The organism is Rhodanobacter sp. B2A1Ga4 (assembly GCF_018101315.1).
GTDB classification, from domain to species: domain Bacteria; phylum Pseudomonadota; class Gammaproteobacteria; order Xanthomonadales; family Rhodanobacteraceae; genus Rhodanobacter; species Rhodanobacter thiooxydans_A.
Genome location: NZ_JADBJR010000001.1, coordinates 1,698,447 through 1,754,700, shown reverse-complemented (window position 1 = coordinate 1,754,700; position 56,254 = coordinate 1,698,447). Strand labels below are relative to the sequence as shown.

The following is a 56,254-nucleotide window of genomic DNA, read 5'->3' as shown; positions in this document are numbered from 1 at the left end:
TTCCATCCTGTTTCAGCAGAATCCGACCTTCTTGGTAGAGCCGCTCCAGATCATCCCGGGAATATCCCCATGAACGGTGTGCGGGTGGTTGCGTGCCCCGCCATTCGAATTGACGATTTCTATTAGCGGTGGAAAACGTCAGGTCGCGCCCGGTGAATAGCCGTCCACTTTCGTCTTTCTTGTATCGGGACAACTGTGCTTCGCCGTACTCAGTAAATTGCTTGGCGAAGTGGAACGACTCCATCTTGCTGTAAAAGAAAATCACATCCTGCGCCCGGATGTAGGTCTTCGTGGGCATGTTATGGGCGTTGGTCCGCTCCCAGATGATTTCGTTTTGAAAGCGGTCCTTCCCGAATACTTCGTCCATCATCAACTTGACGTAGTGACTCACATGCCAATCAAGATGCACGTAGATCGACCCGCTATCGCTCAATAACTCCCGCATCAGAATCAACCGCGGTGTGATCATCGCCAGATACGACGCCGTACCGTCCGACCACGTATCGGAATACGCGAACTGCTCGATCACCGTGGGCCGCTGCTCCAGTTCGACACCCGGCAGCGAAACCTTGGTGCGGTAGTCGGCCTTGGAGTCGAACGGCGGATCGATGTAGATCAGGTCGACCTTGCCGCGCAGGCTGGGCGTGTGTTCGTCGCCGGCCAGCAGCGCGGCCATAGCCAGCAGGTTGTCGCCGTAGATCAGCCGGTTGGTCCAGTCGGCCGTGCCTTCCTCGCCCAGATGCGCCTGCCGGTTCGCCGCGGCAATCCAGTCGCTGTCGCGGGTGTCCTTCGAAGGCAGCACCCATTCGCGCGTCTGCAGGCTGACCCGGTGGCGCCCTTCCAGGCTCTCCAGGATCTTCTCGGCGTGCTTGCGGCCTTCCCTGACGATCTCCGGCAGCTGTTCCAGCAGTGAATTGGTCACGCGGCCGTTCCCCATGAATTAACTACATACGTTAATCATAGTGAACTCAATACGTGAACTGGAAGGCAGGACGGTCGGTAACTTGCCAAGGGATGAGCAATGAACGCGCCGAATTCTCGAAACGCCTGTCTGCCGCAATGATTGCGCAGGGCTACGAGCCGCGCCCGGGGGTGCTGGTCACGCAGTTCAACCTGCGTTTTCCGGGTACCTCGGTGGTGTTCCAGACGGCTTCGCGCTGGTTGAGCGGCAAGGGGATCCCCGAGCAGGACAAGTTGGTCGTGTTGGCGGACTGGCTGAAGGAAAGCCCGGATTTCCTGCGGTTCGGTGATCGCGCGGCGCGCGGGAAGCGTAGTGCGAGGCAGGTCAAGGAAGACGCTCCGACCTACGATGACCAGAAGGTCTTCGACATCTACCGGCAGCTGCCGGCGGCGCAGCAGAAGGTCGTATGCGACGTGATCCTTGCCTTGGCGTCGCCTTCAAGACGGCTGGTGTCAGCCAAGCCACGCAGCGGCACGAAAGCGAACAGTCATCGGTAGTTGCGCGCGGCGGGGCGGCGTTGCGACGTACGGCCACCCCCATACAGTGAACAGGCCGGCGGCCCTTCTCAGCGGGGGAGGTTGCGGCGGGACGCCTTGGGTTTCGGTGCCTGTGCGCTGTGCAATTCACAACCGACGGCATTGGCGCAGTGGCCCAGCGCAGGGAATTCGTCGGCAAGCGCGTTATAGGTCTCGGCAAACGCGGGATTCTTCGACCAGCGATTCTTCGTGGCCGGGATGTTCAGTGGAATTGGGTTGTAGCGTTCGTGAGGCATGCTTGTTTCGGTCCGTCGCGGTTGTGGAGCATCGCCCGCGGGCGGGCTCCTACGGGTGAGGCTTCAGCACTCGATGACGTTGACCGCGAGGCCACCGCGACTGGTTTCCTTGTACTTGTCCTTCATGTCGCGGCCGGTGTCGCGCATGGTCTTGATGACCTTGTCGAGCGAGACGCGGTGCTTGCCGTCGCTCTTCAGCGCCATGCGGCTGGCGTTGATCGCCTTGACCGAGCCCATCGCGTTGCGTTCGATGCAGGGGATCTGCACCAGGCCGCCGATCGGGTCGCAGGTGAGGCCGAGGTTGTGTTCCATGCCGATCTCGGCGGCGTTCTCCACCTGCATCACGTTGCCGCCGAGCGCGGCGGTGAGGCCGCCGGCGGCCATCGAGCATGCCACGCCGACTTCGCCCTGGCAGCCGACTTCGGCGCCGGAGATCGAGGCGTTTTCCTTGTACAGGATGCCGATCGCCGCGGCGGTGAGCAGGTAGTTGATGATGCCTTCGTCGTCCGCCTTCGGGCAGAAGCGCAGGTAGTAGTGGCCGACCGCAGGCACGATGCCGGCGGCGCCGTTGGTGGGCGCGGTGACCACGCGGCCGCCGGCGGCGTTTTCCTCGTTGACGGCGAGTGCGTACAGGTTGACCCAGTCGAGAATGGTCAGCGGATCCTTCAGTGCCGCCTCGGGCTGGTTGCGCAGCTCGTCGGCCATCGCCGGCGCGCGGCGCGTGACGTGCAGGCCGCCGGGCAGGGTGCCGGGCGAGCGCAGGCCGCGGGTGACGCAGTCCTTCATCGCCTGCCAGATGGTCAGCAGGCCGGCGCGGGTTTCCGCTTCGGAGCGCCACACGCTCTCGTTCGCCATCATCAGCTGCGCGATGGTCAGCCCGTGCTGCTTGCACAGCGCCAGCATCTCGTCGCCGGTGTTGAACGGGTAGGGCTGCGCGGTGGTGTCGGCGACGATGCGATCTTCCGCCGCCTCGTCGGTGTTGACCACGAAGCCGCCGCCGACCGAGTAATAGTCGCGCGTGGCCAGTTCGTTGCCGTCGGCGTCGTAGGCGGAAAAGCGCATGCCGTTGGTGTGGAACGGCAGCTTCTGGCGCTTGTTGAAGACCAGGTCGGATTTCTCGTCGAAGGCGATCTCGCGTTTGCCGAGCAGGCGGATGCGGCCTGTGCCGCGGATGCGTTCGAGCGTGGCGGGGATCTGGTCCGGATCGACCGTGTCCGGGTGCTGCCCCTCGAAGCCCAGCAGCACGGCCTTGTCGGTGCCATGGCCGCGGCCGGTCATCGCCAGCGAGCCGTACAGCTCGGCGCGCACGCGGGCGACGCGGTCGAGCACGCCCTTCTCTTCCAGCCAGTGCTCGGCGAAGCGCGCGGCGGCGCGCATCGGCCCTACCGTGTGTGACGACGAAGGTCCGATGCCGATCTTGAACAGGTCGAATACGCTGACGGCCATGGGTGCGCTGCTTGGGTGTGGGTTGACCGGTTATTCTACGCGGCGTTCCCAGCCATTCGCAGCCGCATGTCCGACCTGATCCTGTACCAGCGTGATTACTGTCACTTGTGCGATCTCGCCCTGGCGGTGATGGCCGAGGCGCGTGCGCCGGATTTCGACAGCGCATGGGTGGACGATTCGGTCGAACTGGAACAGCGCTACGGCACCCGCGTGCCGGTGCTGCGCGATACGCGCGATGGGCGCGAGCTGGACTGGCCGTTTGATGCGGCGGCGGTGCGCACGTTCCTCGGAGCCTGAGCTCCCTCCCCTGCGCAGCAGGGGAGGGTTGGGGTGGGGTTCGCTTTTGATCGTGATTGCAAAGTCAAAAGCCTAACCCCCTCCCAGCCTCCCCCTGCAAGCAGGGGGAGGAGCAAAGCTGCTAGGCGCGGCGCGACTTCAGCCGCTTCAGGATTTCCTCGCGCGCCTCGCGCAGGATCGAGTCGCGGTCGAGGCTGGCCACGATGTCGGCGACGGCGCGTTTGGCGCCGGCTTCGCCCCAGGATTTGCCGGCGATCAGGTAGCGCTCCGCAGCGCGGCCGATCAGTACGGTGGCGTACCAGCCCAGCGCGCCCTGCGCCGCGGCGGTGACCACGACGGATAACCCGGCGCTGACACCTTTCAACGCCGAGGCGACCAGTTGCATGCCCCAGATCGCGCCCATCAGGGCCGCCAACTGCGCGGAAATCACCGCCACCAGCCGGCCGGATTCGGCGCGGGTCAGCGGCAGGCCGTAGACGCGGGACAGTTGCACCACCATCGCCGCGTCCAGCCCCGCGGCGGCCAGCAGGTCGGCGACCGGGATCGGGTTCAGCGCCACGGCGACGCCCTTGGCGATGCAGTAGTGATGGATCAGTTTCGCCGCCACCGCCTTGCGGGTTTCGGCGATGCGAGCGCTGACCTGGTCGGTGAGCCGGCCGGCGTACAGCCCCGCGTTGATCGCCGACAGCGTCTTGCCTTCGCGCGCAGCGATCGCCAGCAGGCGTTCGCGCAGCGTGGCGACGTCCGGCGTGCGCGCCTGCTCGCGCGGGTGCTCGTGACCCCGGGTGTCGACCTCGACCACGCGTTGCGGGGCCGGGTGGGCCGCCACCGCCAGCACGTCTTCGGCGCGCACCAGCCCAGCCACGCGCAGGCGCAGGTGTTCCAGCAGGCCGTCCAGTTCGTCGCGGCCATAGCGATCCGCCTTGTTCAAGGCGAGCAGCAGCGGGCGCTGGGTCGCGGCGAGATTTTTCAGCGCGTCGAGTTCTTCGCGGGTGAGGTCGCCGTCGCAGACGAAGATCACCAGATCGCTGACCTCGGCCACCTCGAACGCCAGCTTTTCGCGGGCCTCGCCGTCGAGCTCGTTGATGCCGGGCGTGTCGATCAGTACCAGGCCGTCGTGCTGGGCCTCGTCCAGCAGGGCGTGGTCGGCCGTGGTGGTGGTGCCGTGCAGGACGCCCACGGTGAACGCCTCGCGGCCGAGCAGCGCATTGCCCAGCGCCGACTTGCCCGCGGAGACGCGGCCGAACACGGCCACGTGCAGTTCGCCGCGCTGGAGCTTGTCCAGCATCTGCTCGATGCGGCCGAAATCCGCGGCCAGCTCGCTGCGTACCGACGCGGAGATGCTCGGGTCATCCAGCAGCGCGCGCAGGCTGTCGGCCACCTGGGTGGAGCCGGCGTCCGCGCGCGGTGGTGGCGTGGTGGCCCGGTCGCCGCCGCCGCTGACCAGTCCACGTAGGCGCTGCCACAGGCTGTCGTTCGGCATCGTGGAGGTTTACTTCGCCGCCAGCTGCAGATGTGCCGTGACCTTCACCTCGCCACCGATCACCGAGGTGTCGGCGTAGTCGCCGGTGCCCACGCCGAAGTCCAGCCGCTTCAGCGTGCCGGCCACGTCCAGCGTGGCGCCACTGGCTTGCGGCTTGAACGTCACCTCGAGGCTCACCGGTTTGGTCACGCCGCGCAGGGTGAGCTGGCCGTCGGCGATCACCTTGCCGCCGCTCTGGCGGAAGCCGGTGGTGACGAAGTGCGCCTTGGGGAATTTCGCCACGTCGAAGAAGTCCGAACCGGGCAGCGCGCCGTCGCGGTCCTTGTCGCCGGTCTTCACGCTGGCCAGGTTCACTTCCACGTCGAACTTCGACGCGGCCAGGTTCGCCGCGTCGTAGCTGATCGCGGCGGTCCACTGGCCGAACCGGCCGTCGAACGATTCGCCCTGGAAGGTGTTGCTGAAGCCGAGCGTGCTGGTCGCCGGCTGCACGGTGTAATCGGTGGCCGCGGCGGCGCCGGGCAGGGCGAGCGCCAGCAGGATGGCAAGACGTTTCATCGATGGTCTCCTTCGGAAGGGCGGCGCTCACGCAGACGGCCAAACGGCAGCATCCGGCGCAGCGTGTCGTCGTGGTCGCGCAGGTGGTGTTTCAGCGCGCCGCCGACATGCGCCACCAGCACCAGGATGAGGAACCAGAACAGGTACTCGTGCACGCCGTGCGCAAAATCGCGCAGCGTGTCGTTCTTCTGCACCAGCGCCGGCAGGTTGAACAGCTTGAACCACTGCAGCGGCTTGCCGGTGACCGAGTTGAACCACCAGCCGCTGAGCGGCAGCAGCACGATCAACACGTACAGCGCGCCATGCGCCGCTCGCGCGGCAAGTTGCTGCCAGCGCGGCGCCGGTTCCTCGGCCGGGCGGCGGTCGGTCCAGCGCCACGCGATGCGCAGCAGCGCCAGCGCCAGCACGGTAAGGCCGATCGACTTGTGCAGGGCCAGCCAGTTGATCTTCTGCATCGGCGAGCTGGCCAGATCCATCAACAGGCCGAACAGGCCGTTGCCGAGGATGCCCAGCGCGATGATCCAGTGGAAGAACCTGGCGACCGAACCCCACTGGTGGTCGTTGCTGCGCAGACTCATGGTTGCTCCTTGGTGGATGGAACGGCGTGCTCGTCACTGATCGCTTCCAGTTCCAGCCACACGCTGACGTTGGCGCCGATCGAGTTGGCGTTGGCGGTGATGCCGAAGCTGTTGCGGTCCAGGCTGGCAGTGGCCGAGAAGCCGGCCACCTTGTGCGATTCGTAGATGGTCCTGGCGGCGCGGTTGAAGGTGAACGCCAGGTCCAGCGGACGGGTGACGCCATGCAGGGTCAGCTGACCGTGCAGCACGCCGTGCCGGTCGTCCGTGCGCTCCACGCCGGTGCTGACGAAATGCGCGTAGCGCTGGCCCGCGCAGTCGAGCAGGGCCGGTTTGCACACGGCCTTGTTCCAGTCGGCGTCGCCCATGTCCAAGCTGGCCAGGTCGATGTCCAGTTCGGTGGCCGCCGTGCTCCAGTTGTCCGGGTCGAAACGCAGCCAGCCGCGTGCGATGTGCAGCCGCCCGAACGGCCGCGAATAGCCGTTGTGGCTGATGCTGAAGACGATCTGGCTATGCACCGTGTCGTAGCGCCAGCCGTCCGCGGCGGCGTGCACCGACGCCAGCGGCAGCACGGTTGCCGCGAGACACCACAGCCAGCGGGTTGGGCGCATTCGGAACATGCGGTGAAGTCTCGCCGATCGGCGGCGAGGCCGCCAGCGACGGGGGCTGAACGATGGGTTTCCGTGGGTGAGCCAATGGGGGACGGTCGATGGGTTCACTCCGTGGCCTCTGCTCTCTTTTGAGCACAGGGCTTTTGCTCGCCGGGTACATCTGTAGGAGCGCACCCTGTGCGCGATGCTCTTGCCACCTTCAAAGCAAAAAACTCTAGGGGCAAGAGCTTTCGTGCGCCTGCGGCGCCCGAGTCACTTTCTCTTTGCGTGGCCAAAGAGAAAGTAACCAAAGAGAAAGGCCACCCCGCTTGGCGCTTGTTGGGCATCCTGCCCAACAAGTCCGTGAGTCGGGGCCGGGCTTTTCGAGCGGGCATCGTGCCCGCGCGAAAAGGCGTTGCCATCCTTGGCAACGCCCGCTGCGCGGCCTGTCGACCCCGCCTCACCGCCGCGCAAGGGACCCCGGGTGGAGCGGCGGGCCATCGTGGCCCGCACTCGGTGATGGAGCTGAAGAGCAGAAGCCACAGCAAAGCGTCGCTTTGCTGTGGCTTCGTTTGGGCTTTTGATCTGGCTCTTTTGAAGAGTGCGCGCAGGATGCGCGCTGCTCTACCCGGGGCCCCTCTGCAGCGGCGGGCGGGCGGAGGAAAAGCCCGCAGGGTGGCCGGCATGGATGCCGGCCAGTTTGTCGTCAGGGCAGGATGCCCTGTCGACAAACCCCGTAGCCCGACCGCGAACCTTGCGGGCAGGATGCCCGCAAGGCGCGTAAGCGGGGTGGCCTTTCTCTTGGGTTACTTTCTCTTTGGCCACGCAAAGAGAAAGTAACTCGGGCGCCGCAGGCGCACGAAAGCTCTTGCCTCTGACGCTTTTTTGCTGTGAATGCAGCAGGAGCATCGCGCACGACCACAGGCCCCCTGCGGACAAAATGCGCTCCCGCCAGCGCATCGAAAGTGGAGAGCCCCGCGGCTGAATTCCGCCAACCGTCAGAACGTGCGCTGCACCGAATACTCGGCCAAGGTCGCCAGGGCATCGCGATGCGCCGATGCCGGCAGCGCGGTGAGGGCCGTGCGGGCGGCGCGGGCGTGCAGCAGGGCGCGCTCGCGGGTGCGTTCCAGCGCACCGGAATCGCGGATCGAGGCGATGATGCGGTCGAGCGAGTCGAGCCCGCCGTGCTCGATGGCATGGCGCAGTGACTGCGCCTGTTCCGGGTTCGCCTTCTCCAGCGCGTAGATCAGCGGCAGGGTCGGCTTGCCCTCGGCGAGGTCGTCGCCGATGTTCTTGCCCAGCGTGCTGGCGTCACTGGTGTAGTCGAGCAGGTCGTCGGCGATCTGGAACGCGTAGCCCAGTTCCATGCCGTAGTGGCGCAGCGCGGCGATCTGGTTTTCCGGCAGGCCGCCGAGGATGCCGCCCAGTTCGGTGGCGGCGGCGAACAGCACCGCGGTCTTGCGCTCGATCACGGCCAGGTAGGCCGCTTCGCTGACGTCGGCGTTGCCGATGTTGAGCAGCTGCAGCACTTCGCCCTCGGCGATGGTGTTGGTGGTGTCGGCGAGGATGCGCATGATGCGCATGTCGTCCAGTTCCACCATCAGCTGGAACGAGCGCGAGTACAGGAAGTCGCCGACCAGCACGCTGGCGGCGTTGCCCCATAGCGCGTTGGCGGTCTTGCGGCCGCGGCGCAGGTCGGATTCGTCGACCACGTCGTCGTGCAGCAGGGTGGAGGTGTGGATGAACTCAATGATCGCGGCGAGCTTGGTGTGATGCTCGCCGTGGTAGCCGGCGGCACCGGCGGCCAGCACGTGCAGCATCGGGCGCAGCCGCTTGCCGCCGCCGGCGATGATGTGGTCGGCGATCTGGTTGATCAGCACCACGTCGGAGGACAGCCGCTGGCGTATCAGCGCGTCGACGCGCTGCATGTCGGCGGCGGCAAGATCGCGCACCTGGGCGAAGTCGGCGGGGCGGGTGGCGTCGGCAGGCATCGAGTTCATGGGTGCATCGCAGCGGCGTAGGACGTGATTATAGGGGCTGCAGGAACTTGCGCCGCGACATGTCACCACAGTCGTTGTGCGTGGTGCCCCCTATAATGCCGGCCATGGCTTTGGCGATGTACATCCCCCAGTGAGCAAACTCTCAAGCATTGAACTGCGCAGCGCGTTGACGCTGGCCTGCGTGATCAGCCTGCGCCTGTTCGGCCTGTTCCTGATCATGCCGGTATTCTCGCTGTACGCGAAGGCGATGCCCGACGCCAGCGGCTTCATGATCGGCCTGGCACTGGGCGTCTACGGCATCGGCCAGGTGCTGCTGCAGATTCCGCTGGGGTTGCTGTCGGACCGCATCGGGCGCAAGCCGGCGATCACCCTGGGGCTGATCCTGTTCGCCATCGGCGGATTGATCGCGGCGATGTCGCATACGCTGGCCGGCATCGTGGTCGGCCGCGCGGTGCAGGGCATGGGCGCGGTGGCCGGTGCCGGCATCGCGCTGGCGGCGGATCTCACCGCCGAGGAAAACCGCGGCAAGGCGATGGGCATCATCGGCGTGTCGATCGGGCTGGCGTTCCTGCTGGCGCTGATCCTGGGGCCGCCGCTGGAGGCGGTCGCCGGGCTGCCCGGGCTGTTCGCCGCCACCTCGATCCTGGCGCTGGCCTCGCTGGCGCTGCTGTGGCTGATCGTGCCCACGCCGGCGCGTGCCCGTGCGCCGGCAGCGGCTGGCTTCGGCCCGGTGCTGGCGATGCTGCGCGACGGGCGGATGCTGGTGCTTAACGGCTCGGTGTTCTTCCTGCACGCGCTGCTCACTGCCAGTTTCGTCGGCCTGCCGCTGCTGCTGGCGAACACGCTGCACCTGCCGGTGAACCGGCACTGGGAGTTGTACCTGCCGGTGATGACGGTGGCTGCGTTTGTGATGGGTGCGAGCCTGCACCTCATGCGCGAGATCGCGCAGAGCCTGCGCATCGTGATGGTGTGCGTGGTGGCGATCGGTCTGGCCCTGCTCGGCTTCGCACTGTCCGGCAACCACCTGGCCGCGTTCGGCGTGGCTGCGGCGGTGTTCTTCTCCGCCTTCAACCTGCTGGAGGCGGCACTGCCCAGCCTGGTCTCGCGGCTGGCGCCGGAACACCTGCGCGGTGCGGCGATGGGTGCCTATTCGACCAGCCAGTTCATCGGCGCGTTCGTCGGCGGCACGCTTGGCGGCATCACGCTGGGTCGACTCGGGCCCGACGGCGTGTTCGTCTACGCCGCGGCGCTGACCCTGCTGTGGCTGCCGCTGGTGGTTGCCGGCTCGCGCCGGATAGGTCGCCAGACTGCAGGCGAAGCCCAACCGGCGTAGTGCGGCCCGCGCAGGGTTTGCAATAGCCGATTGGCGGGCCAATCATGGATGCTCGGCGCTTCGCTGCATCGGGTACCGCTTCGATGGCTCATGAAATCCTCGCACTGATCGCGCAGTACGGCGTGCTGCTGGTGTTCCTCAACGTGCTGGTGACCCAGCTTGGCGCGCCGCTGCCGGCGGTGCCGACGCTGGTGGTGGCCGGTGCGCTGGCGGCGCATGGGCAGGTGTCGCCGGTTGGCGTGCTGCTGGTCACCGTGGCGGCCTGCCTGCTCAGCGATGCCCTGTGGTACGCGGCCGGCCGCCGTTATGGCGGGGGCGTGATGCGCCTACTGTGCCGTATCTCGCTGTCGCCCGACTCGTGCGTGCAGCGCTCCGAGATCCAGTTCCAGCGCTGGCGCGGGCAGGTGCTGCTGATCGCGAAGTTCGTGCCGGGGCTGGCCACGGTGGCGCCGCCGCTGGTGGGTGCGATGGGCTTGCCGCTGTCGCGGTTCGTGTGGTTCGACGGGCTGGGTTCGCTGCTGTGGGGCGCGGTGGCGGTTGGGCTGGGCTATGCCTTTGCCGATCAGATCGACGACCTGCTGGCAGCCATCGCGGATGCCGGCACGTTCGCGCTGGGAGTGTTGCTGGTCCTGCTCGCGCTGTACGTCCTGGCACGCTGGTGGCAGCGCCGGCGCCTGCTGCGCACGCTGCGGATGGCGCGCATCACGGTCGATGAGCTGGAGCGCGCGATGAAGTCGGAGTCGGCGCCGGTCGTGCTGGACGTGCGCGCGGAAGGCTCGCGGCTGCTCGATACGCGAGTGCTCCCCGGCGCGCTGCTGCTCGACGACCACGGCATCGACCGCAGCGTGCACGACATCCCGCTCGACCGCGAGCTGGTGGTCTACTGCAACTGCCCGAACGAAGTGTCCGCCGCCCGGGTGGCCAAGGTCCTCATGGCGCAGGGTTATCGCCGGGTGCGCCCGCTGCTGGGCGGACTGGAGGCGTGGGACGCGGCCGGCTACGGGGTCGAGCGCCTGCCTGTACCGTCCGCTGCGGCCGACCTGCGGGCTGCCGGCACGCCGGCCTGAAGCACCGCCTGGCCCGGACGGCCTGGGCCGGACGAAACCCACGTCTGCCGGGGTTCCGGGCCGCTGCGCCGGACCCGTGCTGCGGTTATGATAGCCCGCCTGATCCACCACTCCGGCCGCAACCCATCGCAGACTTGCGCCCGGCTCAACGAGGACATACCCATGGCACGTGGCGTCAACAAAGTCATCCTGATCGGCAACCTTGGCTCAGACCCGGAGCTGCGCAGCACCGGCAGCGGCATGAGCATCTGCAGCTTCAGCCTGGCCACCTCCGAGTCGTGGACCGACAAGCAGTCCGGCGAGAAGCAGGAGCGTACCGAGTGGCACCGGATCAAGATCTTCGGCCGGCTGGGTGAAATCGCCAACGAGTACCTGAAGAAGGGGCGCCAGGTTTACATCGAGGGGTCCATCCGCACCGACAAGTTCACCGGCAAGGATGGTGTGGAAAAGTACTTCACCGACATCATCGCCAGCGAGATGCAGATGCTCGGCGGCGGTAGCGAGGGTGGCGCGGGTGGCGGCGGTTACCAGCGCGAGCGCCCGCAGGGCGGCCAGCGCCAGGGTAGCGGCGGCAGCGCAAGCGGTGGCCAGTCGCGCGGCGGCGATTACGGCAACCAGTCGCGCCAGTCGCCGGCTCCAGCCGACAACGGTTTCGCGGATGACGAGATCCCGTTCTAGCGAACACTTAATCTCGAGTATCGAGAAAGATTCGAGGAAAGCCCCGTTCTGCGGGGCTTTTTCTTTTTCTAGGGTTGCTTGCACAGTTGAAAAAGCTGGATATAGTTGTGCGCATCTGAGAACGGGCGAGAAAGGGCGATGCCAACGCTGTCAGTCCATGTGCTTGGCGAGGGAGAGCGTGTCCCGATGCTCCAGGATGAACTGGGTCTGCCGCTGTTCTATCCGACCCTGTTCGCCACTTCCCAACTCCGCAATGTCGGCGCGGCCGTCAACACAATCCGAAACAAGCTGGCCGATCTCAACGTGCTCCTGCGCTGGGAGCAGGAGCATGGCCGGGACCTGATAGCTGAGTTTCGCAGCGGGCGGTTTCTCACCATCGCCGACGTGGCCTCGCTGCGTGATTTCGCCAAGCTCGATATGCGGCACTTGGCGTCCGTTGAAGACGTGGCAAAGCAACGCAAGCAAGGCGTCGTGGATTTCCTCGAGGCGAGCGTTGCCTCAAGTCGGGCTCAGGCCGCCATCGGCGGGCAGCAGCACTTCAACCGCTTGAGCACGTTTGCCGACTACTTGGAATTCACGGCCTCGGTCGTCACTCAGCACCAGAATTCGCCTCAGGCCGCACAGGAAATCGCGCGCATGGCCGAGGCCCTCCGCAAGCACCGGCCGCGTGGGTTGGTAAAGCAACGGGAGCAGGATCTGGATGAGCGCTCCCCGCCCTCCGAGCTGGTCGAGCGGTTCATGGCGATCGGTGCCGAGGGCGATCCACGCAATCCGTTCAGGCACCCAGACGTCCAGCTCCGAAACGCAATCATCTTTGGACTGCTTCGACACACCGGAATGCGGCGCGGGGAGTTGTTGAGCCTTCGCCTCGATCAATTCGAGCTGGGCCACGAGCCGCTCGTCTGGGTCCGTCGCAACCACGACGACAAGCATGACTCACGCCCTTATCAGCCGGTAGCCAAGACCAAGGAGCGTCCGTTGTCGCTTCCGGAGGTGCTGGCCAACCAGATTGATCGTTACATCATGCAGGTGCGAGCCAGGGTCGGGCCCGCTAGGCGCCACCCCTACCTGCTCGTCTCGCACCGGAAGGGCAGCACCTGGGGCAAGCCGCTGTCGGTCTCTGCCCTCAACAGCCAGATCTTTGCCCGGATGCGTGCCGTGGACCCGGCCTTCGAGGCCATCCACCCCCACGCCTTTCGGCATCACTGGAATTACGAGCTCTCAGTCAGCATCGATCAGCAGAATGCCAAGGCAAAGTCGGGAGCTGTGGGAGCACAGGCGCCGGCGATCAGCGAAGCAAGAGAACTGGATGTTCGTGCCTTCCTCAACGGCCATCGGAGCAAAGCCTCAGGTGTGACGTACAACCGACGCCACATCCGCGAAACCAGTGACAGGGCCGTGCGTCAGGTGCAGGCGGGACTGAAGCGCCGTGATATCTCGAAGGAGAACAGTGATGAGTCGCGCTGAGCGCAAGCTGCTTGAGGTTCTGGGGGGCTCAACGGCTCAGGCGGTCTCCAAGGACGGCTACCCGTTCGATCCATCGGATGATCATTGGCAGCTCAACAAGGACGTGCAGGTTTCACTTGTCTTGCCGGGACTTGTTGACGTTTCTACAGAAGCGGGATTTCGCGCCACGCTGTTGCGCTACGCGGAAGAGGCATCCGCTCGCCATACGCGAAACATGGAGACGCGCTTCAAGCGTTACCTTCGGGACACCATGGCGCCGCAGGTGACGGTGGTCGATCTCGTCAACTGGCGTGCCAGTCTAGGACCCGACCAGCAATGGTATTTGGGCGGATTGAAAGGGTTTTTACTGGCTTGGTACGACTACGGTTTTGCGGGGGTCTCCGAAGAGGTCGTCGACTTACTCCAGGGCTGGCGAATCCAAGGAAACGAGAAGGGCGCCGCCGTCGCCAGCGGCTGCCCGGAGAGTGGACCTTATACCGACCTCGAGATGGACGCCGTTCTGGATTGGGCGAACATGGCGGTGGCCAGCAAGGACATCGCCTTTGAGGACTATGCCTATCTGCTCACCCTAGCCATGACGGCACGACGCCCCGTCCAGATAGCGGCGCTCAGGAGGCGGGACCTTGTTGAGGAACCCGGTGGTGGCGCACCGATGTATAGACTCCGCATTCCACGAGCCAAGCAGCGAGGCGTCGCGTTTCGTGGAGCCTTCCGCTCCTTGGCCGTTCTCGAAGACCTCTACCTAGTGCTGCGCGAGCAGCATCGACAATCGGTCGCAGCCGTGTCCGCAGCAATCGGGCAGGAGCTCGATTCCGCGCTGGCAGTTGAATTGCCGATTTTTCTGAATCGCCAGCGGGTACAGAAAATTAGCCGTGCCGACGAACTCAGGGATCTCCTGCTGGGTCGTGCGCCCGACCAACTGCACGCGAAGACCAGTTCACTTGATTCCGCCCTGCAACGATGCGCGAAATCCTCAACCGCACGCTCGGAGCGCACTGGAGAGCTCATTCGCCTGTCGGCAACGCGATTTCGGCATACGCGCGGCACGAAACTTCGCCGCGAAGGCTTCAGCGCCTTCATCATTGCCGAGTTGCTGGATCATTCCGACATCCAGAATGTACGCGTGTACACGGAGAACACCGCCCAAGAGGCAGTGGTCATCGATGAACTGGTGGGTGCCCAGCTCGCTCCGTTCGCGCAGGCCTGTTTAGGCCGCTTGGTCCGCTCGGAGCGCGAGGCTATCAGGGGTGAGGACCCCCGCAGTCGCGTGCCGAACGAGCGGCAGCACGCAGTGGGAACCTGCGGGAACTACGGCTTCTGTGCTAGCGGCTTCCGCGCCTGTTACACGTGCTATCACTTCCAGCCTTGGGTGGACGGACCGCATGAGGAGGTGCTGGTGGACCTCTACGCCGAGAAGGAACGCACCCGGGCGGCGGGATGTGCGGATGTCGTCGTCAATGCCAACGACCAGCTGATTCTCGCGGTCGAGCATTGCGTGGCGATGTGCAAGGAGGCAAAGGTGCAGGGGCCAGACTTAGCTTTGCTGGAGGCCGCTGGCCATGGGTGAGGTGGTCCAATTCGTACCTCGCGCCGAGCGCGAAGCTAGCGCCAACCTTGCCGAGTTCATCCGCCTAGCAAGGGAGGACCTAACGGCCTTCGCCAGTGGCGGCGCTTGGGACAGCGACAAGTGGCAGCACAACGAAACAGTCGTCGTCTTCGCCACCAAAACAGCACCATTCGATAGCTACTCCTTTAAGCCGATGGCGGAGCCGTTTAAGCAGTTCGCCAAGGCGTACATTCGCTATCGCTACAGCCACAGGCCGGTAAAGAGTCTGGCGATGATGCTACAGGCACTGCGTTGCCTGGAAGCGGGTCTGCTGACCGCCTGCGGCCGTGCAGATGTAGTACTGCTGACGGGGGCAGTAATGGACATTTGCGCCACCAAGTGCCGGGAGCTGTATTCCAGCGAGGATGTGCACCACAAGACTGGGCTGCAAATGCAAGCCATCTTCGACTTCCTGCGCGAAAAACACCTAGTTCCATCGCTGCCGACCTGGAGGTCGCCTTTCAAAAAGCCGGTGATCCTGACAGAGGACCTCGGCGAGGTGGGGAGGGCGCACCGTGAGGCGAAGCTCCCTTCGAATGAGGTCATGCTGGCCGTCGCCGACGTGTTCGCGCAGGCGAACGACTCGGAAAGCCGGTTCTATTCTTCGATCTTCATCCTGCTGATGACCGCACCAGGCCGTGTTTCAGAAGTCCTGAAGCTGCCCGTCGACTGCATTCAGTGGGAGAACGACGAGCGCGGCCAGCCCCAAATGTACCTGCGCTGGCACGCAGCAAAGGGCAAAGGGGCAGCAAAAAAGTGGGTCGTGCCCGCTATGCATGAGGTCGTTCAAGAGGCTGTGCGACGCTTGGTCGAAATCGGCGGTCCGGCCCGCGAGGCGGCGCGGTCGGCGTTCGATTGTTTGGAGCAGCTGTCGAGAGGAGCAGAGACGACCAATCTCCTTGAGGAGTTTGGAGGCCTCTACTGGCCTTTCCTGAACGAGAAGAAGACGCTGAAGACCTGGGACGCGCTGTGTCTGCACCGTGAGAACGAGTTCAGCCGCGAAAGGGCGATCCGTCCAGGCTCATGGCGCGTTCCCCATGCAACCGAGGTAAACAGACGTCTGGGCTCTGGTGTGAGTTCCTCACTCTTTGATCGCATGGGCCTGCGAAATGCCGATGGAACTCGTATCAAACTGACCACTCACCAGCTTCGCCATTGGCTCAGCACGATGGCAGAGCGCGCGGGCATGGACGACTACACGTTGGCGCAGTGGGCGGGTCGCGCCCGAGTTGCCGATAATCGCCACTACGACCATCGCACGCCCGAGGAACGCCTCGAGGCGATTCGAGAGCTGCTTCCGATTCAACCGGCTCCGTTGCTCGAGCGTGTCAAGCACCGGCAGCCAGTGACTTACCAAGAGCTTGGGGTTGATCGGCTGGGCACGGCCAAGGCCACACTCTATGGCATGTGCGTCCACGATTACGCTATGGCGCCCTGCCAGAAGCAGCGCGAATGCATGACCTGCAAGGAGCACGTGTGTGTTAAAGGCGATCACGTCACCCTGGATCGGATTCGCCTGCTGGAGGCGCAGACCGAGGTTCTGCTCCAGCAAGCCCAGAAGGCCCACGAGGACGGCGACTTTGGCGCTGATCGCTGGGTCGACAACCACAAGTGGAAGTTAGCGCACGTAAGAGCGATGCGTATGGCCTTGGAGCATCCTGCTCTTCCGGAAGGCGAGGTGTTGAGAATTCCTGACGGGCATGATCCATCTCCGGTTCGCCGTGCCCTTATGGACTTGGGTGTGGTGGTGGAGTTGCCCTCCACCGAGGCGCCTAGTCCGCGGCTCATTTCCTTGGCGCTGAGCTGAACCGTCATGCCCAAGCAAATCGTCACCAAGACAACGCTACCCAAGATCATGCGCGAGCTGGATCGCTGGGAGGGGAAGCTCACCTGGCCGCTATTCTGTGACCGGGTTGCCAAGGTGCTAAACGTGGCTTCGATCTCGAAGCACACCATGTACCTATACCCCGCCATCAAAGAGCGGTTTCAGCAGCGCCAGCAGGACTTGCGGGATGCACGTGACGCGCATCCGATAGACTTCACGCTGGACGTCGCTACGCGCCGCATCGCTGATCTGGAAGCACAGGTAAAACGGCTTGAGGAAGCCAACAAACTCCTGCTTGATCAGTTTCGGCGTTGGCAATACAACGCTTACGCGAACAATGTGCGTATGGACGTGCTAATGCTGGACAAGCCCCTGCCTGAAATAAATCGGTCGGGCCGTCGCGAGAAGAGAAGGAAGGTTCGGTCCACGTAGCGGGGCTCACTGAAATTCGACGCGCGTGGACTTGCCCACCGCGCTGCGCGGCTGGACCTCCTTGTCACGCCGTGTGATTCGCTCTGCAGTGTGGCGGAGTGCCCTGATGGCTGCTCCGGCTGTTCTCCGGTCCAGGCTACGCCTGTGAATGAGCAAGACCCATGACGTATCCTTCGGTGGCACAGGGGGAGCTGCCATGCCGTTGAGCTGGAACGAGATCAAGGCGCGAGCGATCGCGTTTGCCAAGGAATGGGAGGGTAATCCCCCCACGGGTTAGCTGACGCCAGAAGTGGAATTTTCTCGTACCCTTTCCCGAGGAGGTTCCATGAAGAAGTCCCGCTTCACAGACAGCCAGATCGTAAGCTTCCCCGGCAGGCAGACATCTCATAACTAGAACTTTCTGGCATCGTTTTCCAGCCAGGAGGTTCCATGCGCACTTCGAAGTTCACCGAAAGCCAGATCGTCTCGATCCTCAAGCAGGCGGACGCTGGCGTGCCGGTAAAAGACCTGTGTCGACAGGCCGGCATCAGCACCGCGACCTACTACCAGTGGAAGAGCAAGTACGGCGGCCTGGAAGCGTCCGAACTGCGGCGGGTCAAGGAGCTCGAAGCCGAGAATGCCAAGCTCAAACGCATGTACGCGGAGATGGCGCTGGACAACGCGGCACTGAAGGACCTGATCGCAAAAAAACTGTAGGGCCGGCCCAGAAGCGCGAGGCGGTGCGCTTTCTGACCGAAGTGCACGCGCGGCCGCTGAGCCGGTCCTGTGGCTACCTGGGGCTGTCGCGGGCAGCGTGGTACGCGCCGCCGGTGGACTGGACGGTGCGCGATGCGGAGCTGATCGCAGCGCTGGCAAAGCTGGTGGAGGAGCGGCCCAGCCGCGGCTTCTGGAAGTGCAGCGATCAACTGCGCCGACTTCGGCCGGACTGGAACCCCAAGCGGATCTACCGGGTCTACAAGGCGATGCGATTGAACCTGCGGCGGGCTGCGAAGCGACGCCTCCCAAAGCGCGAACGCGTGGCGCTGTACGTGCCCAGGCTGCCGGACACCGTCTGGTCGGTCGACTTCATGAGCGATGCGCTGGCCTGTGGTCGACGCTTCCGGACCTTCAACGTGGTCGACGACTTCAACCGCGAGGTACTGCATATCGAGGTCGACACGTCGATCAACTCCAACCGGCTCGTGCGTGTGTTCGAGCAACTCAAACGCGATCACGGCTTGCCGCAGGTGCTGCGCTCGGACAACGGCCCGGAGTTCCTGGGCGAGGCCTTTACCGCCTGGTGCAAGGCCAACAGCGTCGCGATCCAGTACATCCAACCCGGCAAGCCGAACCAGAACGCTTTCATCGAACGCTTCAACCGTACGTTACGCGAAGAGGTACTGGATCAACACCTGTTTGCACGCCTTGAAGACGTCCGCGAGGCCGTGCACTGGTGGATGATCGACTACAACGAGGCCCGACCCCACGACGCGCTCGGCGGCTTGACGCCTGCCGAGTACCGCGTTCGACACGCCGAGAGTTCTACTTTTGAAGTGTCTGCTTGACGGGGAAGCTTACGAGATCATCGCCGTGCTCAAGCAGGCCGAAGCCGGTACACCCGTGCCGGATCTATGCCGCGAACACGGCATCAGCTCGGCGACGTTCTACAAGTGGCGCAGCAAGTTCGGCGGCATGGAGGTGTCCATGGTGGCCCGGATGAAGGAGCTGGAGGAGGAGAACCGTCGGCTGAAGAAGATGTACGCCGAGGCCCAGCTCAGCACCGACCTGCTCAAGGAAGCGCTCTCAAAAAAATGGTGAGGCCATCTCAGCGCCGGGAGATGGCCAGAACAGCAGTGGAAGGCGGACGCACCAGCATTCGGCATGCCTGTCAGACCTTCGAGGTCAGTGAAACCTGCTACCGGTACCAGGCGAAGGCCTGCGAGGAGAACGCCCGGATTGCGGACTGGCTGGTGCGGCTGACCACGACCTATCGCGACTGGGGTTTTGGCCTTTGCTTCCTGCACCTGCGCAACGTCAAGGGGTTCCGCTGGAACCACAAGCGGGTCTACCGCATCTACCGGGAGCTGGAGTTGAACCTGCGGATCAAGCCCAAGAAGCGTTTGGTGCGGGAGAAGCCGGAGCCGCTCGCGGTGCCTGAGGCGATCAACCAGGTCTGGTCGATGGACTTCATGCACGACCAGCTCAGCGATGGACGAAGCTTCCGGTTGTTCAACGTACTCGACGACTTCAACCGCGAAGGGCTCGGCATCGAGGTCGACCTGTCATTGCCTTCGAGTCGCGTGATCCGCTCACTGGAGCAAATCATCGAGTGGCGTGGCAAGCCGCGCGTGATCCGCTGCGACAACGGGCCCGAGTACATCAGCGGGGCGCTTCTGAACTGGGCGGAAAGACAGGACATCCGGATCGAGCACATCCAGCCGGGCAAGCCTCAGCAGAATGCCTACGTCGAGCGCTACAACCGCACGGTGCGTTACGCCTGGCTTGCCCGAACCCTGTTCGACACGATCGAGCAGGCGCAGGAGAAGGCGACACGCTGGCTATGGTCTTACAATCACGAGCGCCCGAATATGGCGCTCGGCGGCATCACGCCAATGCAGAAACTGGCCCTTGCCGCTTAGCTCCACTTTTGGTGTCCGTTAAAAGCGGGGGGATTACCCAGGCACTGGTCGATGCTGCGCAGGAGATGTTGGGCCGGGACGTGATCTTCCAGGTTGAACGAGTAGAACAAGCGCTGCTGTCCTCCCGGTAACTGTCCCATCATGCTGTTCGCCCCCACGCTCGCTGACAACGCAATTTTGCCAACGGCATGGGAAGGCCGCTACTTTTTCAACAGAATCGGCCAAAAGCGGACGATTGCTGGCAGGTATTCAAGCTATGTCCCCAGGCCTTGGGGAAATAGCTTGGGGTTTGAGAAAGCCTGCTTAAGGTGGTCGTACACCAATCGCACCCGCTTCGATACAGGACCCTGCTGCGGGCGGTATATGAACAGATCCCATGGTGCTGGAGCGTGATCAGCCAAAACGGCAACCAGCTTTCCTGACCGCAGATGAGGCTCAGCCAGATAGGCAGGAATTTGGCCAAAACACATGCCTGCCAGGGTGGCTTCCAATTCCGTATCTGGATCATCACAGATAAGCGCTGGCTGCCTGGGCGCGAACGTTTGCCCGTCGGCAAATAGCCAAGGCCAAGGGCGGCCATTTTTCCGGTCGATCAGGACTGAAAGTGGCAGCTTAGCTAAGGCATCCAAAGATTCAGGTGGTGTCTTTTGGCCTATGAGAGACGGGCACGCGACAACGTAAAACGGCACGGGAGCTAAGGCACGTGCAACGTAGCGCCGGTCGCGAATACCCCCCACCCTGATACCAATATCGATATGCGCTTCAACGGCATCAGTCATCTGATCTTCCAAGCGGAGATCGAATTGCAGGTCAGGATGTGCAGCGGCCAGGGGCTGAAGAAACGGTATTAGGAAGCGCCTGCCAATAGCATGTGGAGCCGTAATCCCCACCCTACCTGACAGCTCAGGCTCCGTCCTGTGCGACCGGAATAGCGTATCGAAATGATCCAGAGCTGACCTGGCATCTTTGGCGTAATCCTGACCGAAAGCAGTGATGCTCACCTGGCGGGTATTGCGGTGGAACAGTGATTCGCCAAGCTCAGTTTCCAGGGCTTGAATGGCTCGAGTCACCCCTTGTGGGGAGATGCCTAATCGAGTTGCCGCTTCGCGGAAGCTACCTGCCTCTGCTGCTGTGCAAAAAATCCTAACCATCTCCATGCGGTTAAGCATGTTGCCCCTCCCATTTATTCCATTTTCAGGAATAGCATAATCCAATCATTTCCATTTATTGAGATCAATCATGGGTCTAAAGTTTGCGCACTGCCAGGTTAACCAGCCATGGCGAAGTACAAACCCGCCGATGAGGTTCTCAGCATGAGCAATAACATTTCTGGAAAAGTTGTCGTTATCACCGGTGCCAGTAGCGGCCTGGGTGAGGTTACTGCACGCCACCTTGCTGCGCTTGGCGCTCGCGTAGTGCTGGCTGCACGTCGCAAAGATAAACTCGACGCATTGGTGGCTGAGCTGACCAATGCAGGTGGTCAGGCAATCGCGTATCAGACCGATGTTACCTCTCAGGAAGAGGTCAAAACGCTCATTCAAGGTGCCGTGGACACCTACGGTCGCATTGATGTACTGATCAACAATGCCGGACTGATGGCGATTGCACCGCTCAGCGATACTCGCACTGACGAGTGGGATCGCATGATCGATATCAACATCAAGGGTCTGCTGTACGGAGTCGCGGCTGCATTGCCAGTCTTCCAGAAACAAAACAGTGGTCACTTCATCAACATCGCATCGGTTGCAGGCCTGAAGGTGTTCAGCCCAGGTGGCACCGTGTACAGCGGCACCAAGTTTGCTGTGCGGGCTATCTCCGAAGGACTGCGTCACGAAGTCGGTGGCAGCATCCGCACCACGACTATCGAACCGGGCGCCGTGGACTCCGAACTGAAATTCGGCAGCACCCACCAACAGAGCCGCGATTTCGTGGTGGACTTCTACAAGCATGCAATTCCCGCCGAATCGGTCGCTCGAGCTATCGCCTTCGCAATTGAGCAGCCTGCTGACGTGGATATTAACGAGATCGTTCTGCGCCCAACCGTGCAGGAATTCTAATGAGTTGAGGGCCTGTCTCTTCGGCGTCAGGCCCCGCCTATCTGGAGTGAAAAGCGGTGAGTGCCACATGGCCCGGAAGAAAAGAAGCAAGCGCTCGATGCAGGTGCTGAATGCCCTGCAATTCTTCAGCAGCTTGCAGCTGTTCGTGGGGCTGACAACGGATTGATGGCAACGGTTATGGAGAGCTATCTACGGGAAGAGTTTCCCAGTAGCGAAATCAGGAGCGATTCGCAGAACAAGTCCATTGACGAGACCATCTCCATCGTCCGCTCCTACCTGCGGTAGAGGCACCAGGGTGCCCTCGGTGAGGGAAAATTTAGTTTGCTAGTAAAGGAAGCGACATCATGAAATCACGTGCAGCAGTTGCCTTCGGGCCTGGAAAGCCACTGGAAATCGTCGAGATCGACGTCGAGCCGCCGCGCAAGGGCGAGGTGCTTGTCAGGATCACGAATACCGGCGTTTGCCATACCGACGCCTTCACCCTGTCGGGCGAGGACCCGGAAGGCGTGTTCCCGGCGGTGCTGGGCCATGAGGGCGCCGGCATCGTGGTCGAGGTCGGCGAGGGCGTGACCTCGGTCAAGCCGGGTGACCACGTGATCCCGCTGTACACCGCCGAGTGCGGTGAGTGCCTGTTCTGCAAGAGCGGCAAGACCAACCTGTGCGTGGCGGTGCGCGCCACCCAGGGCAAGGGCGTGATGCCCGATGGCACCACCCGCTTCAGCTACAACGGCCAGCCGATCTACCACTACATGGGCTGCTCGACCTTCAGCGAATACACGGTGGTGGCCGAAGTCTCGCTGGCCAAGATCAACCCGGACGCCAATCCCGAGCATGTCTGCCTGCTGGGTTGCGGTGTGACCACCGGCATCGGCGCTGTTCACAACACGGCCAAGGTTCAGCCGGGTGACTCTGTGGCCATCTTCGGCCTCGGCGGCATCGGGCTCGCTGCGATTCAGGGGGCACGCCAGGCCAAGGCAGGTCGCATCATCGCCATCGACACCAATCCAGCGAAGTTCGAGCTGGCTCGTACCTTCGGCGCGACCGAATGCCTCAACCCGAAGGACTTCGACAAGCCGATTCACGAGGTTCTCATCGAGATGACCGGTTGGGGTGTCGATCACACCTTCGAGTGCATCGGCAACGTCAACGTGATGCGCTCGGCACTGGAAGCAGCACATCGTGGCTGGGGCCAGTCGATCGTCATCGGCGTGGCTGGTGCAGGCAAGGAAATTTCGACGCGCCCGTTCCAGTTGATCACCGGTCGCACCTGGAAGGGCTCGGCTTTCGGCGGGGTCAAGGGCCGCACTCAACTTCCCGGCATGGTGGAGGACGCAATGAAAGGCGAGATCGATCTCGCCCCGTTCGTCACCCACACCATGGGCCTCGACGACATCAACAAGGCCTTCGACCTGATGCATGAAGGCAAGTCGATTCGCACGGTGATCCACTACTGACCGCCCACTACCCATTCAACACCAACCACCAAGGAAATTAATCATGTCCACTCCTGTCATTTCTGGCGATGGCATCTTTTCGCACATCTTTATCGGCGCTGCCGACCTTCAGAAGTCGGTCGCGTTCTACGACGCCGCTCTGGGTGCTCTTGGCATCAAGAACCTCGGTCCTTTCAACAACGGATGGGTACTTTTCGGTCGCGAAAAGCCGGCTTTCATCATCGCCCGCCCGGGCAATGGTGAAGCGCCTTCCAGCAACGGCGTGACGATCGGCTTTGCGGCCGCCACTCCCGCGGAAGTGGATGCCTTCCACGCCGCCGGCCTTGCCGCAGGCGGCACTGACGAGGGCCAACCTGGCGCACGTGGTCACCTGCCGGGTGCCTATGCGGCCTACCTGCGTGATCCGGCGGGCAACAAGGTCTGCTCGTACACCTTCGTCTGAAAGCAAGGAAGCTGAGAGCGTTCTGACAGGGTCAGCACAAGCCTCTATTATACGGCGAGCCTGTTAGACGGACCGTGTAGCGCGGTGCCTGCGTAAGCTCCCCCGTCAAGCAGACACTTTCAAAGTAGAACTTCTGGCGGCTTGTTGACGGTATTCGCTGGGCGTCAGATTGCCCAGAGATTCATGGGGACGTTGTTCGTTGTAGTCGATCATCCACCAGTGCGCGGCCTCGCGGACGTCCTCGAGGCGGGCGAACAGGTGCTGGTCGAGCACTTCCTCGCGGAAGGTGCGATTGAAGCGTTCGATGTAGGCGTTCTGGTTCGGTTTTCCGGGCTGGATGTACTGGATGGCAACGCCGGCGCCTTTTGCCCATTGGGTGAAGGATTCGCCCAGGAACTCCGGGCCGTTGTCCGAACGCAGCACCTGCGGCAAGCCATGGTCGCGCTTGATCTGCTCGAAGATGCGTACCAGGCGCGCCGAAGTCAGCGAGGTGTCCACCTCGATGTGCAAGGCCTCGCGATTGAAGTCGTCAACCACGTTGAAGGTGCGGAAGCGGCGACCGCAGGCCAGCGCATCGGACATGAAATCGACCGACCACACGGTGTCCGGCAGCCGCGGCACATAGAGCGGGACGCGCTGGCGTTTGGGCAGGCGGCGCTTGGCGGCGCGGCGCAGGTTCAGTTGCATGGCCTTGTACACCCGATAGATCCGCTTGTGATTCCAGTCCGGCCGCTGCCTTCGCAGCATTGCGCAACACTTCCAGAAGCCGCGACTGGGCCGGTCCTCCACCAACCGCGCCAACGCGGCGATCAGTTCGGCGTCGCGCACGGTCCAGTCCAGCGGCGGCGCGTACCACGCCGCCCGCGACAATCCGAGGTAGCCACAGGACCGGCTCAGGGGCCGCGCATGCACTTCGGCCAGGAAGCGCACCGCCTCTCGCTTCTGAGCCGGCCCTACAGTTTTTTTGCGATCAGGTCCTTCAGTGCCGCGTTGTCCAACGCCATCTCCGCGTACATGCGCTTGAGCTTGGCGTTCTCGGCTTCCAACTCCTTCACCCGGCGCAGGTCCGACGCCTCCAGGCCGCCGTACTTCGACTTCCACTGGTAGTACGTGGCCACGCTGATGCCGGCTTGCCGACAGATGTCCTTCACCGGTAACCCGGCGTCGGCTTGCTTGAGGATCGAGACGATCTGGGTCTCGGTGAAACGGGACTTCTTCATGGAACCTCCTGGCTGGGGAAACATGCCAGAAAGTTCTACTTATGGGGTGTCTGCTGGGTGGGGGAGCTTACGGGGTTCGCGCTCGACGACAACAGACAAACCCATGGGGCCTGCCAAACCATGTAGCGTCCGGCTCTCGGATGCTGAAGAAGCGATGGTGGTCGATTTCAGGCGCCGCACCCTGCTTCCCTTGGACGACCTGCTGGGGCATCTGCGTGAAACCCTCCCTCCTTTACGAATACCGGATAGCGTAGGAGTGATTGATTTTCATGCGTTAGAGAGGGCCTCGCTGCCCAAAGGCCTCACGCGCAAACTCCAAGAAGCTGCGCAGCTTTGGAGTCATTCTTCGGTCAGGGGCATAGAGGATGTGCATTGCGGTATTCGGCGCCGGGTACTGCGGCAACAGACGCACCAGTGTCCCATCGCGCAGTGCATCGCTAACCAACTCTATCGGCTGTAGAACCACACCTAGACCAGCTACAGCCGCTGCCAGCAGTGGATCACCTTGATTGATCGTTAATTTGCTTGTAATAGGAACATCTATACGCCCCTCCGGGCTGTCGAAGCTCCAGTGTGAGCGGCCATCAGAATAGGTAAACCCCAGACACTCCTGCTGCTGTAGATCCCACGGATTGATGATGGGAGGGCGACGTGCAAGATAGGACGGTGCAGCGCATAAAACCATCTGATAGGGCTCCAGTGGCAATGCCTTCAACCCACTGCTCGCCAGCTCGCCGATGCGAAATACCACGTCGTAACCATCATCAACGAGATCGACCAGTTCGTTCGATAACATTAGGTCAACAGACACCTGAGGATACCGAACCATGTATTCCAGCAGGCGTGGCGAAAGCGTGCGAATTCCGAACGTGACCGGCGCGTTGATGCGAAGGCGGCCGCTTGGTGTGCCCCGAGTGAGGGCAGCCAGGCTCTCGGCAGACTGCATGTCTGCAAGGATCAGTTTTGCTCGCGGGTAGAACGCCCTGCCGAAGTCGGTGAGGCTTTGCCTGCGCGTAGTCCGGTGCAGCAGGGAAACACCCAGATGTTGTTCGAGCATTTTCACCTGTTTCCCTACCAATTGAGGGGACAGATTCAGGTCGTCCGCAGCGGCGCTGAATGAACCCAGCTCAACTGTTTTGACGAACGTGGCCATCTGGGTCAGGCGATCCATTATAAACACTCTGTTTCTAGTAATACGCCATCGTAGGCCTTTATCTAGCGCCAATCAATGACTAAATTTTCGTCACCTTTCGAGTGCCCGGATACCTTCCGGATGTACGTCGAGGCCCATTGATAAACGAGGTATCTATGATGGCACGCATTGTCAGAATTCATGAATACGGTGACGCCAGCGTTCTGAAGCTGGAAGATCTGGAAGTATCGGCACCAGCAGCAAACGAGGTGCAGATTAGTGTTAAAGCTATTGGCTTGAACCGAGCCGAAGTGATGTTCCGCAATCACGCATACCTGCAAGAAGCGGAGTTCCCCAGCCGCTTAGGCTACGAGGCCGCAGGCATCGTAACGGCAGTTGGGAGCGACGTAACCGAGATCACGATTGGTGACTCGGTCGCTCTGATCCCACCTCTGGATATTGCTCGCTGGGGCACCTACGGCGAGTTGGCCAATGTACCGGCCCACTTGGTGGTAAAGAGCCCTGAGAACTTGTCCTTTGAAGAGGCTGCGGCGTCTTGGATGCAGTACGTCACCGCCTGGGGGGCATTGATTGAACAGGCGAAGCTACGGCAGGGCGATTTTGTCATCGTTACCGCCGCGTCAAGCAGCGTTGGCTTGGCCGCCTTCCAAATGGCTCGTATGGTCGGCGCCACATCGATTGCGATCACTCGAACTCACGCGAAGAAGCAAGCCCTACTTGATGCAGGCGCTGCGCATGTCATCGTCAGCGATGAAGAGGATATCGTCGAGCGTGTTATGACGATAACTGCCGGTCAAGGCGCTCGCGTTGTATTCGATCCTGTAGGCGGGCCGTCCTTTGAACCTCTCACGCAGAGCATGGCGCGGGGCGGAATTTTGCTGGAGTACGGCGCACTCAGCTCTGAACCGACACCATTCCCACTGTTTACCGTGCTGGGCAAAAGCCTGACTTTGAAGGGCTATCTCTACGCAGAGATTGTGGCCGACCCTGAAGCCCTGGAGAGAGCAAAGGCTTTTATTCTGCAAGGGTTGGAGTCCGGTGCGTTGCGCCCGATCATCGCCAAGACATTCACACTTAGCGACATCCAGGATGCCCATCGTTTCCTTGAAGCCAATCAGCAGATCGGCAAGATCGTGGTAACTGTCTGATCAGCAATTATGGGGCTGAGAGCGTAATCCTTCGGCCCCGATTCAAGCCAGCCCTGATGACCGCTTTTGGCCGATTCTGTGTATCCGTCCGGCCAACACACCTTCCTGGCCTCGACGCCAAAGGCGATGGTGTCCACCTGATTTAAGTGGACACCATTTCTAGCCTTTTATGCCGCTGGGCAAACCTATTTTCCCGAGGGCGTGGCGCGGCCGGGTTGGTATCAGCCAACGGACAGAGGTGTTGAGCGCAGGCCGGGAGAAAGACTCGCTTGGCTGCGCTCGCTCGATGATGAGACGCCGCCAGAGGCGGACGCCTGATCGGTCCATCCGAAACCGGCCCATCGTGATCTCACAAACTACAGGATAAGCACATGCCAGCCTCTTCTTTCGGTGAATCCTCGGCGCATATCAGACGCAGACGCGTTGCCCGCTATCTACGCACTGAGTCTGGGGCTGCGGTGCTGCTGGTGATCGTCACGGTTGTGGCGCTGGCGTGGGCGAACTCGCCGCTATCCGATGCCTATTTCGAGTTGTGGCACCTGGACGTCGGGTTCAACTTTGGGCCATTGGGCCTGCACATGGATCTGCATCACTGGGTCAACGACGGCCTGATGGTCGTCTTCTTCTTCCTGATCGGCCTGGAGGTGCGTCAGGAATTCGCCCACGGGTCGCTCAGGGACCGCAGCCGTGCCCGTCTCGCTCTGATCGCGGGGGTCGCGGGTGTTGTGCTTCCCGCTCTGGTGTACGTCCTGCTCGTGGGGCTGGCCGGAGGTCAGGGCCTGCACGGGTGGGGTGCGGTGGTCGGCACCGATACGGCGTTCATGCTGGGCACCCTGGCGATCGTCGGTCCGCGGCTGTCCGGTCAATTGCGTGTGTTCCTGCTCACCCTGACCGTGGTTGATGACTTCCTCGCCGTGTCCATCATCGGCATCGTCTATAGCGAGGAGATCCGCGTCGTCCCGTTGCTGATCGCCCTTGCCAGTCTCGTCGGGTTGTGGTTGCTGGGGCGCACCCGACAGTGGCGGGCAATGCCGTATGTGTTGATCGTGATCGTGCTGTGGCTCGCAACCGTGTATTCCGGCATCCATGCCTCCCTCGCCGGGATGGCCGCGGGGCTGCTGATCCCCGCCTATGCGACGCAACGTCACGGGGTCGTTGCGGCAAGACAGTTGTTCCGTGACTTCTGGCAGTCTCCGAGTGCCGCATCGGCCCGCGCGGTGGACTGCGGGCTGTCCCAGGGTATCTCGGTGAATGAGCGGCTGCACGAGTTCCTGCGGCTGCCGACGGCGCTGCTGATCGTGCCGGTGTTCGCCTTGGCGAACGCCGGGGTGGACCTGCGTGGCGGGCTGCTCGCCGAGGCCTTTGGCTCGCCAGTCACGTGGGGCGTCATCGCAGGGCTCGTGCTCGGCAAGCTCCTGGGCATCGGGCTCACCACGCTCGTCGCCATCCGTCTCGGCCTGGGCCGGCTGCCCGAGGGCGTCGGGGTGGGGAGCGTGTTCGGTGGGGCGGCGCTGTCCGGGATCGGGTTCACCGTGTCGCTGCTCATCATCGGGCTCGCGTTCGGCACGACCTCGGACCTGGGCCGCCAGGCGACGGTCGGCGTGCTCGTGTCGATGGTGTTCGCCACGTTGCTCGGGTGGCTGATCTTCAAGGTTGCCGCTCGCAGGTGGGGTGAGAAGACCGCTGACCTGCCGATGGTGCTTGAGCCGCCGGTCGATCCGGAGATCGATCACATCCGCGGGCCAGAGGACGCCCAGCTCACACTCGTCGAGTACGTGGACTTCGAGTGCGAGTACTGTGCGCACGCCACCGGTTCGCGGGACGATCTTCGCGCCCACTTCGGTGACGACCTGCGGTATGTGGTGCGCCATCTGCCGCACCACCCGCACGGGCCGATTGCCGCGCGGGCGTCCGAGGCAGCGGCGAACCAGGGGATGTTCTGGCCGTGGCTGGACTTCGTGTTCACCCGTCAGCACGCGCTGGAGCGCGAGGATCTGATCGGCTACGCCGCAGAGCTTGGGCTCGACGTCGATCGGTTCATCGCCGATCTCGACAGCCCTGCGGTGATCGAGCGTGTCGAGCGTGACCTCGTCAGCGCGGTCGCCAGCGGTGCGCACGTCACTCCTACGTTCTTCATCGAGGGTCGTCGTCTGCTCGGCAGTTACGACGCCCGCACTCTCACCGCAGTGCTCGAAGCCAGTCGCCGCGGCCCTCGCACTCAGGAAGTCCCGTCCAGAGCGGGACGAACTGCAGGATAAAACATGCCAAACAATTCTTTCGGTGAATCCTCTTGTACCGCTGCGGCCAGCGGCATGGTGGAAGTGCGCGGCGCGCGCGAGAACAACCTCAAAGAGGTGGACCTTTCCATCCCGCGTAACGCACTGGTGGTGTTCTCCGGCGTTTCCGGCTCCGGCAAGTCCTCGCTGGCCTTTGGCACCATCTATGCGGAGGCCCAGCGGCGATACTTCGAGTCGGTGGCCCCCTATGCGCGGCGACTGATCGACCAGGCCGGCGTGCCGGACGTCGATGCGATCGACGGCCTGCCGCCGGCGGTGGCGCTGCAACAGCAGCGGGGCTCCAGCAACGCGCGTTCTTCTGTGGGCAGTGTGACCACCTTGTCCAGCCTGGTACGGATGATGTATTCGCGCGCCGGCGCCTACCCAGCCAACCAGCCCATGCTGTACGCCGAGGATTTTTCGCCCAACACGCCGCAAGGAGCGTGCCCGACCTGCCACGGCCTGGGCCATGTGTACGAGGTGACTGAGGCCATGATGGTGCCCAATCCCTCCCTGAGCATCCGCGAGCGGGCGATCGCCTCCTGGCCCCCCGCCTGGCAAGGCCAGAACCTGCGCGACATCCTGGTCAGCATGGGCTACGACGTTGACCGACCGTGGAAGGACCTGCCGAAGAAGGATCGCGACTGGATCCTGTTCACCGAGGAAACACCGACGGTGCCGGTTTACGCCGGCTTCACGCCCGCCGAAACCCGCGCCGCGCTCAAGCGCAAGATGGAGCCGAGCTACATGGGCACCTTCACGGGCGCCCGGCGGTATGTGCTGCACACCTTTGCCAACACCCAGAGCGCGCTGATGAGAAAGCGCGTGTCCCGGTTCATGGAGGGCAAACCGTGCCCCACCTGCCACGGCAAGCGGCTCAAGTCCGAGGCGCTGTCGGTCACCTTCGCCGGCGTGGACATCGGCGCATTCATGCAGATGCCGCTGGACCAGTTGGCGGCCTTGCTCGAACCCATCGCCCAGGGCGATTTCCGCGCCCATGCAGCGGGGGCGGCTACGGACAAGAAAGCGACCCGACGCGACCGTGCCGAACGCGCGGCCTCCGGTCGCGCCGTCCATGCGGTATCGCCGGACGTGCGCCGCACCTCGGCGCTATCAGAAGAAAAGCGCCTCGCCGCGCAGCGCCTGGCCGGTGGCGTGATGGCACGCCTGCGCCAACTGCGTGGGCTTGGCCTGGGCTACCTGACGCTGGACCGGGCCACGCCGACGCTTTCTGCCGGCGAGTTGCAGCGCCTGCGGCTGGCCACGCAATTGAGTTCCCTGCTGTTCGGTGTCGTGTACGTGCTCGACGAGCCTTCAGCGGGCCTGCACCCATCCGATAGCCAAGCCCTGTACGACGCACTCGACCGGCTGCGCGACGCCGGCAACTCGGTGTTCGTGGTGGAGCACGACTTGGACCTGATGCGCCGCGCGCAATGGCTCGTGGATGTCGGGCCGGACGCTGGGGAGCGTGGCGGCCGCGTGCTCTACAGCGGTGAGCCGGATGGCCTGCGCAAGATTGCCGAATCGCGTACTGCACGCTACCTGTTCGATGAGATCCCCGCGCCGGGAAGCCGGGCACGGGAAGCGACCGGCTGGCTTGAGCTGCAGGACATTCACCGCCACAACTTGCATGGCGTGAATGCGCGCATTCCGCTGGGCGTTTTGACCGCCGTCACCGGCATCTCCGGCTCGGGCAAGTCCAGCCTCGTCGCGCAGGCCCTGCCGGAGCTGGTGCTGCTGCATCTGGGCCACGAGCCGGAAGACGATGTAGCCGAAAGCGCCACGAGCGAAGGGCCGGCAGTGATCGAAGCGACCGGCGGCCATCTGGCGGGCGACGTGGACGCGATACAGCGTCTGGTGCAGGTGGACCAGAAACCGATCGGGCGCACGCCGCGGTCGAACCTGGCCACCTACACGGGTCTGTTCGACCATGTGCGCAAGCTGTTCGCTGCCACGCCCGATGCGCGACGCCGCCGCTACGATGCCGGACGGTTCTCGTTCAACGTCGCCAAGGGGCGCTGCGAGACCTGCGAGGGCGAGGGCTTCGTCAGCGTGGAACTGCTGTTCATGCCCAGCGTGTACGCGCCGTGCCCGACCTGCCATGGCGCACGCTACAACGAGGCCACGCTAAAGGTGCAATGGAACGGGCGCAACATCGCCGAGGTGCTGCAGATGACCGTGGACGAAGCCCGCGAATTCTTCGCGGCTGAAGACCCTGTGGCAAGGCCACTGCAACTGCTGCACGATATCGGACTGGGCTACCTGCGCCTGGGACAACCGGCCACCGAGCTTTCCGGTGGCGAGGCGCAGCGTATCAAGCTGGCGACCGAGCTTCAGCGCAGCCAGCGCGGCCGAAGCCTGTACGTGCTCGACGAGCCGACTACCGGGCTGCATGCGTCGGACGCCGACCGGCTGCTGGTGCAGTTGCAGCGCCTGGTCGATGCCGGCAATACCGTAGTCATGATCGAACACGATATGCGCGCGGTGGCCCAGGCCGATTGGGTGATCGACGTGGGGCCTGGTGCAGGCGCTGCCGGCGGCAGCATCGTGGTGGCGGGCTCCCCTCAGCAGGTGGCCCGAACGTCTGGCAGCAGAACCGCTCCGTTCCTTGCACAGGAGTTGGCGCGGGCCGAGTAGCTCAGTTCGCCAAATGTTGCCAATTTTCGCGGGGCATTGATCATCGCCACACGACGGTGGCGATCAGTGCCCGTATCGCGTCATCCTTCCTGAGTCAGAGCAAGATAGGGGTTGTTGGGCTGTATTTCGGCGAGTGCCAAGGACCCATCTCGAGGAGGTAGCCATGCAGTCGGCGGGACTTCCTCGGGCCCGTGACTTCACAGGTCCAAGTGTTCAGTCCTTGGCTGCTTTCGATGTAGCTGCAGCTTCTCGAAGCGCTTCTGCACCCACTGCCAATCCTGTTGATTCTCCTGCTTGGCGAGTGCGGCCACTTCGGGATGCTCCTGCGCATAGCGTTGGAACACACCCGGGCTGACCAGGTAGGCCGTGTCATTCACCGTATGCACGAGTGCCTTCGCGTCGTTGATGATGAACCGTCGTGAGGCGATTCCCTGCTTCAGCCAAACCATGAACTGTTCCCCGGATGGCTTCGTTGCCGATGGCCCAGGCGTAGGCGCGGGTGCAGGCGATGGAATGGACGTCGCGGCTGTTGCTGGCGCGGGGGTGTGGAGGAACTCCTCGGCATCCTGGCCAACGCCGGCCGAATCACCCAAGCCCACCATCGCGAGCAAATCCTCCATGACGTCGGGCACGGGCTGGGCTGCGGGCGGTGAAACGATGGTGGTGCTGTCGCCCTCCCAAATCGGCCTCGGCACTACCTGAGCCGGAGACGATGTACGAGTTCGGCGGGCGGCGAAGCAAACCGAGGCAACTTATCAATTAAAGATCGTGATGGCGCACAACACTCGGTAGACGCCATCGATTCACAGCTTCGCAAGATCGAAGGGCAGAGCCTTGGGTATAAAGTGGCTCGTTTCTTCGGTCTTCTGGGGCGGTGATTTACGCGACCTGCAGTGCTGGGTAGTCTGTATATCCCCTGGCCCCCCCGCATAGAACGTGTTGGAGTCAGGCGCGTTCAGCGGTGCCTTGGCCCTGATGCGTGCGGGCAGGTCCGGATTAGCCAGGAAGGCGGTGCCAAAGGCCACAGCGTCAAGCTTACCTTCGGCAATAGCTGCCTCTGCCTCATCAGCGCTGTAACCCATATTGCCCACCAACACACCCTTGTACTTTTCACGCGCTACGGGCATGACATCGGCCTTCTGCACGCCGAAGAAATCGGCGCGCATCACGTGCAGGTAGGCTAGCTTGAAGGCATTGAGCCTATCGGCCACGAAGCCGATGAGGGCCAGCGGGTCGCTGTCTTTCATGCTGTTGAAGCTGTTGAGGGGCGACAGGCGCAGACCCACACGTTCGGAACCGATCGCCTGGGTCACGGCAGTGAGTACCTCGAACAGCAAACGTGCACGGTTTTCCAGCGATCCGCCGTAAGCATCGGTGCGCTGGTTGGGCGTGTCGCGCAGAAACTGGTCAATCAGGTAGCCGTTGGCGCCGTGTACTTCCACACCATCAAAGCCGGCGGAAATGGCGTTGCGTGCGCCTTGAGCAAACGCAGCCACGATGCCGGGAATCTCTTCGACGGTCAGGGGGCGGGGCACCGCGTGCGGCACCTTGCCTTGGGGCGTGTGGATCTCACCCTCAATAGCGGTGGCGCTGCTGGAGACAATGGGGGCGCCATCGGCAGCGCCAGGGTAGGCTGCGCGGCCAGCGTGCCAGATCTGCATGAAGATGCGTCCGCCCTTGGCGTGCACCGCGTCGGTCACCTGCCTCCAGGCTGCAATCTGCGCGTCGTTGTAGATGCCAGGCTCATTGACGAAGGCCGATGTACCGGGCGCCACCATGGTGCATTCGGAAATCAGCAGGCCGCCGGTGGCTCGCTGGCTGTAGTACTCGGCCATCAGTGCGTTGGGCATGTGGCCAGCGTCGGCACGGGTGCGGGTCAGCGGTGCCAGAAGGATACGGTTGGGCAGGGTGAGGGTGCCTACTTGAAGTGGATTGAATAGCATGTGGATGAAAACCCAGATTAGTGAACAGAAAACAGTGGTAAAGCTAACAGTATTCCCAATACTCTGACCTTTGAAAGGTCACTGAAGACTATTTTGGCACGGCTGGTGCTTTTGCACCCAACGCACGATGTAGTAGACGCAAGTGGGTAAGCCTTTGCTTCCGACAGTTTCGCGGCTGTCTCCATCCGTACATGCACCAAACGCCTTTGGTCATCCACCGCGTCGCAACTCCCTGACACCCCGGCCCAGCTTACGGCGCAACAGGGCCCGCAGGGTCACCCCATCCGAGTACCCGACCTGTGCGGCGACTTGGTCGACGCTGGCGTTCCCGGTGCGCAAGAGATGGACGGCATGCTCCACGCGCAGGTCCTGGAAATACGACAGCGGTGTCTTTCCCAAAACGCTTTGCAGCCGCCGCGCCAAGGTGCGCTCGCTTGTGCCCGCGGCGCTTGCCGCCTCGGCCAGCGAGAACCCCTGCGCGAGCCGACGTCTGGCCCAGCACTCGAAGCGCTCCACCATCGGGTCGGCATGCGCAAGGTGGTCGGGAATCACGAACTCGGCTTGCGAACTGCGTGTCTCGACCAGCAGATAGCGTGCCACCAGGGCCGCCAGCGCCGGACTGCGCCCTCGGATGATGCGCAAGGCCAAGTCGACGTGGGCCAAAGCGGCACCCGCGGTGGTGAAGCGTGTCGAGTTCACGATCATGCGTGACTCGTCCAGCGTGACGTTCGGATAGCGCTGCCGAAACATCGGCCCCAGCCACCATGACGTCGTCGCACGATGCCCATCAAGCAGGCCACTCTCTGCAAGCAAGAAACTACCGGAGCAAGCGGCACCAAGGTGCGCGCCAAGGGTGGACCACTGCTGTAGCGCCGCGACCGCGTCGGGCACATCGGGGCGTGTGAGTCGAGCCGAGAGCGTGTCAGGCATCTTGTCGCCAAACGCTGGCACGAGCACGACGTCTGGTTCGGGCACACCATGCGCAGTGACCACGGGGACCGTCAAGCCTTGCGCAGTTCGGATGCGACGCCGCACGCCCACCAGCGTGAGCTCTATGTGCGCGGGAGCCTGTGGCAGCGAGCCCGCCATCGCATTGGCTAAGCCCACTGTGTCAGTGAGTGCCGCAAGCCCCAGATCAAACACGCCATCACAAACAAGGAGGTGGAGTTTCATGACAGCAATGATATCAATGTTGTCATTATTGACAATAGAGATGTCTTTCATGAAGACTTAGACTGCAGTCTCGTCGATCCCTTCACCCACTTTTCCATTTACCCAAAGGAATACAGCATGACCAAGCTCGCCCTGTTTGTTCGCCTCGAAGCTAAACCCGGCCAGGAGGCTGCGCTTGCCGACTTCCTGGCCAGCGCACTGCCGCTCGCCAATGCCGAGTCTGGCACCACGGCCTGGTTCGCATTGAAGTTTGGCCCTTCGACGTTTGGTGTGTTCGATGCCTTTGCCGATGAGGCAGGTCGCCAGGCACATCTGAACGGCCAGATCGCCGCGGCCTTGATGGCCAACGCAGCGACCTTGCTCAGTTCTCCGCCCAATATCGAGAAGGTCGAACTTCTTGCAGCCAAACTTCCTGCATGACAACTCGGCCTTGACCCAATCAGGTCACGCTGCAGGATGGGGGTGACACAGCCCTACGTGCGACCCCTCATTCGTGTGATGGCGAATGAGTTTCTCAATAGCCTCGGGTGGGACTTTGGTATGGTAGCTGTGCGCACGATACGCCTGGGAGTTCTTCCCAGCGCGGAGGCCCTCCGGAAACGGTTGGATGTCATCCGATGGGCCAGGTCGTGCTGCAGCCTTCAGGACGACCTCCTGAAACTCGACAGACAACTCTCTGGCAAACGTCAGTCGTGCACTTGCGTCCTCACGCCGGATCGCTGACACGATGGTTTCGGCTCTCTCGGGCACGACGGTGGCGACATCGGGTGGCAGGCGGCCCGTCGCCACGCGGAGGACGTCGGCTGGTATCTGAAGCGCGTTTCCGATGGCTTCGAACTGGTCATCCGCAGGTTGTCGCCGACCACTTTCCAGCATGCTGAGGTACGACTTTGTGACATTCAGTTCCTTCGCCAAGGCGGTCAGCGTGAGCTCCTGTTCCTGGCGCCTTTCTCGCAGCAAACGGCCAAAACTACCAGGCTGTTGAGAAATTCCCTGCGAGATCCGTTGTCATAGACGACCTCAATTGACCGCGCCCCGCAAGCGAATGCGCAGCCCCGATCAACCGCGATCGCCTGTTCGATGCCGAGATCGCTCAGCACTTCTTCCAGCACACCGTGCTGCTAGCCCGTGTCAACGAATTGGTGAGCGACGAGCACTTTTCCGTGGATGGCACGCTGCTGGAGGCCTGGGCCTCGCACAAAAGCTTCCGCCCCAAGGATGGCGACGACGATGGTCGAGGCGACGACTTCCGCGGGCGGCCGCGCAGCAACGACACGCATGCGTCCACCACCGATCCGGACGCTCGCCTGATGCGCAAGGGGAAAGGCAAGGAAGCCATGCTCAGCTATCAGGCCAGCACGCTGATGGAGAATCGCAACGGACTCATCGTGGCGGTCGACGTCCGTCATGCCACCGGCACCTCCGAGCGAGAGGCGGCGTTGGCCATGCTCGTCGAGGCCGGGATCGGCAACGGCGCGACGCTCGGCGCCGACAAGGGGTACGACACTCAGGATTTCGTGGACTCACTGAAGGCACGTGGCGTCCAGCCACATATCGCCCGCAACACCTCAGGCCGGCGCAGTGCTGTCGATGAGCACATCGCGCGCAGCAAGGGTTATGCGATCAGCCAGCAAGTCCGCAAACGCATCGAACAAGGATTCGGATGGGCAAAGACGTTCGGTGGATTGCGCAAACTGCGCCATGTCGGTCTGCGCCGAGTGCGCGCGTTCACCACCTGGACCTTTGCGGCGTACAACCTGATTCGACTGGGTGGTATCGGTGGCTGGTGGTCGCCGTCGCCGACCTGAGGAAAGGTGCGCCCGGAGTCCGCGTTTGGCGCCAAGATCGACGCTGAACCCTCGCCGGAACAATCGACAGGAGCTATCGAAACGGCAATCGCGGGGTGTTTCTCAACAGCCTGCTAGAGTCGTTCTGAAGGGCTGGCAGGAAGTGGTGAGAAAACACGCTAAAATCGTTCGCTGCGGCTGCGTTCTCTACAAGTAGCGGCCAACTAGTCGATCAAGGAGTAGGCCCTTGCCAAGAGAATGTCAACAAGATCAGATGGTTGGGGCGCAGTCCGGCGTCCTTGGGAGCACACCTATGTGTGCACAACCGTTCTGAGGAACACCCTCCGACGCTTGTCGCCTTTCCCTGACGGCCCGCCTCTGGCGGGCCGTTTCCGTCAGGGGGCGGCCTTCTCTTTGCTGCGCAGGCGCGCCACGGCTGACGCGGCGTTCACCTGCAGCGTGCCGTCGGAAAGCCGGCTGCTTTGCAGCAGCAAGTCGTGCACCGAACGCGCATCCAGCCCGGGCGCCATGGAGAGCAGCAGGGCGACGATGCCGCTCACGTGCGCGGCGGCCATGGACGACCCGGAGGTGAAGTCGTAGCCGCCGCCCGGCTGGGTGGTCAGGATGTCGTTGCCGGGTGCGCTCAGCACCCCCGGCGGCGCTCTCGATGCGTTGCTGCTGCGCACGACGATGACTCCCGGCGCACTGTCGGGAAAGCCGGCGGCGTTGCCGTCCGGCGGCAGGGCCGTGATCACGATGCGGCCCTGCTCCAGCAGCCGCGCAAGCAGCTGGTCGAGCAGCGGATCGGCCGGGCCGCCCAGGCTCAGGTTGATGATGCGGGTATCGGTGTCGATGATCGCCGCCAGGGCCTTGGCCAGGGTGAAGGTGTTGCAGCGGGCGCCGGCGCCGGGCGAGGGCGGATACCAGCATGCCTTGTAGATGCTGAGCCGGGCCTTGGGCGCCATCCCCACGATGCCCTGGTGGTTGTTGGCGTCGGCGGCGATGACGCCGGCGACCTCGGTGCCATGATTGTCGCGGTCGAACGCCGCGCGATCCGCGTCGACCAGGTTGGTGGTGTCGCGAATGCGTCCGCGCAGGTCGGGGTGGGTCAGGTCGGCGCCGGTATCGACGATCGCGACATCGACCTCGGCTCCCTGGCTGAAGTTGTGCGCGAGTGCCGCATCGGTTTCGACGAAGCCGCGCTGCAAGTCGGCATAGGGATCGTTGTAGTGGTGGGCACCCTGCCGTGGTGGATCGGCGTAAACGGAATAATCCTGCAGTGGCTGGGCAAGCCGCACCCGGGCGTCTGCCGCAAGTGCCTTGAGCAGGGCGGCGCGGGGCATGCCGGGGGCCGGCGTCAGCACGATGCAGTACAGGTCGAGCGCCTTGACCGGCCAGCCGGTGACCTCCTGCCAGCCGTAGGTTCTCTTCAGCGCCGCCAGCGTCGATGCTGCCCGCTGGCCGACTCCATAGTTTGCGGACGGGACATAGCCCAGCACGCTGGAACCGGCATGCGTGGCGGGAGGGGCCAGCGGGTTGGCGACGGCCAGCACGATGTCGCGCTGGCTGTCCATGGCGGATGCGCTGGCCACGGATGAACGGTGCGGTTCGGCGGGGGCATCGGCCGGCGCTGCGGGCCGCAGGTGCGCACAGGCACTCAGGGCCATCGCCGCAGCGAATACGATGGCGCCATGCTTCATGGCGTGGTGGCGACGGGCTCCGCCAGGCGGATGCCGTGAGTGGCGCGCAACTGCTGCAGCACCTGCTGCTCCGTCGTGGTGGTGCTTCGCGGTACGACGGTATAGGCGCCGACGTCGTTGGGGCCATCCACCACCTGCAGGCCGAGGGCGTGCAGCAGCGCGTCCCAGTCGGCCAGCTTCATGGCCGCATCAGGCACGACGCGGATCGAACCCGGGGTGGCCGGCCGGGGCGACTCGCTGAGGGTGCGGTAGTACGGGCGACCGCCTTCCGACCACAGCTTCGTGCCCAATGCCCCGATGCCGATGGCCTGGATCAGCACGACGGCGGCCAGGGCGCGCGTCAGCCGGCTTGCCGTGCGTGAACGAAACGGCGCCTCCAGCGGAGCCGGCGCGTCGAGGCGGCCCAGCAAGTGTTTCAGCCCGACGTTGGCGTCGAGAGGGATATCGGAGGGCAGCGACAGCGCCAGTTGCAGGCGGCTCTGCTGCGCAAACTCGGCGCGGCACGCTTCGCAGTGCACCAGGTGGCCCATCAGCGCTTCGCCCTGCTCCCGCGGGGCACTGCCCTGCAGCACCCAGGGCATGGCTTCCCAGGCGCGGGCGCAGTCGCGACCGGAACTCGTCTGGAACATCATGGCGCGCCCTCCTTGCGTATCGGCGAGTCTCCAGCCAGGGAGGGAAGTACGTTACGCAGTTTCACGCGCGCGTGGAACAGCCGCGCCTTCACCGTGCCCACGGGGCATTGCATGATGGCGGCCACGTCATCCAGGGAATGCCCCACGCCGTAGACCAGCTCGATCACGACCCGCTGGTCCACCGACAGGCAGCCGAGACCCTTGCTCAGCCAGTCGCGCAGTTCGCGGTCTTCGCCCGGGTCGTGGGCGGGGATGCGATCCTGCCCCAGCGCGTCGTCGGCGACGGGTTCGTCGCCATGCTGGCGCAGTGCCTTGAGTCCGCAGCGGTAGGCAATGCCCATGATCCAGGTGGAAACGCGCGAGTCGCCGTGGAAATTGTCCGCCTTCTGCCAGGCGATCCAGAAACAGTCGTTGATGACCTCCTCGATGACGTCGGGACGCCGCGTCAGTCGGGACAGGAAGCGGCACAACCTGCCGTGGTAGCCGCGGTAGAGCACCGCCAACGCGGTACGGTCGCCCATCGACATGCGCTGGAGCAGCATGCGATCGGTGGCGTCAGCGTCGGTATCAGCGTCGTTCATGGCTTCGTGGGTGGTCGGAACGCGGTCGGTCCATGCGTGAGTACCGTTTCGGCCGGCAAAGGTTGCCGGTGGATCAGAAGGACCGCGAGAGCGTGGCGACCCAGGGCTGCGCGGCCATGTCCCGCGTCGACCATCGCGATCCCAGGTCCGTCATGACGCGATCGAGTTCCAGCCGCCATGCGCCATCGACCCACATCAGCCCGACGTGGCCGTAGCGGTAGAAGCCTTCGCCATCGTGGGGCCGGTAATGCCCATATTGGCCGTAGTGGCTGTACCGCGCGGGTGGGACGTGGGCGACGCCCGCTCCGGCGGAAACGAAGGCATGTTCCGTCAACGGCCAGTGGAAATCGAGATCGGCGGCGGCCCGCGTGCGCCGATCCGCGGAGCCGATGCTGCGGCTGGCCGACAGGCCGAACGTCAGGATGTCCCGGTACAGCCAGTTGATCCCGGCTTCGCCGCGGTCGTAGGCGGTCGAGCGGGCGTCGCCGGAATAGCGGTAGTAGAGCACGCTGGCCTGCATCTGCCAGTCGCCGGAAAGCGACCAGTGGCGCGACCCCTGGAGCAGGGTCTGGACGATGCGCCCCGGCGTACGGACTTCGGCACTTCCGGACAGGCTCACCGACCAGCCTGTCGACGAGATCCACGAGGCAGCCACCTGAAGGGTGGGCGTGGCCGGCGTGATCGCCAGGCCGCGGTCGGCCAGCTGCGAACCGAGTGCGACCGTACCGGCCACCCTGGTCGACTGCGCGTGCAGCCGGGCGGGATACGCGGCGGCCATCGCCACGGCAAGCAGCCCCAGCCCCATGCGGGCAAGGCAGCGGCCGCGGGTGCCGACGTCGAGGTGGAAGGGCCGGGCCCGGTGCGGCACGATGCCTGCGCAGCGTGGGCCACGTGCCGCCATCGAATCTACCTGGGGCTCGAACGCACGGGCACCGTGCCGTGGGCACGCGCCGTCGCGGCGACGTGCGCCAGAGGCCTTGACCGCGGGACAGGTAAGCCACATCGCGTCATTGTTCGATCGGTCGAGTACGGCTGCGCCCCATGGCATGGCCGCACCACGGAAGGCATGCACGCGTTATAGCCGAATCTGCGCGGAAAGGGGTGTCCTCTCTCAAGGGACGATGCCCGGACGTGGCACGGGCATCGTCGGCCGGCTGCGGGAACGGCGCCGGCGTCCGCGCGTACAAGGCGGCCAGCCCCGCGGGTGTCCGGTGAACGGGGCGGGCCACGCGGCAATGCCCTTGCGCGCCTTCAGAATGCCGCGCTCACGGAGATCGTGAAGGCGTTCAGGTCCCTGGCGTTGGTCATCGGCGCCCCGGGCGGCGCGCCGAAGATGTTGGTGCGCGCGCCGTTGAAGCGGCTGAAACGGAACCAGGTGGCGTAGATCCTCAGATTGGCCAGGGAGTTGAAGGATGTCTTGCCGAACGGTACCCAGAACACGCTGATCAGGTTGCTGGTGGTATCGGGATTGCCGTAGGGAATGTAGCGGGCGGGGTCGCGCGACCCGGTGCTGACCATGCGGGACAGCGCGATGCCGTAGCTTTGCCTGAAGGTGTAGATGGCGGTGGCGATCTGGTCGCGGGCTGAGCCCTGCGGCAGCGCGAGCAGGCCCGGAACAATGGGACTGGCAGGCGTGCTGCCGTAATCGCGCTTCTCGAAGATGTTCACGTAGCTGAGCTGCAGGATGTTCTGCCGGTTGCCCAGGTACTGGTAGGTGAGGTCGTAACCCAGGTCGGTGATGTCGTCGGCGGGCCCCAGACGGGGCCGCTGGCGCCGGGTGGTCAGACCCACCACGCCGGCCGAGACGAACTGGGCCTTGAACTCCTTCATGTAGGCGAAGCGGAAGTATCCGGTGTCGCTGAACTTGCCCGGATCGCCCCCGACCGAATAACCCAGCCGATCCTGCACGGACGTCTGCAACGAGTTGTAGGTGCCGACTTCGCCGTACCAGTCCGAGTCGTACAGGGCGTAGACCGTGGCGCCGATGACGCGGTTGGCCGGTGCGCCGGGGCTGGACAGGTTCAGCAGGGTCCCGGTGACGCCGGGTGGACCCAGGGTCGAAGCGGCTGGCAGCACGGCGAGGGGGTCGTTGAACCCCGGGTTGTTGTTGACGCTCACGCCGAGCGTCAGATCCTTGCCGCCCAGCTTGAGCGCCTTGGCCACGAAGCGCAGATCGAGGTTGCTCAGCCTGGTGTTGTATTTGCCGTTGCCGATGTTGTCGGTCTCGATCTTGACGAAGCTGCCCACGTGGTCAGTCAGTCGCCCGGCCAGGTAGATGTCGGCTTCGGTCAGTCGGCTCTTGCTGTCGCCACGCGCGGGGTTGGTGCGGGCCGCCACGAGTTGCGCGGCCACCGGCAGCGCGTCGCTGATGTTCGCGTCGGTGTAGCCGTTGAGCTTGAAACGCATGCCGACCGGCGTCAGCCCCGGCCCGTTGTCGCCGCCGCCAAAGGCGCTGGAGTGGCAGACCGCGCAGACGTAGCCGGTCTGCCGGGCAAACGAGGGAACTGCATGGACGGCGTTGCTGGCGAACAGCAGCAGGATCGCCAGGCCGTGCCACAGGAGGCTCCCGCGGCGGCCGGTTTCGGATCGGGTCGGAAAAGGCAACATGGGTTCTCCTTGGGTCCTGATCGGATGCGGCGATGCGCGGGCCACGCGCCGGCCAGCGATGCTGCCCCGGCCGTACCGGCAGACCGCTGCAGGCTGCGGGTAAGTGCCGGCCGGGCCACCAAAGGTTGCGCGCGGCGCCTGGGCGCGCCGGCGATTGCGCCTGACCCGGGGGCAGGCCGTGCGGCGCCGGCGATCCGCCGCCTGCTGCCCGGCGCAACCTTTGTCCAGTCGGGCGGCACTCAAGCCTGTAAGTCGCCATCCCATGATTTGCAGCCGGGTCCGACCCATGGAAATCCAACGCATCCAGTTGCACAAACATGGCGACAGCCGCGGCATGCTCGTCGCGCTGGAACAGGACGGCAACGTGCCCTTCGCGATCCGGCGCGTGTACTACATCTTCGCCACGAAGAACGGCGTGCATCGCGGCCGGCACGCGCACCGCCATCTCAGCCAGCTGGCGGTGGCGGTGCGCGGCTCGGTCACTTTCCTGCTGGATGACGGCAGCGGCGTGGCGGAGATCGTGCTCGACGATCCCGCCCAGGGCCTGCTGCTCGGCAGCATGGTGTGGCGAGAGCTCTACGACTTCAGCGACGACTGCGTGCTGATGGTGCTGGCCGACCACCCGTTCGATCCAGACGACTACATCACCGACTACGACCAGTTCCTGCGCGAGGTGAGCGGCGTCATGCAGCTGGAGGGGGCGACGGCATGGCAAGGCCGCTAGTCCTGATCGGCGCCGGCGAGTTTGCGCAGATCGCCTGCGAGTACTTCGAGCACGACAGCGACTACGACGTGGCGGCCTTCAGTGTCGAGCGCGACTACCTGGTGCAGCCGACGCTGGCAGGGCGTCCCGTGGTGGCCTTCGAAACACTCGAAGCGGACTACCCGCCGGGCGAGGTGGACGTGTTTGTCGCGATCCCCGCCAGCCAACTCAACCGGCTGCGCACGCGCCTTTACCAGGAGCTGAAACGCCGGGGCTACCGGTTCGCCACCTATGTCAGCACGCGTGCGTTCGTGTGGCGCAATGCCGAAGTGGGCGAGAACAGCTTCATCTTCGAAGGCAACGTGATCCAGCCTTTCGTGCGCATCGGCAACAACTGCATCCTGTGGAGCGGCAACCACGTGGGGCACCGCACGGTCGTGCACGACAACGTGTTCATCGCCTCGCACGCGGTCGTGTCGGGCTACTGCGAGATCGGCGCCGGCAGCTTCGTCGGCGTGAACACTACCTTCAACGACCACGTGAAGGTGGCGCCCGACAACGTGATCGGCTCCGGCGCGCTGGTGACACGCGATACCGAGCCGGGCCGGATCTACGTCGGTTCGCCGGCGCGCGCCGTGCCCGACAAGTCCAGCTTCGACGTGAAGCTTTGAATGGCCATGGCCGCGTGGAGGAAGAAAGGGCTGGTATTCGACACCGCGCGGCATGGCGTGGGCGGCTGGATGCGCCACTCGGCGCTCACGCCGACCCCGTATCGCATCGACGACGAACGCATCCGCGTCTACGCGGGCTTTCGCGATGGCGATGGCGTCAGCCGCATCGGTTATGTCGACGTGCGCGCGGACGACCCGGCCACGATCGTGCGCGTCAGCGCCGAACCGGTACTCGACGTCGGCCGGGGCGGGTGTTTCGATGACAACGGCATGATCCTGGGCGACGTGGTCGACGCGCCGGGCGGCCTGCACCTGTTCTATGTCGGCTTCCAGCACGTGGCCAGGGCCAAGTTCCTGGCCTTCACCGGCCTGGCGATTTCGACCGATGGCGGCGAGCACTTCCGGCGCGTGCAGGAGACGCCGATCCTGGATCGCGCGCCCGGCCGCAGCACGATCGGCGCGGTGCATTCGGCCATCCATGAAGGCGGCCGCTGGCGGCTGTGGTACGCCGTGGGCGACGACTGGGAAATCATCGGCGGCCAGCCGTTTCCGCGTTACCACATCCGTTACGCGGAGACCGACGATCTGCGCGCCATGCCGCACGAAGACCAGGTCTGCCTGCTGCCACACGGCAGCGAGTACCGGATCGGGCGGCCACGGGTGTACCGGCGCGGCGGCGGGTACGTCATGTACTTCACGCGGGGCAACCTCAGCGGCGAATACTTTCCCGGCCTGGCCTGCAGCGACGACGGCATCCGCTGGGAACGCCGCGACGATGCGCTGGGCCTGGGCTTGTCCGACAGCGGCTGGGACTCGCGGACCATCTGCTACCCCGCGCTGATCCGCCAGCGCGACAAGCTGCTGATGTTCTACAACGGCAACGACATGGGCGTGGACGGCTTCGGCGTGGCCGAAGCCCTCGTGTCGCACCTCGACGGTGGCGCCGATGCTCGCGGTTAGGCGCTACGTTCCCGCCGATGCCGATGCCTGGGACGCCCTGGTCGAGCGCTCCAGGAACGGCAACCTGCTGCACCGGCGCGGCTACATGGACTACCACGCCGATCGCTTCGTCGACTGTTCGCTGGTCGTCGAGCACCAAGGCCGGATCGTGGCGGTGTTCCCGGCGGATATCCGCGACAAGCTGGTGACCAGTCATGGCGGACTCACCTATGCCGGGCTGATCAGCGGCCATGCCCTGCGTGCCGAAGCGACGCTCGCCGTGTTCGGGCAGATGGCCGATCTCTACCGGGCGCTGGGCGCGCAGCGCATCGTCTACAAGGCGGTGCCGCACGTGTTCCATGCGTACCCGGCCGAGGAGGATCTTTACGCGCTGCAGCGCATGGGGGCACGCGTGGTGCGTCGCGACCTGTCCTCGGTGATTGCGCTGCAGGAACCGTTCCAGTTCACCGAGCCGCGCCGGCGCGCGGTCAGGAGGGCGGGGCGAGCCGGCATCAGCCTGCACGTCGGCGCCGATCCGGCGTCGTTCCACGCGCTGCTGTCGCAGGTGCTGCGCAAGCATCACGTCGCGCCGACCCACAGCCTGCAGGAGCTGCGCCTGCTGCAGGCGCGCTTCCCGCGGCAGATCGTTCTGCACGACGCGCGCCGGGAAGGCGTGCTGCTGGCGGGCGCCCTCGTCTACGATCTTGGCCGGGTGGTGCACACCCAGTACCTGGCTGCATCGGAGGAGGGGCGGCAGCTCGACGCGCTCAGCTTCCTGCTCGCCGAACTGATCGGCGGCACGTATGCGGACCGGCACTACTTCTCCTTCGGCATTTCCACCGAGCAGGCCGGGGCGGTGCTCAACAGCGGGCTGGTGACGCAGAAGGAATACTTCGGTGCGCGCGGCATCGTGCACGATTGCTACGAGTGGCCGCTGTGATGGGCCTCGACGTGATGAAGAACGCACCGACGGAAGCCGCCCCGGCCGACGTCCCGTTCCTGAGCCTGCGGGAAGTCAATGCGCGTTACGCCGACGAGCTGAAGGCCGCTGCGGCACGCGTCATCGATTCGGGCTGGTACGTGCTCGGCGACGAGCTCGTCGCCTTCGAGCAGGAGTTCGCCGGCTGGTGCGGCGTGCGCCATGCCGTGGGCGTGGGCAACGGCCTGGATGCGTTGTCGCTGATCCTGCGCGGCTACAAGGAACTCGGTGTCCTCAGCGAGGGCGACGAGGTCATCGTGCCCGGCAACACCTTCATCGCCAGCTTCCTGGCGATCAGCGAGAACCGGCTGGTGCCGCTGCCGGTGGAGCCCGATGCGGCGACGTTCAACCTCGACCCGGCCTGCGTGGAGGCGGCGATCGGACCGCGCACGCGCGCGATCATGGCGGTGCATCTGTATGGCCAGCTGGCCGACATGCCGGCGCTGGCGGCGCTGGCCCGGCGGCGCGGCTTGCTGCTGATCGAAGACGCGGCGCAGGCGCACGGCGCGCTGTGCGACGGGCGCAGGGCCGGCGCGTTCGGCGACGCGGCGGCCTTCAGTTTCTTCCCGGCCAAGAACCTCGGCGCGCTGGGCGACGGCGGCGCGGTGGTGACCGGCGACGCGGCGCTGGCACGGCGCATCGCGGCGCTGCGCAATTACGGCTCCGAGGTGAAATACCGCCACCTCTGCCAGGGGCTGAACTCGCGGCTCGACGAAATGCAGGCGGCGCTGCTGCGGGTGAAGCTGAAGTATCTCGATGCGGACGTGGCCTGGCGCCGCCGGGTGGCGCATCGCTATCGCGACGGCATCCGCCACCCGCGGATCGGCTTGCCCGGCGCGGTGCGCGAGGAACAGCACGCCTGGCACCTGTTCGTGGTGCGCTGCGCCGAGCGCGATGCGCTGCAGCGGCACCTGCGTGCGCAGGGCATCCAGGCCCAGGTGCATTACCCGGTGCCGGCGCATCGGCAGCCGGCGTATCCCGCATTGCGCCGTGTCTGCCTGCCGCTGACCGAGCGACTGTGCGACGAGGTGTTGAGCCTGCCGCTGGGGCCGACCCTGGGCGATGACGACGTGGCGCGGGTGATCGATGCCTGCAACGCGTTCGGAGGCGGCGCATGAACATCGTGCGCGCCGGTTTCTACACCAGCCTCGCGACCGCCGCGCGGCTGCTCGCCGGGCTGGTGGCGATCAAGCTGGTGGCGTGGTTCGCCGGCCCGGAGGGCGTTGGCCGGCTCGGCCAGTTCATGAGCCTGATGTCGCTGCTGGCGGTGCTGGCCGGCGGCGGCATCAGCGCGGCCATCGTCAAGTACGTCGCCGAGTACCGCGACGATCCGCCCCGGCTGTCGCGCCTGCTGTCCGCCGCGCTGTGGTACGCGTTCTGCGCTTCCTGCCTGATGGGCGGCGCGGCGTTGCTGCTCAGTCGGCAGCTCGCCGCGTGGCTGCTGGGCGACCCGGGCTATGCCGGCCTGATCCGCGTGCTCGCCGTCGCCCAGCTCGGCATCGCGCTGCTCAACTACATCCTCGCGGTGGTCAACGGCTTCATGGACGTGCGCCGGCTGGCCTTCATCCAGGCGGGCGGGGCGCTCGTTGGCATCGTCATGATGATCTGGCTGGCGCGCTGGCTGCATCTGTATGGCGCGCTGCTGGCGCTGGTGCTGGGCCAGCTGCTGTGGCTGGCGATCGCCTTGCCGGCGTGGTGGCGCAGCTCGTACTTCCGCCGCGGCATGCTGCGGCTGCGCTACGACCGCGAGATGACCTTGCGCCTGGCGACGTTCTCGGTGATGACCCTCACCTCCGCGCTGCTGCCGCCGCTCGTCAACATCGCCGTGCGCGATCATCTCGCGCTGCAATTCGGCTGGGAGCAGGTCGGCTACTGGCAGGCGGTCAGCAAGGTGTCGGACGCCTATCTGCTGTTCTTCACCGCGGCCATCAACATCTACTACCTGCCCAAGCTGGCCTCGACGCACGGCCGCGAGGCGCTGCTGGCCGAGCTGCGCAGCGCCGGCCGCCACGTCCTGCCGGCGGTCATCGTGGTGGCGACCATGGTGTATGCGCTGCGCGGATGGGTGACCTGGCTGCTGTTCACGCCGCAGTTCGCTCCCGCCAACGCGCTGTATGGCCCGCAACTGGTCGGCGACGTCATCAAGGTCGCCTCCTTCGTTCTTTCCTACCTGATGCTGGCCAAGGCGATGACGAAACTGTTCGTCATCTCCGAATGCGTGTTCGCGGCCAGCTACCTCGTGCTTGTCTACGTGTTCGCCGCGCGCTACGGCCTGGTCGGCGCGATGTATGCCTTCGCGGTCAACTATCTGCTGTATCTCGTCTTCAACCTGCTGGTGGCCCGGCGTTATCTGGGAGGGCTGCGATGATGAGCGACGACGTGCCGCTGGTGTCCGTGCTGATCCCCGCGTTCAACCACGAGCGTTTCGTGCAGCGCTGCCTGGACAGCGTGCTGGAGGATCCGTATCCGGCCAAGGAGCTCATCGTCATCGACGATGGCTCGACCGACCGCACCGCCGAGCGGATTGCCGACTGGGTGGCGACGCATTGCATGGATATCCCGATCGAGTACGTGCGGCGGGAGAACCGCGGCATCGCGGCGACGCTGAACGAGCTGGCGGCGCGCGCGAACGGCGAGTTTCTCCGCCCCGGCGCCAGCGACGACTACCTGCTGCCGGGCGGTCTCGATGCCCAGGTGCGCTACCTGCTGGCGCATCCGGACAAGGGTGCGGTGATCGGCGATTCGGTCGTGGTCGACCAGCACGGCAACCGGCTGCACGACAGCGGCATGGGCCTGCTTCGCGGCGGCAGCAAGAGCCTGTACCGCTCCGACGACGGTATCCGCCGCGCCATCATCAGCCACTGGGCCATCGGCGGGCCGGTGGCCTTGATGCGCCGGAGCGCGCTGGACACCGTCGACCGCTGGAGCGAAGGCCTGCGCATCGAGGACTGGGACCTGTTCCTGCGCCTGGCGGCCCGCGACGCGCTCGGCTTCATCGACGTCAGCGTCTGCGCCTACCGCATCCACGGCGCGAACCTGAGCCGGACGCGGCACACCGCCACGCGGATCGGCAACCTCGCCGAGTCGCGCCAGGTGGCGCTGCGCCGGGCATGCCTGTTCGACGAGCCGTACCGGACCCTGCTGCGGGCGCAGGCGTACCACATCGGCGCCAAGATCGCGTTCCTGCAGGGGCAGCCGTGGTCGCTGGCGCAGAATCTGCTCGCCTGGTCGTGGCTGTGGCTGCTGTCGAAGCTGCGCCCTGCATCCGGACGCCATGGCGTGGAGGCGGCATGAAACGTTTGCTGTGTCTGCCGTCGGCCTATCTCGCGCTGCCGCTGCTGTTGGCTTGCGCGCTGACCCTGCTCACCTACGATCTCCCGGTCGACTATCTGCAGGGCCTGCTGCTGCTGGCGGTGGTTGCCGCGGCGATCGGCTGGTTCGACGTGCAGGCGCAGATCAGGATTCCGCCGGCCTCGCGCTTTCGCGCACGCAGCTACGTCGGCACCCGCGACGCGTTCGTGGCGCTGGCCTTCGCGGGGCTGATCGCGGTTTTCTGCGTGCTCGACCTGGCGCTGTTCCCGATCCCGCTGTTCAGCAACCCGTCGTCCTACGCCGTGATGCAGGATGGGCACGAGCACGTCCGGCACGTATCGGACATCTGCTGGGTGCTGCCGCCGATCGGGCTGCTGTGCGCCAGGAAACGGTGGCTGCGCAACACGCTCATCGGCATCGGCTTCCTGTTCCCGATCCTGGTGATCGACCGCAACCGGGTGTTCGCCGCGGTGTTCGCGTTCGCGCTGGTGATCCTGCTGCGCCGGGACGAGGCCCGGCCCGTGCCGTGGAAGGCGGTCGGTTTGCTCGGCTTCGCCGGCGTCAGCGTGTTCTCGCTGCTCGGCATGCTGCGCTCCGGGCCGCTGGACCACCTCACCCTGCCGTTCAGCGCGATGTATCGCGCGGCACCGGAAGGCATCAAGTGGCTGCTCCTCTACGCTACCGCCGGGCCGTACAACTTCAGCGCGATCCTGGCCAAGCACTACAGCAACTCCAGCTTCCTCATCCACCAGGTCGTGCCGCTGAGCGGCTCGGTCGCCACCGCGGGCACGGGTATTCCGCTGGATGCGCCGACCATCAACGTGGGCACGGAGTTCTTCCCGTTCCTGATGGCGTTCGGCCCGGTCGGCGCGGTGGCCGCTGCCGTCGTGCTGTACGTGATGCTGCGCTGGAGCGTGTCGCGGCTGCGCGCCACGGTGTCGCTGTTTTCCCTGTTGATCTTCCTGCGTGTTTCCTACGTCTGTGTGATGGCGCCGTTCGCGCCGCAGGCCTACACGTGGACGAACGTCGGCTTCATCGGCCTGTGCCTGGTCATGCAGGTTGTCGCGGCCTGGCTGCCGAACCGCCGGGCGCCGGCGCCCATGTCCGCGCCCGCTGCGCCGATCGTGTCTCCGTCCTCTCCCCAGTGAGTGCCCAACCATGGAACAAGACGAAATCTACCTGATCGACCTCTGGCGAATCTTCACCCGCGGCTGGATCTGGTTCGCGGGCGTGCTGATCCTGACCCTGGCCGGCACCTATGCCTTCGCGCACCTGGTGAAACGCCAGTGGCAGGCGACCGCGTGGATCCAGATCGCCCAGGTCGGGCAGGTGCTGCCGGGCCAGGATCCGAAGGTCGAGCCGTTGTTGCGCGTGATCGAGCGGCTGGAGCTGGTGCCGTTCGAGAACGAGATCCTGAAAGGCGCCGGCCATGCGCGCGATTCGTCCGTGGCGAGGCTTTATCGCAACAGCCTGAAGCTGGAGCCGATGCCCTATGCCGGCCCGCTGATCCGCCTGAGCGTGCGGGCCTACTCCCGCGAGCAGGCCGCCGAACTGGCCACGGCGACGGTGACCCGATTGGCCGCAGTCCACCAGCACCTGGAAGAGGCGCCGCTGCAGGCGGCGCGCGCGCGACTCGCCCGCATCGAGGCCGACCTGCAGACCGCCGAAGGCGACCTGGCTCGCTATCAACGGGCGGCCGCACCGGGCAGCAAGGATGCCGCGGGTGCGGTGCTGGCCAGCCTGCTGCTGGCGAACAAGAACGAGGAGGTCCGCGGCTTGCGGCAGGCGCGGATGGATCTCATGGAACGTCTCGGCCCGACCTACACCTATGCGACGTCGATGATGTGGCCGGTCTACGTGCCCGACAAGCAGGCCTTCCCGAATCCCGAACTGACCTGGGGCATCGGCCTGCTGCTGGGCCTGCTGCTGGGCGCATGCGCGGCCGTGGCGAAGGCCGGTCGACGGCAGGGAACCTGAACCCGGCGATGCATCCGCTGCCGGCGCCGTTCAACCAAACCGGCGCCGGCGCGCACTCACGGAGCGGATCCATGAAGTGCCGGGGCCGACCCGTGACGGGGTCGGCGATGTCGCGGTGAAGGGATGTCTGCCTCACGGTGGGACGGAGTTCGTTCGATATGCGTGGACTGCACAAGCTGCGACCCGGGCACCGCGCCGTGCCCGCCGGAAGCGCCCGCCAGCACCCGCGGCACCCGCCGCCGGACGAGGCGCAGCTGCTCGACACGCAGCGCGCCTTCGACAGTGTCGCCGCCGACTACGACGGGCCCCTCGGCAACAACGAGCTGATCCAGCGCATGCGGCTGATCCTGTGGGATACCGTGCACAGCACCGTGCCGCCTGGCGCGCGCCTGCTGGACCTGGGCTGCGGCACTGGCATCGACGCGCTGGAGTTTGCGCGGCGCGGCTTCCATGTCGTCGCCACCGACTGGTCGCCGCTGATGGTCGAACGTACGCGGGCGCGGGCGGCGGCCGCGGCCATGCAGTCGCGCGTGACGGTCGCACACCTAGGCATCCAGCAACTGGCCCGGCTCGACGACGAGTTCGACGGCATCTATTCGAACTTCGGTCCGCTGAACTGCGTGCCGGACCTCGGCGCCGTCGCCACCGAATGCGCGCGCCTGCTGCGCCCCGGCGGCACCCTGGTGTTTTCGGTGATGGGCCGGATCTGTCCGTGGGAGCTGGGGCACTACGCCCTGCGCGGCCGCTTCAAGCGCGCCGGCGTGCGCGCCGCGCGTGGCGCGACGGCGGTGGGCATGAACCGCCACACGATCTGGACCTGCTACTACCTGCCGCGCGAGTTCTACCGTGCCTTCAGCGGGCAGTTCTCGCTGCAGGGCTATCGCGCGCTGGGCCTGTTCCTGCCGCCGCCCTACCTGGTGGACTACTACCGCCGCCGGCGCCGCTGGTGCGAGCGTCTCGGCCGGCTCGATGATCGCCTGGGCGCGCTGCCGCTGCTGCGCGACATGGGCGACCATTTCCTGATCGTGCTGCGACGGCGTTGAGTCGATGGACTTCCTGCAGGCCGCGATGGATGTCAGCTTGTGCCGGGCCGTCTCGGTCACGCCCGCGGGCCGCTCGCGCATGCCGCTGCCGATCCGGGGCGGGCGGATCGGCGCGTCGCTGGCGGCGCGGGCGTACCGGCTCGACCTGCATGACCATCTGGTCTTCCCCGGCCTGATCAACGCGCACGAGCATCTGCACGTCAACACAGTGCCGCCGCTGTCAGTCCGCGCGCCGTTCCCGAACAGCTACGCCTGGATCGCCGCCTTCCGGGCGCACTTCGAGGAGCCGGCGGTGATTGCCGCGCTGCAGGTGCCGAAGGCGCTGCGGCTGCGCCACGGGGCGCTGAAGAACCTGCTTGCCGGCACCACCTGCGTGGCGCATCACGACCCCTGGCATGCGGCGCTCGACGAGCCGGATTTCCCGGTCGCCGTGTTGCGCGACTACGGCTGGAGCTATGCGCTGGGCTGGCCCGATTACGGCCCGCCGGCGCGCTTGAGCTTCGCCGCCACGCCCGCCGACCGGCCGTGGCTGATCCATCTGGCCGAAGGCACCGATGCGATCGCGCAGGCGGAACTGGCCCGGCTCGACGAGATGGGATGCCTGGCGGCGAACAGCGTGCTGATCCACGGCGTCGGCCTGCGCGAGCAGGACGTCGACCGGGTGATCGAGCGCGGCGCGGCGGTGGTCTGGTGTCCGACCAGCAACCGCAACCTGCTCGGACGCACGCTGGACCCGCGGCGCCTGTGCGCAGCGGGCCGGCTCGCGCTGGGCAGCGATTCGCGGCTCAGCGGCGCCCGCGACCTGCTTGACGAAATGCGCGGCATCGTCGCCCGCGGCGAGCTGGACGCCGGGCAGTTGCTGGGCCTGGTCACCAGCCAGGCCGCGCGCATCCTGCGGCTGCCCTCCGGCGGCAGCCTGGCGCCGGGTGCGCTGGCGGATCTGGTGATCGTCGAGGACCGCGGCGGCGACGAGCGCTGCGGCCTGGTCGGCATCGAGCGCAGCCGGATCCGGGCGGTGGTGCGCCACGGCGTGCCGCGCATCGCCGATCCGGATTTCGCCGAATGGTTCGATGTCGCCGGCATGGACGCCGTGCCGGTGACGCTGGACGGCAGGCCGAAACTGCTGGCCAGGCCGCTGGCCGACGCCGCGCTGGTGGCGCTCGAACCCGGCCTCGAACTGGCCGCTGCACACCGCGCGCACGACCTCGCCATGGAGGCCGGTTAGCCGTGACGACGCGTCCGCCGATGCTGCTGCCGGCCGAGGCGTATGCCTTGTGGGCAGCCAGTTACCCCGCGCATGCGCACAACCCGGTGATGCAGGCGGAGGAGCGCGCCATGCTCGGGCTGATGCCGGCCACGCTGCATGGGCAGGCCGTGCTCGATGTCGGCTGCGGCAGCGGACGCTACATGCTGCATGCGCTGCGCCGTGGTGCGGCGCGCGTGATCGGCGTGGATCTTTCGTCGCCGATGCTCGCGCGCGCCGGCGTCGAGCTGGCTGCCTGGCAAGCTGGCGCGGACATCGACCTGGTGCAGGGCAGCCTCGAAGCGCTGCCGGTGCCGGATGCGCGGGCGAACCTGACCCTCTGCGGCCTGGTCGTCGGCCATCTCGACGACCTGCAGCGCGCGCTGGCCGAGCTGTGCCGGGTGACCCGGCCCGGCGGCACGCTGCTGTGCAGCGACGTGCATCCGATCGGGCATGCGCTGGGCTGGCTGCGCGACTTCAAGTCGGACGGCCAGCACTACGCCGTGCGGCACACGCAGCACCTGTACAGCCACTGGCACGCGGCCTGCGCCGCACTCGGGCTGCGCATCGAACAGGTGCTGGAACCGATGCTCGACCCGGCCGACGTCCCTGCCGGTGCGCGTTTCGACCACACCGCGCTGGCGGTTCCCGTGGCGCTGGTGTTCCGGCTGCGGCGCGGGCCGTGACTTCCCGAATTCGCAGGCTCTTGCCATGACCCATGCCTCACGCACCTTGCTGATCAACCCGACCATCACCTCGCGGCGCAGCGCGCGCTTCCCGTTGTCCTTGCTGCACCTGGCGGCCGCGCTGGAGCGCAGCGGCCACGACAGCCAGATCGTCGACGGCAACGTCGACCGCGATTTCGTCAACGACACCTTGCGCGCGCTGGAGCAGGGCGCCTTCGGTGCGGTCGGCGTCAGCGTCATGGGCGGTCCGCAGCTGGCGCCGGCGATCGCTGTCTCCCGCGCGATCCGCGAGCGCTTTCCGGTGGTGCCGATCATCTGGGGCGGCTATTTCCCCACGCTCAACCCGGACGCGGCGCTGGCCGCGCCCTACGTCGACTACGCGGTGCGTGGGCAGGCCGGGGAAACCCTGCCCGAACTCATCGCCGCGCTCGGCAGCAGGTCGGAGGCGAAGCTGGCGACGATCGGCGGACTGTCGTGGAAGCAAGACGGCGCGGTCGTGCACAACCCGAACCGCCGTTTCACGCTGGCCGACAACGGCATGGTGCTGCCTTACGACAAGCTCGGCGACCCACGGCGCTACCTCGCGCGCACCTACCTCGGCCGCCGCACCGTGGCGCACCAGGCGTCGATCGGTTGCCGCTTCCGCTGCACCTTCTGCGGCGTGGCCGCGATGTTCGGCGGCACCACCGTGCTGCCGGCGGCGGAGCAACTGGAACGCGACCTGAGCTATCTGAAGCACGAACTGGGCGCGGACTCGGTGCAGTACTTCGACAACAATTTCTTCGATCGCGAACGGGACATGCTGCCGCTGCTCGAAGTAATGGCGAAGTTCGAGATGCCGTGGTGGTGCTTCGCCCGCGCCGACGCCCTGCTCAACCTGTCGGAAGAGGCGTGGAAGCTGGTGCGCAAGAGCCGGCTGCGGATGGCCTACATCGGCGCGGAATCGCCCAACGGCCAGATGCTCAAGGAAATCCGCAAGGGCACCCGGCCGGACCAGACCATGGCGGTGGTGGAGTTGTGCCGTCGCCACGGCGTGATCCCCGAGCTGTCGTTCATGGTCGCACCGCCGGAGAACACCGAGGAGGAGACCGAGCACACCTTCGAGTTCATCCGCGCGCTGAAGCGGATCAACCCGCAGTCCGAGATCGTCATCTACGTCTACACGCCGCTGCCGGAAAACAGCCGGCACGAGCAGGACCGCGCGCGGCGTCCGGCCAAGCCGCTGTTCGGTCTCGACGGCGAACCGGTGGTGTTTCCGACCACGCCGGAGGAGTGGGCGCAGCCGCGCTGGGTCGACTACACCTGCCATGCCGATGCGCCCTGGCTTGACGAAAAACTGCGCCAGCGCATCCACGATTTCGTCACCGTGCTGCGTTGCCGCTTCCCCACCGTGCAGGACCTGCGCTCGCCGCCCTGGGCCAAGCGCAGCCTGAGCGCGATGGCCGATTGGCGTTATCGCTACGGCAGGTACAACCGGCCGTGGGAACTGGAGCTGGCCAACCGGCTGGTGCGCCTGCGCATGCCGCAGGTGTCGGGCCTCTAGCCGGGTGCGCGCCTTGCACGTCGCGCAGCTCAATTTTTTGCCCGCGCCGGCGGGACTCGCGCCGGCCGAGGTGCTGGAACGATGGCACTCGCTGGCGGACATCGCTGAGGCGGCCGCCAGCGCCGGCACCCGCGTGTCGGTGATTCAGGCGGCGGCGCGCGAGGAGCGGATCACGCGCGACGGCATCGACTATCACTTCGTCGACATCCGCGGGCTGGCCACGGCGGCCGAGCGGGGCCGCCGTTTCGCCGGCGTGCTCGGCCAGCTCGGCATTGACGTGCTGCACGGACACAGCCTGGGTTTCGCCGAGGACGCCTTCGCCATCGCGCAGTGCCTGCCGCGACTGCCGATCATCCTGCAGGACCACGCCGATCGGCCGCCGCGCCGGTGGCGGCGGTCGCCGTGGCGGCGCTGGTATGCGGCGCTGGCCGGCGTCGCCTTTACCGCGCCCGAACTGGCGCGACCGTTTGTCCGGGCCGGGCTGTTCGCGCCACACACGCGGCGGTTTGCGATACCCGAATCCAGCAGCCGCTTCAGCGTCGGCCATCGTGCCGACGCCCGCGCCAGAACCGGCCTGCATGGCGATCCCTGCGTGCTGTGGGTGGGGCATCTGAATGCCGGCAAGGACCCGTTGAGCGTGCTC

51 protein-coding genes and 3 pseudogenes (2 of these 54 only partly in view) are annotated in these 56,254 nt (G+C 65.0%); 35 read left to right on the top strand and 19 right to left on the bottom strand.

The features are described from left to right. Positions 1-922, bottom strand: the 5' portion of a protein-coding gene (locus IMW82_RS08230) for a site-specific DNA-methyltransferase (protein ID WP_345777122.1). The gene continues 1,154 nt to the left of window position 1, outside the view; only the first 922 of its 2,076 coding nucleotides appear in the window; its start codon is at positions 920-922; its stop codon lies beyond the left edge, outside the window. A gap of 92 nt (positions 923-1,014) precedes the next feature. On the opposite strand from IMW82_RS08230, the gene IMW82_RS08225 reads away from it, so the two are divergent. Next, positions 1,015-1,458 (top strand): hypothetical protein, encoded by a 444-nt coding sequence (locus IMW82_RS08225; protein ID WP_108470494.1) that lies wholly within the window; start codon positions 1,015-1,017, stop codon positions 1,456-1,458. A 68-nt stretch (positions 1,459-1,526) separates the two neighbouring features. Here IMW82_RS08225 and IMW82_RS08220 read toward each other — a convergent pair whose 3' ends face one another. Together IMW82_RS08220 and IMW82_RS08215 are read right to left on the bottom strand one after the other, a co-directional pair. Next, positions 1,527-1,733, bottom strand: coding sequence for a hypothetical protein (locus IMW82_RS08220; RefSeq protein WP_159082151.1), 207 nt, complete (start codon positions 1,731-1,733; stop codon positions 1,527-1,529). A 63-nt stretch (positions 1,734-1,796) separates the two neighbouring features. Continuing rightward, complete coding sequence (locus tag IMW82_RS08215) at positions 1,797-3,179, bottom strand: L-serine ammonia-lyase (RefSeq protein ID WP_211004208.1); 1,383 nt, start codon at positions 3,177-3,179, stop codon at positions 1,797-1,799. Between the two features lie 66 nt (positions 3,180-3,245). Between IMW82_RS08215 and IMW82_RS08210 the strand changes: the two genes are divergently transcribed. Further along, positions 3,246-3,476, top strand: coding sequence for a glutaredoxin family protein (locus tag IMW82_RS08210; RefSeq protein WP_108470496.1), 231 nt, complete (start codon positions 3,246-3,248; stop codon positions 3,474-3,476). Positions 3,477-3,597: 121 nt separating this feature from the next. On the opposite strand, the gene IMW82_RS08205 is transcribed toward IMW82_RS08210, so the two are convergent. The 5 genes from IMW82_RS08205 to IMW82_RS08185 form a co-directional block, all read right to left on the bottom strand. Next, positions 3,598-4,959: a GTP-binding protein gene (locus tag IMW82_RS08205; protein ID WP_211004207.1), complete on the bottom strand. Its 1,362-nt coding sequence runs from the start codon at positions 4,957-4,959 to the stop codon at positions 3,598-3,600. A gap of 9 nt (positions 4,960-4,968) precedes the next feature. After that, on the bottom strand, positions 4,969-5,514 hold the full coding sequence (locus IMW82_RS08200; protein ID WP_108470498.1) for a YceI family protein: 546 nt from the start codon (positions 5,512-5,514) through the stop codon (positions 4,969-4,971). Further along, on the bottom strand, positions 5,511-6,092 hold the full coding sequence (locus IMW82_RS08195) for a cytochrome b (protein WP_108470499.1): 582 nt from the start codon (positions 6,090-6,092) through the stop codon (positions 5,511-5,513). Before IMW82_RS08195 ends, IMW82_RS08200 begins: the two co-directional genes overlap by 4 nt. Beyond that, entirely contained in the window at positions 6,089-6,709 is a 621-nt protein-coding gene (locus tag IMW82_RS08190) for a YceI family protein (RefSeq protein WP_108470500.1), read from the bottom strand. Before IMW82_RS08190 ends, IMW82_RS08195 begins: the two co-directional genes overlap by 4 nt. 968 nt (positions 6,710-7,677) lie before the next feature. Further along, positions 7,678-8,679: a polyprenyl synthetase family protein gene (locus IMW82_RS08185; RefSeq protein ID WP_108470951.1), complete on the bottom strand. Its 1,002-nt coding sequence runs from the start codon at positions 8,677-8,679 to the stop codon at positions 7,678-7,680. 130 nt (positions 8,680-8,809) lie between these two features. Here IMW82_RS08185 and IMW82_RS08180 point away from each other — a divergent pair, with 130 nt between their 5' ends. The 9 genes from IMW82_RS08180 (at position 8,810) to IMW82_RS08140 (ending at position 19,705) form a co-directional block, all read left to right on the top strand. After that, positions 8,810-10,012, top strand: coding sequence for an MFS transporter (locus tag IMW82_RS08180; protein WP_108470950.1), 1,203 nt, complete (start codon positions 8,810-8,812; stop codon positions 10,010-10,012). Between the two features lie 83 nt (positions 10,013-10,095). Continuing rightward, a complete protein-coding gene (locus IMW82_RS08175) occupies positions 10,096-11,079 on the top strand; it encodes a DedA family protein/thiosulfate sulfurtransferase GlpE (RefSeq protein ID WP_108470949.1) in 984 nt (327 codons plus the stop codon). A gap of 162 nt (positions 11,080-11,241) precedes the next feature. Beyond that, entirely contained in the window at positions 11,242-11,757 is a 516-nt protein-coding gene (gene ssb / locus IMW82_RS08170; RefSeq protein ID WP_108470948.1) for a single-stranded DNA-binding protein, read from the top strand. Between the two features lie 186 nt (positions 11,758-11,943). Then, entirely contained in the window at positions 11,944-13,224 is a 1,281-nt protein-coding gene (locus IMW82_RS08165; RefSeq protein ID WP_244754184.1) for a site-specific integrase, read from the top strand. Beyond that, positions 13,211-14,791, top strand: a complete 1,581-nt coding sequence (locus IMW82_RS08160) for a site-specific integrase (protein WP_211004205.1) — start codon at positions 13,211-13,213, stop codon at positions 14,789-14,791. Before IMW82_RS08165 ends, IMW82_RS08160 begins: the two co-directional genes overlap by 14 nt. Beyond that, the gene (locus IMW82_RS08155) at positions 14,784-16,637 is read left to right on the top strand and encodes a hypothetical protein (RefSeq protein WP_211004204.1); all 1,854 of its coding nucleotides are present in this window, start codon (positions 14,784-14,786) and stop codon (positions 16,635-16,637) included. The genes IMW82_RS08160 and IMW82_RS08155 overlap by 8 nt, the downstream gene beginning before the upstream one ends. Before the next feature lie 6 nt (positions 16,638-16,643). Further along, positions 16,644-17,087, top strand: coding sequence for a hypothetical protein (locus IMW82_RS08150; protein ID WP_211004203.1), 444 nt, complete (start codon positions 16,644-16,646; stop codon positions 17,085-17,087). A 429-nt stretch (positions 17,088-17,516) separates the two neighbouring features. Further along, a protein-coding gene (locus IMW82_RS08145) for an IS3 family transposase (protein ID WP_211004202.1) occupies positions 17,517-18,631 on the top strand; the annotation gives its coding sequence in 2 pieces (ribosomal slippage) (positions 17,517-17,769 and positions 17,769-18,631; 1,116 coding nt in all). Next, positions 18,624-19,705, top strand: a protein-coding gene (locus IMW82_RS08140; protein ID WP_244754250.1) for an IS3 family transposase whose coding sequence is annotated in 2 segments (ribosomal slippage) — positions 18,624-18,870 and positions 18,870-19,705 — 1,083 coding nt in all. Because the reading frame shifts where the segments join, the coding sequence is not laid out codon by codon here. The genes IMW82_RS08145 and IMW82_RS08140 overlap by 8 nt, the downstream gene beginning before the upstream one ends. A 254-nt stretch (positions 19,706-19,959) precedes the next feature. Here IMW82_RS08140 and IMW82_RS08135 read toward each other — a convergent pair. Then, a complete protein-coding gene (locus IMW82_RS08135) occupies positions 19,960-20,874 on the bottom strand; it encodes a LysR family transcriptional regulator (RefSeq protein WP_211004201.1) in 915 nt (304 codons plus the stop codon). A 144-nt stretch (positions 20,875-21,018) separates the two neighbouring features. Between IMW82_RS08135 and IMW82_RS08130 the strand changes: the two genes are divergently transcribed. From IMW82_RS08130 to IMW82_RS08115, 4 genes are read left to right on the top strand one after another with little or no spacing between them, the layout of a single operon-like run. After that, entirely contained in the window at positions 21,019-21,762 is a 744-nt protein-coding gene (locus IMW82_RS08130; RefSeq protein WP_031633346.1) for an SDR family oxidoreductase, read from the top strand. A 60-nt stretch (positions 21,763-21,822) separates the two neighbouring features. Continuing rightward, positions 21,823-22,047 carry a metal-sensing transcriptional repressor gene (locus tag IMW82_RS08125; RefSeq protein WP_013970887.1) on the top strand — a complete coding sequence of 75 codons (225 nt, stop codon included), beginning with the start codon at positions 21,823-21,825 and terminating at the stop codon, positions 22,045-22,047. A gap of 59 nt (positions 22,048-22,106) precedes the next feature. Continuing rightward, positions 22,107-23,216, top strand: a complete 1,110-nt coding sequence (locus IMW82_RS08120; RefSeq protein WP_003291553.1) for an S-(hydroxymethyl)glutathione dehydrogenase/class III alcohol dehydrogenase — start codon at positions 22,107-22,109, stop codon at positions 23,214-23,216. 43 nt (positions 23,217-23,259) lie between these two features. Further along, a complete protein-coding gene (locus tag IMW82_RS08115; RefSeq protein ID WP_017514589.1) occupies positions 23,260-23,658 on the top strand; it encodes a VOC family protein in 399 nt (132 codons plus the stop codon). Positions 23,659-23,763: 105 nt separating this feature from the next. Here IMW82_RS08115 and IMW82_RS08110 read toward each other — a convergent pair. After that, a protein-coding gene (locus tag IMW82_RS08110) for an IS3 family transposase (RefSeq protein WP_211004200.1) occupies positions 23,764-24,878 on the bottom strand; the annotation gives its coding sequence in 2 pieces (ribosomal slippage) (positions 23,764-24,626 and positions 24,626-24,878; 1,116 coding nt in all). 79 nt (positions 24,879-24,957) lie between these two features. Between IMW82_RS08110 and IMW82_RS17825 the strand changes: the two are divergent. Further along, a pseudogene (locus IMW82_RS17825) lies at positions 24,958-25,113 on the top strand (IS481 family transposase); the annotation flags it as partial. Between the two features lie 39 nt (positions 25,114-25,152). Here IMW82_RS17825 and IMW82_RS08105 read toward each other — a convergent pair. Then, positions 25,153-26,049: a LysR family transcriptional regulator gene (locus IMW82_RS08105; protein ID WP_211004199.1), complete on the bottom strand. Its 897-nt coding sequence runs from the start codon at positions 26,047-26,049 to the stop codon at positions 25,153-25,155. A gap of 140 nt (positions 26,050-26,189) precedes the next feature. Between IMW82_RS08105 and IMW82_RS08100 the strand changes: the two genes are divergently transcribed. The 3 genes from IMW82_RS08100 to IMW82_RS08090 all read left to right on the top strand — a co-directional run bounded on the left by IMW82_RS08100 (position 26,190) and on the right by IMW82_RS08090 (position 32,092). Continuing rightward, complete coding sequence (locus tag IMW82_RS08100) at positions 26,190-27,179, top strand: zinc-dependent alcohol dehydrogenase family protein (RefSeq protein ID WP_023082109.1); 990 nt, start codon at positions 26,190-26,192, stop codon at positions 27,177-27,179. 371 nt (positions 27,180-27,550) lie between these two features. Next, entirely contained in the window at positions 27,551-29,437 is a 1,887-nt protein-coding gene (gene nhaA / locus IMW82_RS08095) for a Na+/H+ antiporter NhaA (RefSeq protein WP_211004198.1), read from the top strand. Positions 29,438-29,440: 3 nt separating this feature from the next. Next, positions 29,441-32,092, top strand: a complete 2,652-nt coding sequence (locus IMW82_RS08090) for an excinuclease ABC subunit UvrA (RefSeq protein ID WP_211004197.1) — start codon at positions 29,441-29,443, stop codon at positions 32,090-32,092. Between the two features lie 80 nt (positions 32,093-32,172). Here the strand turns inward: IMW82_RS08090 and IMW82_RS17820 are convergent. The 3 genes and pseudogenes from IMW82_RS17820 to IMW82_RS08075 form a co-directional block, all read right to left on the bottom strand. Beyond that, positions 32,173-32,772 (bottom strand): annotated as a pseudogene (locus tag IMW82_RS17820) (DNA-binding domain-containing protein); the annotation flags it as partial. Between the two features lie 123 nt (positions 32,773-32,895). Next, on the bottom strand, positions 32,896-34,035 hold the full coding sequence (locus IMW82_RS08080) for an alkene reductase (RefSeq protein WP_345777121.1): 1,140 nt from the start codon (positions 34,033-34,035) through the stop codon (positions 32,896-32,898). 210 nt (positions 34,036-34,245) lie between these two features. Further along, on the bottom strand, positions 34,246-35,259 hold the full coding sequence (locus tag IMW82_RS08075; protein WP_211004196.1) for a helix-turn-helix domain-containing protein: 1,014 nt from the start codon (positions 35,257-35,259) through the stop codon (positions 34,246-34,248). Between the two features lie 66 nt (positions 35,260-35,325). On the opposite strand from IMW82_RS08075, the gene IMW82_RS08070 reads away from it, so the two are divergent. Next, positions 35,326-35,628 carry an antibiotic biosynthesis monooxygenase gene (locus tag IMW82_RS08070; protein WP_007182542.1) on the top strand — a complete coding sequence of 101 codons (303 nt, stop codon included), beginning with the start codon at positions 35,326-35,328 and terminating at the stop codon, positions 35,626-35,628. A 641-nt stretch (positions 35,629-36,269) separates the two neighbouring features. Beyond that, positions 36,270-37,016: pseudogene (locus IMW82_RS08060) on the top strand (IS5 family transposase); the annotation flags it as partial. 374 nt (positions 37,017-37,390) lie between these two features. Here the strand turns inward: IMW82_RS08060 and IMW82_RS08055 are convergent. The 5 genes from IMW82_RS08055 to IMW82_RS08035 all read right to left on the bottom strand — a co-directional run bounded on the left by IMW82_RS08055 (position 37,391) and on the right by IMW82_RS08035 (position 42,515). Further along, complete coding sequence (locus tag IMW82_RS08055; protein ID WP_108470947.1) at positions 37,391-38,695, bottom strand: S8 family serine peptidase; 1,305 nt, start codon at positions 38,693-38,695, stop codon at positions 37,391-37,393. Then, positions 38,692-39,327, bottom strand: coding sequence for a hypothetical protein (locus IMW82_RS08050; RefSeq protein ID WP_108470946.1), 636 nt, complete (start codon positions 39,325-39,327; stop codon positions 38,692-38,694). Before IMW82_RS08050 ends, IMW82_RS08055 begins: the two co-directional genes overlap by 4 nt. Beyond that, complete coding sequence (locus tag IMW82_RS08045) at positions 39,324-39,908, bottom strand: sigma-70 family RNA polymerase sigma factor (protein ID WP_108470945.1); 585 nt, start codon at positions 39,906-39,908, stop codon at positions 39,324-39,326. Before IMW82_RS08045 ends, IMW82_RS08050 begins: the two co-directional genes overlap by 4 nt. A gap of 73 nt (positions 39,909-39,981) precedes the next feature. Further along, positions 39,982-40,809, bottom strand: a complete 828-nt coding sequence (locus IMW82_RS08040) for a hypothetical protein (protein ID WP_234411281.1) — start codon at positions 40,807-40,809, stop codon at positions 39,982-39,984. A gap of 350 nt (positions 40,810-41,159) precedes the next feature. Continuing rightward, the gene (locus IMW82_RS08035; protein ID WP_108470943.1) at positions 41,160-42,515 is read right to left on the bottom strand and encodes a cytochrome C; all 1,356 of its coding nucleotides are present in this window, start codon (positions 42,513-42,515) and stop codon (positions 41,160-41,162) included. A 286-nt stretch (positions 42,516-42,801) separates the two neighbouring features. Here IMW82_RS08035 and IMW82_RS08030 point away from each other — a divergent pair, with 286 nt between their 5' ends. From IMW82_RS08030 to IMW82_RS07965, 14 genes are all read left to right on the top strand, one after another. Then, a complete protein-coding gene (locus IMW82_RS08030; RefSeq protein ID WP_108470942.1) occupies positions 42,802-43,239 on the top strand; it encodes an FdtA/QdtA family cupin domain-containing protein in 438 nt (145 codons plus the stop codon). Next, positions 43,224-43,889 carry an acetyltransferase gene (locus tag IMW82_RS08025; RefSeq protein ID WP_108470941.1) on the top strand — a complete coding sequence of 222 codons (666 nt, stop codon included), beginning with the start codon at positions 43,224-43,226 and terminating at the stop codon, positions 43,887-43,889. Before IMW82_RS08030 ends, IMW82_RS08025 begins: the two co-directional genes overlap by 16 nt. A 6-nt stretch (positions 43,890-43,895) precedes the next feature. Next, a complete protein-coding gene (locus IMW82_RS08020) occupies positions 43,896-44,849 on the top strand; it encodes a hypothetical protein (RefSeq protein WP_108470979.1) in 954 nt (317 codons plus the stop codon). Continuing rightward, positions 44,836-45,768: a GNAT family N-acetyltransferase gene (locus IMW82_RS08015; RefSeq protein ID WP_108470978.1), complete on the top strand. Its 933-nt coding sequence runs from the start codon at positions 44,836-44,838 to the stop codon at positions 45,766-45,768. The genes IMW82_RS08020 and IMW82_RS08015 overlap by 14 nt, the downstream gene beginning before the upstream one ends. Further along, entirely contained in the window at positions 45,768-46,925 is a 1,158-nt protein-coding gene (locus tag IMW82_RS08010) for a DegT/DnrJ/EryC1/StrS family aminotransferase (protein ID WP_108470940.1), read from the top strand. Before IMW82_RS08015 ends, IMW82_RS08010 begins: the two co-directional genes overlap by 1 nt. Further along, positions 46,922-48,175: an O-antigen translocase gene (locus IMW82_RS08005; protein WP_108470939.1), complete on the top strand. Its 1,254-nt coding sequence runs from the start codon at positions 46,922-46,924 to the stop codon at positions 48,173-48,175. The genes IMW82_RS08010 and IMW82_RS08005 overlap by 4 nt, the downstream gene beginning before the upstream one ends. Continuing rightward, positions 48,172-49,101, top strand: coding sequence for a glycosyltransferase (locus IMW82_RS08000; RefSeq protein WP_211004194.1), 930 nt, complete (start codon positions 48,172-48,174; stop codon positions 49,099-49,101). Before IMW82_RS08005 ends, IMW82_RS08000 begins: the two co-directional genes overlap by 4 nt. Continuing rightward, a complete protein-coding gene (locus tag IMW82_RS07995) occupies positions 49,098-50,267 on the top strand; it encodes a hypothetical protein (protein WP_108470937.1) in 1,170 nt (389 codons plus the stop codon). The genes IMW82_RS08000 and IMW82_RS07995 overlap by 4 nt, the downstream gene beginning before the upstream one ends. 10 nt (positions 50,268-50,277) lie before the next feature. Further along, positions 50,278-51,096 carry a Wzz/FepE/Etk N-terminal domain-containing protein gene (locus IMW82_RS07990; RefSeq protein WP_108470936.1) on the top strand — a complete coding sequence of 273 codons (819 nt, stop codon included), beginning with the start codon at positions 50,278-50,280 and terminating at the stop codon, positions 51,094-51,096. A gap of 158 nt (positions 51,097-51,254) precedes the next feature. Continuing rightward, positions 51,255-52,139, top strand: coding sequence for a class I SAM-dependent methyltransferase (locus IMW82_RS07985; RefSeq protein ID WP_244754178.1), 885 nt, complete (start codon positions 51,255-51,257; stop codon positions 52,137-52,139). 4 nt (positions 52,140-52,143) lie between these two features. Then, positions 52,144-53,364, top strand: coding sequence for an amidohydrolase family protein (locus IMW82_RS07980; RefSeq protein WP_211004192.1), 1,221 nt, complete (start codon positions 52,144-52,146; stop codon positions 53,362-53,364). A gap of 20 nt (positions 53,365-53,384) precedes the next feature. After that, the gene (locus IMW82_RS07975) at positions 53,385-54,068 is read left to right on the top strand and encodes a class I SAM-dependent methyltransferase (protein ID WP_108470933.1); all 684 of its coding nucleotides are present in this window, start codon (positions 53,385-53,387) and stop codon (positions 54,066-54,068) included. A gap of 25 nt (positions 54,069-54,093) precedes the next feature. Then, on the top strand, positions 54,094-55,611 hold the full coding sequence (locus tag IMW82_RS07970) for a radical SAM protein (RefSeq protein ID WP_211004191.1): 1,518 nt from the start codon (positions 54,094-54,096) through the stop codon (positions 55,609-55,611). A gap of 13 nt (positions 55,612-55,624) precedes the next feature. Further along, a protein-coding gene (locus IMW82_RS07965) for a glycosyltransferase family 4 protein (protein WP_211004190.1) crosses the window boundary here: on the top strand, positions 55,625-56,254 show its 5' portion. The gene runs 498 nt beyond the window's last position; 630 of the gene's 1,128 nt are visible here — the first part of the coding sequence; the start codon lies at positions 55,625-55,627; the stop codon falls past the right edge of the window.

Excerpts from the sequence above, each read along its gene's own strand:
- IMW82_RS08225 (WP_108470494.1), top strand. The coding sequence starts at position 1,015 with ATGAGCAATGAACGCGCCGAATTCTCGAAACGCCTGTCTGCCGCAATG.
- IMW82_RS08220 (WP_159082151.1), bottom strand. The coding sequence starts at position 1,733 with ATGCCTCACGAACGCTACAACCCAATTCCACTGAACATCCCGGCCACG.
- IMW82_RS08215 (WP_211004208.1), bottom strand. The coding sequence starts at position 3,179 with ATGGCCGTCAGCGTATTCGACCTGTTCAAGATCGGCATCGGACCTTCG.
- IMW82_RS08210 (WP_108470496.1), top strand. The coding sequence starts at position 3,246 with ATGTCCGACCTGATCCTGTACCAGCGTGATTACTGTCACTTGTGCGAT.
- IMW82_RS08205 (WP_211004207.1), bottom strand. The coding sequence starts at position 4,959 with ATGCCGAACGACAGCCTGTGGCAGCGCCTACGTGGACTGGTCAGCGGC.
- IMW82_RS08200 (WP_108470498.1), bottom strand. The coding sequence starts at position 5,514 with ATGAAACGTCTTGCCATCCTGCTGGCGCTCGCCCTGCCCGGCGCCGCC.
- IMW82_RS08195 (WP_108470499.1), bottom strand. The coding sequence starts at position 6,092 with ATGAGTCTGCGCAGCAACGACCACCAGTGGGGTTCGGTCGCCAGGTTC.
- IMW82_RS08190 (WP_108470500.1), bottom strand. The coding sequence starts at position 6,709 with ATGTTCCGAATGCGCCCAACCCGCTGGCTGTGGTGTCTCGCGGCAACC.
- IMW82_RS08185 (WP_108470951.1), bottom strand. The coding sequence starts at position 8,679 with ATGAACTCGATGCCTGCCGACGCCACCCGCCCCGCCGACTTCGCCCAG.
- IMW82_RS08175 (WP_108470949.1), top strand. The coding sequence starts at position 10,096 with ATGGCTCATGAAATCCTCGCACTGATCGCGCAGTACGGCGTGCTGCTG.
- ssb (WP_108470948.1), top strand. The coding sequence starts at position 11,242 with ATGGCACGTGGCGTCAACAAAGTCATCCTGATCGGCAACCTTGGCTCA.
- IMW82_RS08165 (WP_244754184.1), top strand. The coding sequence starts at position 11,944 with ATGCTCCAGGATGAACTGGGTCTGCCGCTGTTCTATCCGACCCTGTTC.
- IMW82_RS08160 (WP_211004205.1), top strand. The coding sequence starts at position 13,211 with ATGAGTCGCGCTGAGCGCAAGCTGCTTGAGGTTCTGGGGGGCTCAACG.
- IMW82_RS08155 (WP_211004204.1), top strand. The coding sequence starts at position 14,784 with ATGGGTGAGGTGGTCCAATTCGTACCTCGCGCCGAGCGCGAAGCTAGC.
- IMW82_RS08150 (WP_211004203.1), top strand. The coding sequence starts at position 16,644 with ATGCCCAAGCAAATCGTCACCAAGACAACGCTACCCAAGATCATGCGC.
- IMW82_RS08135 (WP_211004201.1), bottom strand. The coding sequence starts at position 20,874 with ATGCTTAACCGCATGGAGATGGTTAGGATTTTTTGCACAGCAGCAGAG.
- IMW82_RS08130 (WP_031633346.1), top strand. The coding sequence starts at position 21,019 with ATGAGCAATAACATTTCTGGAAAAGTTGTCGTTATCACCGGTGCCAGT.
- IMW82_RS08120 (WP_003291553.1), top strand. The coding sequence starts at position 22,107 with ATGAAATCACGTGCAGCAGTTGCCTTCGGGCCTGGAAAGCCACTGGAA.
- IMW82_RS08115 (WP_017514589.1), top strand. The coding sequence starts at position 23,260 with ATGTCCACTCCTGTCATTTCTGGCGATGGCATCTTTTCGCACATCTTT.
- IMW82_RS08105 (WP_211004199.1), bottom strand. The coding sequence starts at position 26,049 with ATGGATCGCCTGACCCAGATGGCCACGTTCGTCAAAACAGTTGAGCTG.
- IMW82_RS08100 (WP_023082109.1), top strand. The coding sequence starts at position 26,190 with ATGGCACGCATTGTCAGAATTCATGAATACGGTGACGCCAGCGTTCTG.
- nhaA (WP_211004198.1), top strand. The coding sequence starts at position 27,551 with ATGCCAGCCTCTTCTTTCGGTGAATCCTCGGCGCATATCAGACGCAGA.
- IMW82_RS08090 (WP_211004197.1), top strand. The coding sequence starts at position 29,441 with ATGCCAAACAATTCTTTCGGTGAATCCTCTTGTACCGCTGCGGCCAGC.
- IMW82_RS08080 (WP_345777121.1), bottom strand. The coding sequence starts at position 34,035 with ATGCTATTCAATCCACTTCAAGTAGGCACCCTCACCCTGCCCAACCGT.
- IMW82_RS08075 (WP_211004196.1), bottom strand. The coding sequence starts at position 35,259 with ATGAAAGACATCTCTATTGTCAATAATGACAACATTGATATCATTGCT.
- IMW82_RS08070 (WP_007182542.1), top strand. The coding sequence starts at position 35,326 with ATGACCAAGCTCGCCCTGTTTGTTCGCCTCGAAGCTAAACCCGGCCAG.
- IMW82_RS08055 (WP_108470947.1), bottom strand. The coding sequence starts at position 38,695 with ATGAAGCATGGCGCCATCGTATTCGCTGCGGCGATGGCCCTGAGTGCC.
- IMW82_RS08050 (WP_108470946.1), bottom strand. The coding sequence starts at position 39,327 with ATGATGTTCCAGACGAGTTCCGGTCGCGACTGCGCCCGCGCCTGGGAA.
- IMW82_RS08045 (WP_108470945.1), bottom strand. The coding sequence starts at position 39,908 with ATGAACGACGCTGATACCGACGCTGACGCCACCGATCGCATGCTGCTC.
- IMW82_RS08040 (WP_234411281.1), bottom strand. The coding sequence starts at position 40,809 with ATGGCGGCACGTGGCCCACGCTGCGCAGGCATCGTGCCGCACCGGGCC.
- IMW82_RS08035 (WP_108470943.1), bottom strand. The coding sequence starts at position 42,515 with ATGTTGCCTTTTCCGACCCGATCCGAAACCGGCCGCCGCGGGAGCCTC.
- IMW82_RS08030 (WP_108470942.1), top strand. The coding sequence starts at position 42,802 with ATGGAAATCCAACGCATCCAGTTGCACAAACATGGCGACAGCCGCGGC.
- IMW82_RS08025 (WP_108470941.1), top strand. The coding sequence starts at position 43,224 with ATGGCAAGGCCGCTAGTCCTGATCGGCGCCGGCGAGTTTGCGCAGATC.
- IMW82_RS08020 (WP_108470979.1), top strand. The coding sequence starts at position 43,896 with ATGGCCGCGTGGAGGAAGAAAGGGCTGGTATTCGACACCGCGCGGCAT.
- IMW82_RS08015 (WP_108470978.1), top strand. The coding sequence starts at position 44,836 with ATGCTCGCGGTTAGGCGCTACGTTCCCGCCGATGCCGATGCCTGGGAC.
- IMW82_RS08010 (WP_108470940.1), top strand. The coding sequence starts at position 45,768 with ATGGGCCTCGACGTGATGAAGAACGCACCGACGGAAGCCGCCCCGGCC.
- IMW82_RS08005 (WP_108470939.1), top strand. The coding sequence starts at position 46,922 with ATGAACATCGTGCGCGCCGGTTTCTACACCAGCCTCGCGACCGCCGCG.
- IMW82_RS08000 (WP_211004194.1), top strand. The coding sequence starts at position 48,172 with ATGATGAGCGACGACGTGCCGCTGGTGTCCGTGCTGATCCCCGCGTTC.
- IMW82_RS07995 (WP_108470937.1), top strand. The coding sequence starts at position 49,098 with ATGAAACGTTTGCTGTGTCTGCCGTCGGCCTATCTCGCGCTGCCGCTG.
- IMW82_RS07990 (WP_108470936.1), top strand. The coding sequence starts at position 50,278 with ATGGAACAAGACGAAATCTACCTGATCGACCTCTGGCGAATCTTCACC.
- IMW82_RS07985 (WP_244754178.1), top strand. The coding sequence starts at position 51,255 with ATGCGTGGACTGCACAAGCTGCGACCCGGGCACCGCGCCGTGCCCGCC.
- IMW82_RS07980 (WP_211004192.1), top strand. The coding sequence starts at position 52,144 with ATGGACTTCCTGCAGGCCGCGATGGATGTCAGCTTGTGCCGGGCCGTC.
- IMW82_RS07975 (WP_108470933.1), top strand. The coding sequence starts at position 53,385 with ATGCTGCTGCCGGCCGAGGCGTATGCCTTGTGGGCAGCCAGTTACCCC.
- IMW82_RS07970 (WP_211004191.1), top strand. The coding sequence starts at position 54,094 with ATGACCCATGCCTCACGCACCTTGCTGATCAACCCGACCATCACCTCG.